Origin of the sequence: Mycobacterium sp., from assembly GCF_002863225.1 — a bacterium.
Taxonomy (GTDB): Bacteria; Actinomycetota; Actinomycetes; order Mycobacteriales; family Mycobacteriaceae; genus Mycobacterium.
Genome location: NZ_PKEK01000041.1, coordinates 57,672 through 115,342 on the forward strand (window position 1 = coordinate 57,672; position 57,671 = coordinate 115,342).

The window sequence follows — 57,671 nt, forward strand, 5'->3', positions numbered from 1 at the left end:
CAGGTCGACGACGACATCGCCAACCGGTTGTGCGCGCAGATCCTGCTACTGGCAGCCGAGGACGCCACCAAAGACATCCACCTCTACATCAACTCACCCGGCGGATCGATCAGCGCCGGCATGGCGATCTACGACACGATGGTGCTGGCGCCCTGCGACATCGCCACCTACGCGATGGGCATGGCCGCCTCGATGGGTGAGTTCCTGTTGGCCGCCGGCACCAAGGGCAAGCGCTACGCCCTGCCGCACGCCCGCATCCTGATGCACCAGCCGCTGGGCGGGGTGACCGGTAGCGCGGCCGACATCGCCATCCAGGCAGAGCAGTTCCACGTCATCAAGAAAGAAATGTTCCGGCTCAACGCCGAATTCACCGGACAGACCATCGAGCGCATCGAGGCCGATTCCGATCGTGACCGGTGGTTCACCGCCCAGGAAGCGCTGGAGTACGGATTCGTCGACCACATCATCACCCGGGCCGAGCACATCACTGGAGAAGCCGAATGAACCCCGAGATCCAGCCGCAGGCGCGTTACATCCTGCCGTCGTTCGTCGAGCATTCCAGCTGGGGTGTCAAAGAGTCGAACCCGTACAACAAGCTGTTCGAGGAGCGCATCATCTTCCTCGGCGTCCAGGTCGACGACGCGTCGGCCAACGACATCATGGCGCAGTTGCTGGTGCTCGAGTCGCTGGATCCCGACCGCGACATCACCATGTACATCAACTCACCCGGCGGCAGCTTCACATCGCTGATGGCCATCTACGACACCATGCAGTACGTCCGCGCCGACATCCAGACGGTGTGCCTGGGCCAGGCCGCCTCGGCGGCTGCGGTGCTGCTGGCCGCCGGCACGCCGGGCAAGCGCATGGCGCTGCCCAACGCCCGGATTCTCATTCACCAGCCGTCGCTGTCCGGTGTGATCCAGGGTCAGTTCTCCGACCTGGAGATCCAGGCCGCCGAGATCGAGCGGATGCGCACGCTGATGGAGACCACGCTGGCGCACCACACCAATAAGGACCCCGGGACCGTCCGCAAGGACACCGACCGCGACAAGATCCTCACCGCGCCGGAGGCCAAGGACTACGGGATCATCGACACCGTCCTGGAGTACCGCAAGCTGTCGGCGTCGACGGCCTAACCGGCTGTCGCGCAGGCGAGTTGGCCGAGCGGCGCAACCGACGGCGATGGCTGTGCCGGGACCGGCCGTGACACCCACGCCGGCACCTAATCGGCCGGGCCCCCTGGTACACGTGCTCTCGGTCCGATAACGTCCGCGACACGGCGGCGCGCCCGCCGAGCGTAGCGGCGCCCCAAGCGTTATGTTCTTGCGCACAACACGAATATCACCGACGCGATTCACCTCTAACGGTCGCATCGCCGTGGAGCAAGCGGGTAGCGTCGGGTGATACACGCGACACAGCACAATCACAACGGTGAACAGGAAGTAGGCCCCTAGCACCATGGCGCGCATCGGAGACGGCGGCGACCTGCTGAAGTGCTCGTTCTGCGGGAAGAGTCAAAAGCAGGTCAAGAAGCTCATCGCAGGGCCTGGCGTTTACATCTGTGACGAGTGCATTGATCTGTGCAACGAGATCATCGAAGAGGAACTGGCCGACGCCGACGACGTAAAGCTCGACGAACTCCCCAAGCCCGCGGAGATCCGCGAGTTCTTGGAGGGTTACGTCATCGGCCAGGACACCGCCAAGCGGACCCTGGCCGTCGCGGTCTACAACCACTACAAGCGGATCCAAGCTGGTGAGAAGGGCCGCGAATCCCGCTCCAGTGAGTCGGTCGAGCTGACCAAGTCCAACATCTTGATGCTCGGACCCACTGGCTGCGGTAAGACCTACCTGGCCCAGACGCTGGCCAAGATGCTCAACGTCCCGTTCGCCATTGCCGACGCCACCGCGCTGACCGAAGCCGGTTACGTCGGTGAGGACGTCGAGAACATCCTGCTCAAGCTGATCCAGGCGGCCGATTACGACGTCAAGCGCGCCGAGACCGGCATCATCTACATCGACGAGGTCGACAAGATCGCCCGCAAGAGCGAGAACCCGTCGATCACCCGCGACGTGTCCGGTGAAGGTGTGCAGCAGGCGCTGCTGAAGATCCTGGAAGGCACCCAGGCGTCGGTGCCACCGCAGGGCGGCCGCAAGCATCCGCATCAGGAGTTCATCCAGATCGACACGACCAACGTGTTGTTCATCGTGGCAGGCGCCTTCGCCGGTCTGGAGAAGATCGTCTCCGACCGCGTCGGAAAGCGCGGCCTGGGCTTCGGCGCCGAAGTGCGCTCCAAGGCGGAGATCGACACCACCGATCACTTCGCCGAGGTCATGCCCGAGGACCTGATCAAATTCGGCCTGATCCCCGAGTTCATCGGACGTCTGCCGGTGGTGGCCTCAGTGACGAACCTGGACATGGAGTCGCTGGTCACGATCCTGTCGGAGCCCAAGAACGCCCTGGTCAAGCAGTACACCCGGCTGTTCGAGATGGACAACGTCGAGCTCGAGTTCCGCCAGGACGCCCTGGAGGCGATCGCCGAGCAGGCGATTCACCGTGGCACCGGTGCCCGTGGGTTGCGCGCGATCATGGAAGAGGTCCTGCTGCCGGTGATGTACGACATCCCCAGCCGCGACGACGTCGCCAAGGTCGTCGTGACCAAGGAGACCGTGCAGGACAACGTGCTGCCGACGATCGTGCCGCGTAAGCCGTCGCGGAACGAGCGTCGCGACAAGAGCGCCTAGTCTCGACCGCTTCCGCTAGACGTTGAGCCTCGATGCCGCTTCCGCGGTATCCGGTCGGATCACCCGCGCGCTCGACCTTTCGAATTTCTTCCTCGCCGACGTGCGCGACGGCCTCGGCCCATACCTGTCGATCTATCTGCTGCTGACCCATCACTGGGATCAGGCCTCGATCGGGTTCGTGATGGGCATCGGCGGCATTGCCGCGATCGCCGCGCAGACGCCCGTCGGCGCGCTCGTCGACCGCAGTACAGCAAAGCGCGCTCTGATCGTGGTCGCCGCGCTGACCGTCACCGCCGCGACGCTGGCGATGCCGCTGCTGCCGCACTTCGGGCCGATCGCGGCCTTGCAGGTGCTGACCGGGATCGCCGGATCGATCTTCGCGCCGGCGCTCGCCGCGATCACGCTGGGCGTGGTCGGTGCGCGACGCTTCTCCCGTCGGATCGGGCGCAACGAGTCGTTCAATCACGCCGGCAACGCGACCGCAGGAGCCATCACCGGAGGATTGGCCTACCGCTTCGGGCCCGAGGTCGTGTTCTGGGTGCTGGCCGCCATGGCCGCCTTGAGCGTGGTCGCGACGCTGCGCATCCCCGAGGACGCGATCGACCATGACCGCGCCCGCGGTATGGACCACGAGGCAGGCGAGACCCAACCGCGGCCGTCCGGGTTCGCTTCGGTGCTTCGCGACCGCCGACTGTTGATCTTCGCAACCGCTATGCTCGCGTTCCATCTCGCCAACGCCGCGATGCTGCCGCTGGTCGGGCAGGTGTTGGCGTTGCAGAACAAAGACGTCGGCACCGCGTTGATGGCGACGTGTGTGGTGGCCGCCCAGATCGTGATGGTGCCGGTGGCCTACCTGGCCGGCGCCAAGGCCGACAGCTGGGGTCGCAAGCCGATCTTCCTGATCGGGTTCGCCTTCCTCACCGCGCGGGGCTTCCTCTTCACGTTGTCCGACAACCCCTACTGGCTGGTCGGCGTCCAGGTTCTCGACGGGGTGGGTGCCGGGATCTTCGGTGCACTGTTCCCACTCGTCGTTCAAGACCTGACGCACGGCAGCGGACGATTCAACCTCAGCCTTGGCGTCCTGACGACCGTCTGGGGCGTAGGCGCGGCCGTCTCGAACATCTTCGCCGGCTGGATCGTGGTGGTCGCGGGCTACAACGCGGCGTTCACGTCCCTGGGAATCGTCGCCGCCGCGGGCCTCGCGCTCTACGCGGCGGCCATGCCTGAAACGGGTCCGAAGGCGCCCGCAGAAGCGGGTTAGCCCAGGCAGACGGCCTCCCCCAAATGGGGGAGGCGGGCCGTGGCAAACGTTACTCGTGCGTAACTTAGGTTCTTAGAGTTGAGTCCCCGCAAAAAGTGACCAACGCCACACTCATTCTCTGTCGCTGTCGATCGCGTGTGTCTGACCTCGCCTTTTGGCGGCGAAGCGGTAGCGTGGCGGTATGGACGAGTGTCCATGAATCCCTAAGAGAAGTGCAATAATCGGTACTGCGAGTGACATAAAAATCGGTCGAGGCTGCACTCGGGCGATGCGCCCCGGTTTCGACAACGTGCCGGGGCGGTGAACAGCTACGGGAGGCTGCGACGTGGGTCCGAACGGAAACGGAGCCGACACTGCGCCCCCGGGGCGGAGAAAGCCAGAGAAACTGGAAAAGATCGTCATCCGTTTCGCCGGTGACTCCGGAGACGGAATGCAGCTGACCGGCGACCGATTCACTTCGGAGGCAGCGCTTTTCGGAAACGACCTGGCCACCCAACCGAGCTATCCAGCCGAGATCCGAGCTCCGCAGGGCACGCTGCCCGGCGTTTCGTCGTTCCAGATCCAAATCGCCGATTACGACATCCTGACCGCGGGCGACCGGCCCGACGTGCTGGTCGCGATGAACCCGGCGGCCCTGAAAGCCAACATCATCGACCTGCCGATCGGCGGCCTGGTGATCGCGAACTCCGACGAGTTCACCAAGCGCAACTTGGCCAAGGTCGGATACGACAGCAATCCGCTGGAAACCGGCGAGCTGTCGGACTACAAGGTCGAAGCCGTCCCGATGACCACGCTGACACTCGGTGCCGTCGAGGCCATCGGTGCCACGAAGAAGGACGGCCAGCGCGCCAAGAACATGTTCGCGCTCGGTCTGCTGTCCTGGATGTACGGCCGCGAACTCGAGGCCAGCGAGCGGTTCATCCGGGAGAAGTTCGGCCGTAAGCCCGACGTCGCCGAGGCCAATGTCCTGGCGCTGAAAGCGGGCTGGAACTACGGCGAGACGACGGAGGCCTTCGCCGTCACCTACGAGGTGGCGCCGGCCAAGCTGCCGCCCGGCGAGTATCGCCAGATCTCGGGCAACACTGCACTGTCTTACGGCATCGTCGCCGCCGGACAGCTGGCCGACATCCAGGTCATGCTGGGCAGCTACCCGATCACGCCGGCGTCGGACATCCTGCACGAGCTGTCCAAGCACAAGAACTTCAATGTCCTGACCTTCCAGGCCGAGGACGAGATCAGCGGCATCTGCGCGGCGTTGGGCGCGTCCTACGGCGGCGCGCTCGGCGTCACCAGTACGTCGGGGCCCGGCCTGTCGCTGAAGTCCGAGGCACTCGGGCTCGCGGTGATGACCGAGCTGCCGCTGATCGTCATCGACGTCCAGCGCGGTGGCCCGTCGACCGGTCTGCCCACCAAGACCGAGCAGGCCGATCTGCTGCAGGCCCTCTACGGCCGCAACGGCGAGTCGCCGGTGGTGGTGCTGGCGCCGCGGTCACCGTCGGACTGCTTCGACGTCGCCTTGGAGGCGGTGCGGATCGCGGTCGGGTATCACACGCCAGTGCTGATCCTGTCCGACGGCGCGATCGCTAACGGCTCCGAGCCGTGGCGCATCCCGAACGTCGAAGAGCTGCAACCCATTCAGCACAAGTTCGCCGACCCCGACGAGCCGTTCATGCCTTACGCGCGTGATCCGGAGACGCTGGCCCGCCTGTTCGCCATCCCGGGCACTCCGGGGCTCGAACACCGGATCGGTGGACTGGAATCCGCGAACGGCACCGGTGCGATCTCCTACGACCCGGCCAACCACGACCTCATGGTTCGGCTGCGGGAGGCCAAGATCGACGGAATCTCGGTTCCCGACCTCGAAGTCGACGACCCGACCGGCGATGCCGAGTTGCTGCTGATCGGGTGGGGCAGTTCCTACGGCCCGATCGGCGAAGCGTGCCGGCGTGCGCGGCGCAACGACGTCAAAGTCGCTCACGCCCACCTGCGTCACCTGCGCCCGTTCCCGGCCAACCTGGGCGAGGTGCTGCGCCGTTACCCACAGGTGGTGTGCCCGGAGATGAACCTGGGTCAGTTGGCGCTGCTGCTGCGCGGAAAGTTCCTGGTCGACGTGCAATCGGTGACGAAGGTGCAAGGCACCGCGTTCCTGGCCGACGAGATCGGGCGCGTCATCCGCGCGGCGGAGAGCGGCACGCTGGCCGAAATCGAGCAGGACAAGACAATGGTCGCGAGATTGGCGGCGGCCACGGTGGGAGCAGGGAGCTAGCTTTATGACTGACCTGATTGGCGCGGACTTGGGCCTCACGGACCTGCTGTCCGGACACGGCCGGGTGCCCACCACCGACCAGCCGCAGAAGGCCAAGGACTTCACCAGTGACCAGGAGGTCCGCTGGTGCCCCGGATGTGGCGACTACGTCATCCTCAACACGATGCGAAACTTCTTGCCCGAGTTGGGATTGCGGCGCGAGAACATCGTCTTCGTCAGCGGTATCGGTTGTTCGAGCAGGTTCCCGTATTACCTGGAGACCTATGGTCTGCATTCGATTCACGGTCGCGCGCCGGCAATCGCGACCGGCCTGGCGCTGTCGCGGGAAGACCTTTCGGTCTGGGTTGTCACCGGCGACGGCGACGCGTTGTCGATCGGTGGTAACCACCTGATCCACGCTCTGCGGCGCAACATCAACCTGACCATTCTGCTGTTCAACAACCGGATCTACGGCCTCACCAAAGGTCAGTACTCGCCGACGTCCGAAGTCGGCAAGGTCACCAAGTCGACGCCAATGGGTTCGCTGGACCAACCGTTCAACCCGGTGTCGCTGGCTCTTGGAGCCGAGGCGAGTTTCGTTGGGCGCGCGCTGGATTCCGATCGCAAAGGACTGTCGGAGGTGCTGCGGGCCGCCGCTCAGCACCGGGGTTCCGCCCTCGTCGAGATCCTGCAGGACTGCCCGATCTTCAACGACGGCTCTTTCGATGCGTTGCGGAAAGAGGGTGCCGAGGAACGGGTCATCAACGTCCACCACGGCGAGCCAATCGTGTTCGGCGCCAACGGTGAATACTGCGTGGTGCGCTCCGGTTACGGGCTCGAGGTGGCCAAAACCGCGGACGTCAGTGTCAGCGAGATCGTGGTGCATGACGCGCACGCCGACGATTCCGCATACGCCTTCGCACTGTCGCGGCTTTCACAGCAGAACCTCGAGCACACGGTGATGGGCATCTTCCGGCAGGTCAACCGACCCACTTACGACGACGCTGCGCGGTCGCAGATCCAGGCTGCTCAGGAGGCGAAGCCGTCCGACCGGGCCGCCCTGCAATCGCTGCTGCACGGTCGTGACACCTGGACTGTGAACTGACATGGCTGCTACGGGCAAGCCGTCCTCGTTGGCCGGCGTGGTGGTCGCCGTGGGTGCATCGCCATGGGAGGGTCGCGCCAAGGCGCTGAAGCAGGTTCGCGACGGACACACCACCACGGTCGAGCGCGTCGTGAGCATCGTGGGGGAGCGCTGCACGCCGGTTCTGGTCGTGAGTTCCCAGGGGCAGGCGCTGCCAGATCTTCCGGCGCAGGTCGTCCGCGACGATCTCCGCGGCCACGGGCAACTCTCCGCAATCGGGCGTGGTCTGCGCGCCGCAGACGAGGCCGGTGCGAAATATGCCTTCTTGTGTTCAGTCGACGCAGAGGTGCTCAGCGCCGAGGTGATCGACTTACTCGCGGCCCGAGCGGTCGCCGTCGGTGCCGACATCGTGTTGCCCTGGAACGGCAGCAACCACTACTTGGCCGCTGTGTACAAGACCGAATTGGCTTCCGTGGTAGAGGATCTCGTCGCCGCCGGCGAGCGGACGATCTCCGCTCTGGTGGCCCGGGTCGACACCCAACGGGTCGTGATCGCCGATTCCGGTTCGCTCGTCGAGGCCTAGTTACCGGCCGATCGTCGGGCCGGTGTGTGAACACTGGCGGACGAAATCTGTTGTCGCACAGCTGATTGGCGCGCGTCCGGCGGTTCGGGGTCCGGCGGTTTTCGGGTAGGCAGGACCTCTCAGCGCGCAACACACGGACGAGGCCGCATCTCGAGGGATAGTCTTTTGCGGCACAGGTCTTTTGGGCGATGCGTGATGAGCCGGTCCAGGGAAGCGGCATCCGATGGCTGAAACAGTCTGCGCTGCAGAAATTTCAGACTGAACGCGGATTCGTTTCCAGTTGCACCTACCGTGCTTCACCGAAATCCATTGCGACGCGCCAAACTAACGTGTGAGCTTGCTAACTCTCCCGGCGAACAATCTCGAGTCGAAAGCCGTCCACACGACCGGCGAACCGGCTGAAAACCGGTGGTGCAGCTCACAAAAACTGTGTGTTTTGACTCACCATCGCCACGCACCGGCGAAGTACTGACGTGGGCGTCGAAGTTACGGGTGACCAGCGGGATCAGTCCGATCAACTGTCGTGACCGCCGCGCGGCAGGACGCGGCCGGCGGCGTGTCTCGAGGTGACGAGTGCCGCGCACTTCTCGTACGGTCCCTCTCGACCTGAAAAGGCGAACAAATAATCGAAACCACGGACCCGCGTGTGAGCGGGGGCTGCGGACGGCGACGACGCCGCCGTGCGGCCGCCGGGCAACTGCCCGGTGTTGGCTGATGCCCCGGCTGTCGTGCCTGATCGAGACGGCGCGATTCGAAGTATCCAAGCTGCCGTAATCCGGCAACAGCCCATATCGCTGGGCTTGCTTCGGCGTGCGCACCCGCGAAAGGAACGATCTTGAAGGACGTCCGCCAGACGCTTCGCAAAGCCGCGCTCACCGCGGTGCTTGCCTCGACCCCGTTGATGTTGACCAACGCGATCGCCGCCGCTGACTTCGAGCGGGTGACCCCGAACGCGCCGTCGGCTCCGGTCGAGCAGGCCGGCTTTGCGCCGGCACCGGCCGCACCTCCCGCCGGCGACGCGCCGGACGCGGCACCAATTGCCGAGATGGCTCCCGCGCCTGCTCCTGAGGCGCCTGCCCCGGCTCCCGAGGCTCCGGCTCCTGCACCAGAAGCGCCTGCCCCGGCTCCTGAAGCTCCGGCTCCTGCTCCTGAGGCTCCCGCCCCGGCCCCTGAGGCTCCTGCGCCCGCTCCTGAAGCGCCGGCTCCCGCTCCTGAGGCTCCCGCGCCTGCACCTGAGGCGCCGGCTCCGGCTCCAGAAGCCGCACCGGACGATGCCCCCGCGCCCAAGCGCGTGTACAGCGTCAACTGGGACGCGATCGCCGCATGCGAGTCCGGCGGCAACTGGTCCATCAGCACCGGCAACGGTTACACCGGTGGCCTGCAGTTCACGTCGAGCACCTGGCACGCCAACGGCGGATCGGGTTCGGCCAACGGAGCCAGCCGGGAGGAGCAGATCCGGGTGGCCGAGAACGTGCTGCACTCGCAGGGCATCGGCGCCTGGCCGGTCTGCGGCCGTCGCGGCTGACAACGAATACCCACTGACGGCGGTGGCCGGGCTCACGCCCGCCACCGCCGTTGGCGTCGTGGCGGCCAGAGGTGTTAACAACGACTCATGACCGCTACGGCATTCGACAACCTCGACGACTATCTGACGCTGCCGCGCGTGTCCGGCCTGGCCCTGTCGGCCGACGGATCGCGGGTGGTGGCCACGGTGTCCGCGCTCAGCGACAAGCGCAACGAGTACGTCAGCGCAATTTGGGAGCTTGATCCGGCCGGTGTCCGCCCCGCGAAACAACTGACCCGCAGCCCCAACGGAGAGTCGGCGCCGACTTTTGCTGCCGACAACGACCTGCTGTTCCTCTCGTCGCGCCCGACCGCAGACTCCACCGACGACAAGCCTCCCGCCTCCCTGTGGCGGCTGCCGGCGGGCGGCGGCGAGGCGGTCGAGGTCTGCCATACGCCGGGCGGTATCACCGCGGTGCATGCTGCCCGCGGCGCCGACACGACGGTCATCGGGACCGCATTGCTGCCGGCGGCCCGAGACGTCGACGACGACAAGCGCCTTCGCGAGTTGCGTAAAGACGCCGCTGTCACGGCGGTCCTGCACACCGGTTATCCAGTTCGGTTCTGGAACAAGGACATTGGCCCGGATGAGCTCCATCTGCTGGACGCCAGCGGAAAGCGCGACCTGACGCCGAGTCCGGGCACGGCTCTGCTCGAAGCCGGCTTCGACGTCAGTTCCGACGGAAGTTTTCTGGTCACGACGTGGCGGGTGCGTGGCCCCGGCCCGGCCCAGCGTTCGGTGCTCGTGCGCATCGAGCTGGCATCAGGCGAAAGCCGGGTGATTGCCGACGATCCGGATGCCAGTTTCGAGCAACCGGTGATCTCGCCGGACGGATCGGCGGTCGCCTTCACCCGTGACACCATCTCGACCCCGTTACAAGCGCCACGAATGACGTTGCAGCACTTGCGTTTCGGCGAAGCACGGCAACCGATTGCCGAGGAGTGGGACCGCCGGCCCAGTTCGCTGACCTGGTCCGACGACGGCACCGCACTGATCGTCACCGCCGATCAGAACGGACGCGCGCCGGTGTTCGCCGTCGACGTGGCGACCTCGACGGTCACCCAACTCACCGACGACGACTTCGGCTACGTCAACGTTGTCGCTGCGCCCGGCGGTGTGCTGTATGCGTTGCGCAGTTCGTATGCGGCACCGCCACATCCGGTGCGCATCGATCCCGGCGGTGCTGTGGTTCCGCTCCCGTGCGTCGAGTTGCCAACGCTTCCAGGCGCATTGACAGAAGTGGCGACGACGACTGCCGACGGGACAACGGTCCGGTCCTGGCTGGTGTTGCCGGACAGCGAGGCGCCGGCCCCGTTGCTGCTGTGGGTCCACGGCGGCCCCTTGGGCAGCTGGAACAGCTGGACATGGCGCTGGAATCCGTGGCTGATGGCGGCGCGCGGGTATGGGGTGCTGCTGCCGGATCCGGCGCTGTCGACCGGTTACGGCCAGGACTTCATCCAGCGCGGCTGGGGCGCCTGGGGCGGGCCTCCGTTCGACGATTTGATGGCCGCCACCGACGCGGCGCTGGAGCACCCGCGTATCGACGCGACCCGGACCGCGGCGATGGGCGGGTCATTCGGCGGATACATGGCCAACTGGATCGCAGGCCACACCAACCGCTTCGCCGCGATCGTCACACACGCCAGCTTGTGGGCACTCGACCAGTTCGGGCCGACCACCGACACGGCCTATTACTGGCGACGCGAGATGACGCCGGAGATGACCGCCGCGAACTCGCCGCACCACTTCGTCGGCAACATCAGCACTCCGATGCTGGTGATCCACGGCGACAAGGACTATCGCGTTCCGATCGGTGAGGGTTTGCGGCTGTGGTACGAGCTGCTGGCGAACTCGGCGCTGCCAGCCGGCGACGACGGCAGCAGTCCGCACCGGTTCCTGTATTTCCCCACCGAGGACCACTGGGTCCTTGCGCCGCAACACACCAAGGTCTGGTATCAAACGGTGTTCGCCTTCCTGGCCGAGCACGTGCTCGGGGAGAGCGCTGACTGGCCCGAGGCGCTCGGAGTACCGTCGCGCCAGTGAGTTCAACACGGGAATACGACATCGTCTTGTACGGGGCGACCGGCTTCGTGGGCAAGCTGACGGCCCAATATCTGGCCCGGGTCGGCGGAAGCGCGCGGATCGCGCTGGCCGGACGGTCGGCCGACCGGCTCATGGCGATCCGGGACACGCTAGGGGAGTCGGCCCAGTCCTGGCAGCTCCTGACCGCGGATGCGTCCAAGCCTGCGACCCTGGATGAGATGGCCGCCCAGACGCAGGTCGTGGTCACCACGGTCGGGCCCTACAGCAAGTACGGTCTTCCGGTTGTCGCAGCCTGCGCCGCGGCGGGCACCGATTACGCGGACCTGACCGGCGAGCCGCCGTTCATCCGCGAGAGCATCGACCTGTACCACAAGCAGGCCCAGGACACCGGTGCCCGCATCGTCCACGCCTGCGGATTCGATTCCATCCCTTCGGATCTCACCGTCTACGCGCTGTATCGGCGAGCCATCGAAGACGGTGCGGGTGAACTCGTCAAGACCGATTTCGTGGTCCGTTCGATGGCGGGTGGAATTTCCGGCGGGACTGTCGCCTCCGGATTGGAAGTGATGGACACCATCTCCCGGGATCCGGATGCACGTCGCCAATTCGCCGATCCCTACACGCTGAGCCCGGACCGCGCCGCAGAACCCGAACTCGGTCCGCAACCCGACCTGCCGCGGCGCCGTGGTCGCCAGATCGCCCCGGAGCTGACCGGATTGTGGACCGCGGGATTCATGATGGCGGGCCCCAATACGCGAATCGTCCGGCGCAGCAACGCCTTACAAGACTGGGCTTACGGCCGGCGGTTCCAGTACGCCGAGCATCTGAGCGTCGGGTCCTCGGTGGCGGCGCCGGTCGTCGCAGCAGCCGTCAGCGGGATCGGTAACGCGGTGACGGCACTGGGCAGCCGGTATTTCCGCTACCTGCCCCGCACGCTGGTCGACCGGGCGATGCCCAAACCCGGCACCGGGCCCAGCGAAGCCGTCCGCGAGCGGGGCCACTACAAGGTCGAGACGTACACCAAGACCACGTCCGGCGCCCGGTACGTGGCCACCATGGCCCAAAGCGGCGACCCGGGTTACAAGGCGACCGCGGTGTTGCTCGGCGAGAGCGGGCTGGCACTGGCGCTGGATCGGGAAGCCCTGTCTGACCTACGTGGCGTGTTGACGCCCGCGGCGGCAATGGGTGACGCGTTACTGGGACGATTCCCGGACGCCGAGGTGGCCCTCGAGACCGCCCGGCTGATGCACCGCTGAGCTACGGATCAGCTCTGGAAAGAACCCCTGTCGGACAAGATCAGCTGGACTAGTGTCGAAAAGAATCGCACCATCCCAGCGACGTTAGGTGGACGGGTCCATGGCTGGCCTAGAAGATCTGCTGTCTCAGATTCCCACGAGTGACATCGCCCGCAAGCTCGGTGCCGACGAAGGCGAAGTCAACAAGGCGGTGCAACTGCTGGTGCCTGTGCTCGTCGGCGGGCTGCAAGAGAATGCGCAGCACCCCGAGCACGCCAGCAGCATCGAGTCAGCGGCCGACAATCACGCGGCCAGCGGATTGCTCGACGGGGGCGTGAGCCTCGATCACGTCAACGACGCCGACGGCTCGCAGGCCATCGCAAAGATCTTCGGCGGCAACGACGCCGGGCAGGTCGCCAGCGCACTGGCCGGCGGTGGCGGTGGCAACAGCGACCTGCTCAAGCAGTTGCTGCCGATCCTGGCGCCGATCGTGCTCGCCTACATCGGCAAGCAACTCGGCCAGAAGACCGAACCGGCCAAACCGGAGGCATCCTCCGGCGGAGCGCTCAACGACGTGCTGGGCAGCATCCTCGGCGGGATGGCCGGTGGCAACAAGTCGTTGGGCACCGTGCTGGGCGATGCGCTGGGCGCCAAGGCGGGCGACATCCTCGGCGGGTTGTTCGGCAACAAGAAGTAGGCCTCACATTTTGGACCTCCCGTGACGGGCGGTGTTCGTCGCATGCGTCAGGGCTTTCTAGACTTGACGCGTGACCACAAGCCCAGAACGCACCGCTGACTCGCGGGCAGTAGACCTGCCCAAGGCGTGGGATCCGGGCGCGGTAGAGAGCGCGATCTATCAGCGCTGGCTGGATGCCGGCTATTTCACCGCGGATCCGGCGAGTGGCAAGCCGGCGTACTCGATCCTGCTGCCGCCGCCCAACGTCAACGGCACGCTGCACATGGGCCATGCGCTCGACCACACTTTGATGGACGCCCTGACCCGCCGCAAGCGCATGCAGGGCTACGAGGTGTTGTGGCAACCCGGCATGGACCACGCCGGAATCGCGGTCCAGATCGCCGTCGAAAAGCAACTCGCGCTCGAAGGCAAGAGCAAAGAAGATCTCGGCCGGGAGCTGTTCGTCGACAAGGTCTGGGACTGGAAGCGTGAGACCGGCGGAAACATCGGCTGGCAGATGCGTGCACTCGGCGACGGGGTCGACTGGGCACGGGACCGTTTCACCATGGACGACGGGCTCTCGCGCGCAGTCCGGACCATCTTCAAGCAGCTGTACGACGCCGGCCTGATCTACCAGGCCGAACGACTGGTCAACTGGTCGCCGGTGCTGGAGACGGCGATCTCCGACATCGAGGTCACCTACGAAGACGTCGAGGGCGAGCTGGTGTCGTTCCGGTACGGCTCGATGAACGACGACGAGCCGCACATCGTCGTCGCCACGACCCGGCTCGAGACCATGCTGGGGGACACCGCGATCGCTGTGCACCCCGACGACGACCGCTACCGCCACCTGGTCGGCCAGACCCTGCCGCATCCGTTCGTCGAACGTGGCATCGTGATTGTCGCCGACAGCCATGTCGACCCCGAATTCGGCACGGGCGCAGTCAAAGTGACCCCGGCCCACGACCCCAACGACTTCGAGATCGGGATGCGGCACCAGCTGCCGATGCCCACGATGCTGGACACCAAGGGCCGCATCGCCGACACCGGAACGAAGTTCGACGGGCAGGACCGGTTCGAGGCGCGGGTGACGATCCGCGAGGAGCTGGCCGCGCAGGGGCGCATCGTCGCCGAGAAGCGGCCGTACCTGCACAGCGTCGGGCATTCCGAGCGCAGCGGTGAGCCGATCGAGCCGCGACTGTCGCTGCAGTGGTGGGTCAAGGTCGAATCCCTGGCCAAGGCCGCCGGGGATGCCGTCCGCAACGGCGACACCGTGATTCACCCCAAATCCCTCGAGCCGCGCTGGTTCGCCTGGGTCGACGACATGCGCGACTGGTGTATCTCGCGGCAGCTGTGGTGGGGCCACCGCATCCCGATCTGGCACGGACCCGACGGGCAGAAAGTCTGTGTCGGCCCGGACGAGACTCCGCCCGATGGCTGGGAGCAGGACCCCGACGTGCTCGACACCTGGTTCTCGTCGGGGCTGTGGCCGTTCTCCACACTGGGCTGGCCGGACCGCACACCCGAGATCGAGAAGTTCTATCCGACAACCGTTCTGGTCACCGGTTACGACATCATCTTCTTCTGGGTGGCCCGGATGATGATGTTCGGCACCTTCGTCGGCGGTGACGACGTGATCACGCTGGACGGCGCCCGGGGCCAGCAGGTGCCGTTCCAGAATGTCTTTCTGCACGGCCTGATTCGCGACGAGTTCGGCCGCAAGATGAGCAAGTCCAAGGGCAACGGGATCGATCCGCTGGAATGGGTCGAGTCGTTCGGAGCCGACGCGCTGCGCTTCACCCTCGCCCGCGGCGCCAGCCCCGGCGGCGACCTGTCCATCGGCGAGGACGCCGCGCGCGCGTCGCGCAACTTCGCCACCAAGCTGTTCAACGCCACCCGCTTCGCGATGATGAACGGCGCAGCGCTCGCACCGCTGCCGGCACTCGACGAACTCACCGATGCCGACCGCTGGATTCTGGGCCGGCTGGAAGAGGTTCGCGCCGAAGTAGATTCGGCGTTCGACAGCTACGAGTTCAGCCGAGCCTGCGAGTCGCTGTACCACTTCGCCTGGGACGAGTTCTGCGACTGGTACCTGGAGTTGGCCAAGGTGCAGCTGTCGAACCCCGCTGACCCCCTGGCCGCGTCCACCACCGCGGTGCTCGCCGCGGTGCTCGACGCACTGCTCAAGCTGCTGCACCCGGTCATCCCGTTCGTCACCGAGACGCTGTGGAAGAACCTGACCGGCGGCGAGTCCGTCGTGGTCGCAGAATGGCCGCAGACCTCCGGTATTGCGCTGGAAAGCACTGCGGCGCAACGAATCGCCGACATGCAGAAGCTGGTCACCGAGATTCGGAGATTCCGCAGCGACCAGGGACTGGCCGACCGGCAGCGGGTTCCGGCCCGACTGTCCGGCGTCGACACCGCGGATCTGAGCACGCAGATCAGCGCCGTGACATCGCTGGCCTGGCTGACCGAACCCCCGTCCGACTTCACCCCGTCGGCCTCGTTGGAAGTCGGCCTCAAAGGCGGCATCGTGGTCGTCGAGCTGGACACCTCGGGCACCATCGACGTGGTTGCCGAACGTCGGCGTCTGGAGAAGGACCTGGCCGCCGCGGAGAAGGAATTGGCCTCCACCACAGCGAAATTGGGCAACGCGGATTTCATGGCGAAGGCACCCGAGGCGGTTGTCGAGAAACAGCGTGAGCGGCAGCGGTTGGCGCGCGAGGAAGCTGAGCGGATCACCGCCAGGTTGGCCGGGCTCAAGTGACCCTGGAGCCGGAGTCCGACGACTACGACTACGACCACGACCATGTCCACCCCGTCGAGGCCGTTCCGACCCCGGATGAAATCGCGGCTCTGCTGCAGGTCGAGCACCTGCTCGACCAACGCTGGCCGGAGACGAAGATCGAGCCCAGCCTGGACCGCATCTCGGCGCTGATGGACCTACTGGGTTCCCCGCAACGCAGCTACCCGTCGATCCACATCGCCGGCACCAACGGCAAGACCTCGGTGGCGCGGATGGTGGACGCCCTGCTGACCGCGCTTCAGCGCCGAACCGGCCGCACCACCAGTCCGCATCTCCAGTCGGCGGTCGAGCGCATCGCGATCGACGGAAAGCCGATCAGCCCAGCAACTTACGTCGACACCTACACCGAACTCGAACCGTTCGTGCAGATGATCGACCAGCAGTCTCAGGCCGCGGGCGGTCCGGCGATGAGCAAGTTCGAGGTGCTCACCGCGATGGCGTACGCGGCTTTTGCCGACGCTCCGATCGACGTCGGTGTCATCGAGGTCGGCCTGGGCGGACGTTGGGACGCCACCAACGTGATCGACGCGCCGGTCGCGGTGATCACCCCGATCAGCGTCGACCACGTCGAATTTCTCGGCGACGACATCGCAGGCATCGCGGCCGAGAAAGCCGGCATCATCCACCGGGCCGAAGACGGCGCACCGGACACCGTGGCGGTCATCGGCCGTCAGGTGCCGGCAGCCATGGAGGTGGTGCTCGCGCAGACGGTGCGTGCGGATGCCGCTGTCGCACGTGAGGATTCGGAGTTTGCAGTGCTGAATCGCCAGGTGGCGATCGGTGGACAGCTGCTGGAGTTGCAGGGTCTCGGCGGGGTGTACTCCGAGGTATTTCTCCCGCTGCACGGCGAACACCAGGCACACAATGCGGCGCTCGCCCTGGCCGCCGTCGAGGCGTTCTTCGGCGCCGGCCCACATCGCCAGCTCGACATCGACGCGGTGCGGGCCGGGTTCGCCGCCGCGGTCAGTCCCGGCCGACTCGAGCGGATGCGCAGCGCGCCTACGGTATTCGTCGACGCTGCGCACAACCCGGCGGGTGCGGCGGCACTGGCCCAGACGCTGGCCGAGGAATTCGACTTCCGGTTCCTGGTCGGCGTGCTCAGCGTGATGCAGGAGAAGGACGTCGGCGGCATCCTTGGCGCACTCGAGCCGGTGTTCGATCAGATCGTGGTGACGCACAACGGATCACCGCGAGCCTTGGACGTCGAGACGCTGGCGCTGACCGCGCAGCAGTATTTCGGGCCCGACCGGGTGCTCACCGCCGAGAACCTGCGCGACGCGATCGACACCGCCACCGCGTTGGTCGACGAAGCCGACGCCGAAGACGAGTCGTTATCGGGCACCGGCATCGTGATCACCGGCTCGGTGGTCACCGCGGGCGCGGCGCGCACGTTGTTCGGTCGTGATCCGGCGTGACCACACCTGACCGGCCCGGCCCGCCGCCGGAGACGCCAAAACCCGATCCGTGGAAGAGCTTTCGCGGTGTCACGGCTGGCACGCTGATCCTCGAGGTGATCGTGGTGCTGCTCGCGCTGCCGGTGGTCGGGGCGGTCGGCGGCGGACTGCACGCCGGCGCGTTGACGTATCTGCTCGGTCTGACCGCGATCCTCATCGTCCTGTCGGGGCTGCAGGGCCGTACCTGGGCGATCTGGGCGGACCTCGCCGTGCAGGTGATCCCGATCGCCGGCTTCCTGGTTTATCCGGGTATCGGCGTGATCGGGCTGATCTTCGCCGCGGTCTGGGCACTGATCGTTTACGTCCGATCAGAAGTGCTGCGACGCGAGCGACTCGGTCTGCTTCCCGGCCAGGACGGACCGCCCGACTGATCCAGTACGCTGTCCGCCGTGACGAGCGCTGAGCAGACTCTGTTGTTGATCAAGCCCGATGGCGTCGAGCGTCGCCTGGTGGGTGAAATCCTTGGTCGCGTCGAGCGCAAGGGTCTGACCATCGCGGCCCTGGAGTTGCGGACCGTCAGCGAAGAGCTGGCCAAGAACCATTACGCCGAGCACGACGGCAAGCCGTTCTTCGGCTCGCTGGTCGAGTTCATCACGTCGTCGCCGCTGGTAGCGGCCATCGTCGAGGGCCCGCGAGCGATCGCTGCCATCCGGCAGCTGGCCGGCGGCACCGACCCGGTGGAAAAGGCGCTGCCCGGCACCATCCGTGGCGATTTCGGGTTGGAAACGCAGTTCAACCTGGTGCACGGCTCCGATTCACCGGAGTCCGCGGAGCGCGAAATCGCGCTCTGGTTCTCCCACGTTTGATAACGGGTCGGCGCACTTGGTCCGGCCCGGCACATCGGTATGGGATACTGAGTGGCGGGTGAACGTCGCCGGGCCGGCATAGGAACGTCGACAGACTCCCGGATGAAGACTTTGACAAGCGCGACCACCGCGACCCGCGGCGCGGCTGTCCAGCCATCATTCAGACCGGCACCGAGTGTGTTCGACCCGAACTGCTCGGGGCAAGACCATCACAAGCCCGGGAGGAAGTGACCCGGGTACATAGCGAAGCCCTCGCGTGGCCGCGTCGTTTGACGCGCCCGGGGGCTTGAGGAGAATTCGTGACAAACGGTGGCCCATTCTCAGAAGTCCCAGAAGAGTCGTCGCAGCCTGAAGACCTGCCAGAACGGTTGAGGGTGCATTCCCTGGCGCGAGCGCTGGGAACCACCAGCCGGCAGGTGCTCGATGCGCTGATCGAGCTCGACGGGCGGGTTCGCAGCGCGCACTCGACCGTCGAACGCGTCGACGCCGTCCGCGTGCGCGACCTGCTGGCCAACGCCCCGGCGACCGTCGCCAGCGCCCCCGCGACCGTCGCCGCGCCGATCGCGACGGACGCCTCCGGCGCTAACGGCGAGGCGGGAGAGCCCGAGTCGCGGCTGATGCTGGAGACCGCGCCCGCCGAGCGTCCGGAATACATGCCGCTGTTCGTGGCGCCCCAGCCGGTCGAGCGGGTGGAGACGCCCAAAAAAGCCGACGACTCCGCCGAGGCAGAGGCCGAACCCGACGACGACGACGATGATGACGACGACCTCGACGGTGACGGCGACGGCGACGACGACCAGGCTGACCGCCCGGCCAACCGCCGGCGTCGCCGCGGACGCCGTGGCCGTGGCCGCGGTCGCGGCGAGCAGAACGGCGCCGAGAACGGCGAAGGCGGCAAATCGGACCCGTCGGCTGACTCCGGCGACGATTCGGACGACGACTCCGATGAGGAGTCCGACGATTCCGATTCCGGAGACGACGACAACGGCTCCGGCGACGGAGCCACCAAGCGCCGTCGGCGCCGGCGCCGGCGCAAGTCCGGCTCTGGCGACGACTCCGACGAGAGCGCGTCCCCTGACGATCCGCCCAACACCGTCGTGCACGAGCGGGCGCCCCGGGCCAAGAACAAATCCGACTCCGGCAGCAACGAGATCCAGGGCATCGACGGCTCGACCCGGCTCGAAGCCAAACGGCAGCGCCGCCGCGACGGCCGCGACGCCGGACGCCGCCGCCCGCCGGTCCTGACCGAGGCCGAATTCCTGGCCCGCCGTGAAGCGGTCGACCGGGTCATGGTGGTCCGCGACAAGGACCGCACCGAACCGCCGCACCCCGGCAGCCGCTACACCCAGATCGCGGTGCTCGAAGACGGCATTGTCGTCGAACACTTCGTCACCAGCGCGGCCTCCGCGTCGCTGGTGGGCAACATCTACCTGGGCATCGTGCAGAACGTGCTGCCGTCGATGGAGGCGGCATTCGTCGACATCGGCCGCGGCCGCAACGGCGTGCTCTACGCCGGTGAGGTGAACTGGGAGGCCGCCGGCCTCGGCGGGTCCAACCGCAAGATCGAGCAGGCGCTCAAGCCTGGCGACTACGTCGTCGTCCAGGTCAGCAAGGATCCGGTCGGTCACAAGGGTGCCCGACTCACCACCCAGGTTTCACTGGCCGGCCGCTATCTGGTCTACGTGCCGGGTGCCTCCTCGACCGGCATCAGCCGCAAACTGCCCGACACCGAACGCCAGCGGCTCAAAGAGATCCTGCGCGAGGTCGTCCCGTCCGACGCCGGCGTGATCATCCGGACCGCGTCCGAGGGCGTCAAAGAGGAAGACATCCGCTCCGACGTCAACCGTCTGCAGGAGCGGTGGACCGAGATCGCCGAGCGTGCGCAGCAGACCAAGGAGAAGGCCGCCGGTGCCGCCGTCGCGCTCTACGAGGAGCCCGACGTCCTGGTCAAGGTCATCCGCGACCTGTTCAACGAAGACTTCGGCAAGCTCGTCGTCTCCGGCGACGACGCCTGGGTGACGATCAACGACTATGTGAATTCGGTTGCGCCCGAGCTTGTTTCAAAGCTGGAGAAGTACGAGTCGGCCGCGCAGGACGGTCCCGACGTGTTCGCGGTGCACCGCATCGACGAGCAGCTGGCCAAGGCGATGGACCGCAAGGTCTGGCTGCCCTCCGGTGGCACGTTGGTGATCGACCGGACCGAGGCGATGACGATCGTCGACGTCAACACCGGGAAGTTCACCGGCTCGGGCGGCAACCTCGAACAGACCGTCACCAAGAACAACCTCGAGGCCGCCGAAGAGACCGTGCGCCAGCTACGGCTGCGCGACATCGGCGGCATCATCGTCATCGACTTCATCGACATGGTCCTCGAGTCCAACCGGGACCTGGTGTTGCGGCGGCTGACCGAGGCGCTGGCCCGCGACCGGACCCGCCACCAGGTGTCCGAAGTGACCTCGCTGGGGTTGGTGCAGTTGACCCGTAAGAAGCTGGGGACCGGGCTGATCGAAGCCTTCTCCACGACGTGTCCGCACTGCAGCGGTCGCGGTATCACGCTGCACTCCGATCCGGTCGACTCGATCGCGGCGACCAGCCGCAAGACGGAGTCGGGTGGTGGTCGGCGCGGCCGACGCGGCAAGAAGGGCAAGAGCGAAGAGCCGCCGGTTGCCACCGTGCCGGTTCATGCGCCCGGTGAGCATCCGATGTTCAAGGCCATGGCCGCCGCAAACGGCGGACACGACGAGGACGACGAGTCCACGCCTGGGGACGACACCGAGATTCTGGCCGACGACCAGGGCCTCGCCGACGCCGAAACCGGTGAACAGCTGCACAAGCAGGTTGCGAAGGAGACGGCCGAAGAAGACCTCGACGACGACGACTTCGACGACGACTCGGATGACGACTCGGATGACGACGAAGACTCCGATGACGACGACGACACCGAGCAGGTCGATCTCGACGACGATGACGACCTCGATGAGGACGACGACCTCGACGACGAGGACGATGACGACGAGGACGACGACGACGAGGACGACGACGAGGACGACGACGACGAGGGGCACCAGGTCGCCGCGGTGACAGCGGGCCGACCTCGACGCCGCGCCGCGGCCCGCCCGGCCGGTCCGCCCGCCCACTGACGGACTGATCGGCCGGTTTGACCCTGTAGCCGCTGGTCACGTACCCTAGACCAGTTGTCGCCAGGCCCGCTGGCCTGCCAGGTGGGACAAGTAGCTGGCCGACACCCCCCGACAAGCCCGCGCACGCTTCACTCGCGCGCGCGAGACCAGCACGAAGAAGAGGTAGACGTAACCATGGCGACCTACGCAATCGTCAAGACCGGCGGTAAGCAGTACAAAGTTGCCGTCGGTGACGTCGTCAAGGTCGAGAAGCTCGACACCGAGCCCGGCGCCAGCGTGTCGCTGCCGGTGGCCCTGGTGGTCGACGGCGCCACCGTCACCTCTGAAGCGTCCGCGCTGGCCAAGGTTGCCGTCACCGGTGAGGTGCTCGAGCACACCAAGGGCCCCAAGATCCGCATCCACAAGTTCAAGAACAAGACCGGCTACCACAAGCGTCAGGGCCACCGTCAGCAGCTGACGGTCCTGAAGGTCACCGGAATCAAGTAGGAGGCGACAGACATGGCACACAAGAAGGGCGCTTCCAGCTCACGCAACGGGCGCGACTCGAACTCGCAGCGACTGGGCGTGAAGCGATTCGGCGGCCAGGTCGTCAAGGCCGGCGAGATCATCGTCCGCCAGCGCGGCACCCACTTCCACCCCGGCGTCAACGTCGGCCGCGGTGGCGACGACACCCTGTTCGCCAAGGCTGCCGGCGCTGTCGAGTTCGGCGTCAAGCGCGGCCGCAAGACGGTCAACATCGTCTTGGCCTCGCAACCGGAGTAGGTCTCTCTCGCGAGTGTGAAACCACTGCGAGATTGAGGCCGTTCCCTCGCAGCAGTCTCCACACTCGGCGATTGAAAGGACTCTCCGATGGCCCCTCGGTTTGTCGACCGCGTCGTCATCCACGCCCGCGCCGGCTCCGGTGGCAACGGGTGCGCATCGGTCCACCGCGAGAAATTCAAGCCCCTCGGCGGGCCCGACGGCGGCAACGGTGGCCGTGGTGGCAGCATCGTGCTGGTCGTCGACCCGCAGGTGCACACCTTGCTCGACTTCCACTTCCACCCGCACGTCGTGGCCGCATCCGGCAAGCAGGGGATGGGCGGCAACCGCTCCGGTGCTGCGGCTCCCGACCTCGAAATCAAGGTTCCCGACGGCACCGTCGTAGTCGACGAGGACGGCCGCATGCTGGCCGACCTGGTCGGCGTCGGCACTCGCTTCGAAGCGGCCGCCGGCGGTCGCGGTGGACTGGGCAACGCGGCGCTGGCGTCGCGGGCCCGCAAGGCTCCCGGATTCGCGCTGCTGGGCGAGAAGGGCGAGGAGCGGGACTTCACCCTCGAGCTCAAAACCGTCGCCGACGTCGGCCTGGTCGGGTTCCCGTCGGCGGGTAAGTCCTCTCTGGTGTCGACGATCTCGGCGGCCAAGCCCAAGATCGCCGACTACCCGTTCACCACGCTGGCGCCCAATCTCGGTGTGGTCTCGGCGGGGGAGCGCACGTTCACCGTCGCAGACGTGCCGGGCCTGATCCCGGGCGCCTCGCAGGGCCGCGGCCTCGGTCTGGACTTCCTGCGCCACATCGAGCGCTGCGCTGTGTTGGTGCACGTCGTGGATTGCGCGACTCTCGAACCCGGCCGCGACCCGATCTCCGACATCGACGCGCTGGAAGCCGAGCTGGCCGCCTACACGCCTACCCTGCAAGGGGATTCGACATTGGGCGACCTGATCGAGCGCCCACGAGCGGTGGTGCTCAACAAGATCGACGTTCCCGAGGCCCGCGAGATGGCCGAGTTCGTCCGCGACGAGATCGCCGAGCGTGGCTGGCCGGTGTTCACCGTGTCTACGGTGGCTCGAGAAGGGCTGCAGCCGTTGATCTTCGGGCTTGCTGACATGGTCACCGCCTATCAGGCCGCCCTGCCGGAGGTGGTACCGCGACGTCCGGTGATTCGTCCGGTGCCGGTCGACGAGTCCGGTTTCACGGTGGAATCCGACGGCCAGGGTGGATTCGTGGTCCGCGGCCGGCGGCCCGAACGCTGGATCTCGCAGACCAGCTTCGACAACGACGAGGCGGTCGGCTATCTCGGCGACCGGCTGGCCCGCCTGGGTGTCGAAGACGAGCTGATGAAACTGGGCGCCCGCCCCGGTTGCGCAGTCACCATCGGCGACGTCACCTTCGACTGGGAGCCGCTGACACCAGCCGGCGTCGACACTCTCATGACTCGACGCGGCACCGATACGCGTCTGGATCCGAACGATCGGATCGGCGCCGACGAGCGCAAGGCGGCACGCAAGCAGCGTCGTGAAAGCGGACCGAGTGAATAGTCCTGCGCGCGAGGCAGTTCGGACCGCGCGCAGCGTCGTCGTCAAGGTCGGCACCACCGCACTGACCACCCCGACCGGCATGTTCGACGCGAGCCGGCTGGCCGGGCTGGCCGATGCCATCGAAGCGCGGATGAAATCCGGTTCCGACGTCGTGATCGTGTCGTCGGGTGCGATCGCCGCGGGCATCGAACCGCTCGGGCTGAACAAGCGGCCCACCGACCTGGCCACCAAACAAGCCGCGGCCAGCGTCGGTCAGGTTGCCCTGGTCAACGCCTGGAGCACCGCGTTCGCCCGCTACCAGCGCAGCGTCGGCCAGGTGCTGCTGACCGCGCATGACGTCTCGATGCGGGTGCAGCACAACAACGCTCAGCGCACCCTCGACCGGCTGCGCGCGCTGCACGCGGTGGCAATCGTCAACGAGAACGACACGGTGGCCACCAACGAAATCCGGTTCGGCGACAACGACCGCCTTTCGGCTCTGGTGGCGCATCTGGTCGGCGCCGACGCACTGGTCCTGCTCAGCGACATCGACGGACTCTACGATTCCGACCCGCGTAAGTCCGACGAAAGTCGCTTCATCGCAGAGGTTTCCGGGCCGGACGATTTGGCCGGCGTGATTGCCGGGCAAGGCAGCCACCTGGGCACCGGCGGCATGGCATCCAAGCTTTCGTCGGCGTTGCTGGCCGCCGACGCCGGCGTTCCGGTGCTGTTGGCGGCCGCCGCCAACGCCGAGGCCGCCCTGGCGGACGCCTCGGTGGGCACCGTGTTCGCGCCGCGGCCCAGCCGGATGTCGGCGCGCCGGTTCTGGGTGCGCTACGCCGCGGAGTCCGCCGGCGCGCTGGCCCTGGACCAGGGCGCGGTGAATGCCGTTCTGGGTCAACGTCGCTCGCTGTTGGCCGCAGGTATCACTGCGCTGGACGGGCGTTTCCACGGCGGCGACGTCGTCGATCTGAACGGCCCGGACAAGGAGCTGGTGGCCCGCGGGGTAGTCGCTTACGATGCCGCCGAACTGGCCACCATGATCGGCCGGTCGACGTCCGAGCTTCCCGCCGAGCTACGTAGGCCCGCGGTGCACGCCGACGACCTCGTGGCCGTCTAGCCCCTAACTATTGGCACGAGATACAGTGCCCCCCAAGCTATCTCGGTCAGCGTCGCGGTCAGCTCGACGTCGTACTCCGGCGGTCTGCCGGGCAGATTCTGCTGACATGCTCGCTCGACCATCCAGCTGAGTGCGCTGGCCGTCGTCGCCGCGGGTAGCTCGCGGCGGATCGAGCCGTCGGCCTGGCCGTCCTCGATCACCTGTGTCAGCCGCTTCGAGATTCCGTCGAGCAGTTCGCGGTAGGTTGCCGCCACCTGCGGGTCGTAGCCCGCCATCTCGTTGAGTGCGACCAACACCGGCTGGTGTCGGCGGTAGCCGGCGACGATGCCGGCCATCGCGGCGCGGACATCGCCGGGATCGTGTCGCCAAGCCACGCCCCACCACAGTTCGGCGCTGTCGGAGAGGTCCCCGAACACCTGGCCGGCCAGCCGTCGCAGCAGGTCGCCCTTGTCCTCGAAATAAATGTAGAAGTTGGCCCGCGACATCCCCGCCTCGGTGGAGAGCCGGTCGACGCTGAGTTCGGTGAAGCTGGCGCCGTCGCGCATCAGTCGCTCGGTGGCGTCGAGCAGCCGGCGTTCGATCTGCTCGCGCCGCTCCTGCCGCTTGGCCTGCGGCTTGCGGGTTACTGACGGCATGGGCGACAGTATGACACCTTGACTAGACACTCTGTCTAGTTCTAGGGTCGTCGGTGTTCCGGAACTGTGACCGGTGTCATATCCGATGGAGGATCCGCTTATGACAGCGACGGCTGCCACCCCTCGCCCCTACGACCCCATCGACCTCTCCTCCCGCGCCTTCTGGTCGACCAGCGCGCAGGAGCGCGAGCAGGTGTTCGCGGAGCTGCGCGCCGACCGGCCGGTCAGCTGGCACCCGCCGGTCGAGGACGCGATACTGCCCGACCCCGACGATCCCGGGTACTGGGCTGTCACCCGCCGCGATGACATCGTGGCGATCAGCCGCGACAACGAGTCGTTCCTTTCGGGTAAAAGGGCGTCATGTTCGAAAACGTCCCCGAGGAGCTGCTCGAGGCGTCGCAGTCGTTCCTGGCGATGGATCCGCCCCGGCACACCTTCCTGCGCAAGCTCGTCAGCGCCGCGTTCACCCCACGGCAGGTCAGACGAATCGAGGACTCGATCCAGGCGAACGCCAAGACCATCGTCGAGGAGCTCAAAGACGCGGGCACCGGGGTCGATTTCGTCGAGCGCTGCGCCAAGGAGTTGCCGATCCGCACGCTCTCGGACATGGTCGGGATCCCCGAAGCCGAGCGGCAGAAGGTAGCGCACGCCGCCGACGCGATGGTCTCGTGGGCCGACCCGATCTATCTCAACGGCCGCCCGCCGTTGGAGGTGTTGTTCGAGGCACAGATGTACATCCATCAGGTGGCTTTCGGTCTGGCCGCCGAGCGCCGCGAAAATCCCGGTGACGACCTGCTCAGCGCCTTGGTCAACGCCGAGGTAGACGGCGATCGGCTGGCCGATGCCGATATCGCCGCCTTCTTCGTGTTGCTCGCGGTGGCCGGCAACGACACCACCCGCCAGACCACCAGCCATGCGTTGCGAGCCCTGACCGACTACCCCGACCAGCGGGCTTGGTTGTTGGAGGACTTCGACGACCGGATCGGCGGAGCCGTCGAGGAGTTCATCCGCTGGGCGACGCCGGTGATGACGTTCCGCCGCACGGCCGCAGAGGATGTGGAGATCGGCGGTCAGAGTGTGCGCGCCGGCGAGAAGGTGGTGATGTTCTATTCGTCGGGCAACTTCGACACCGACGTGTTCACCCATCCCGAGCGCCTCGACCTGAGTCGCAGCCCCAACCCGCATGTCGGTTTCGGTGGCGGCGGCGTGCACTTCTGCCTTGGCGCGAACCTGGCCAGGGCGCAGCTGCGGGCCATCTTCGGCGAGCTGCTGCACCAGCTGCCGGACATTCAGGCCGGAGACCCGGCATACCTGGCCGGCAACTTCATCCACGGCATCCGCAGCATGCCCTGCACGTTCTAGTCGACGGCCGCGGGGGCCAGCTCCTCGGTGAGCAGGGTCAGTAACTCTGAGCAGCCGCCCTCGACCTTGACGGTGGCCAGGTCGTCGCCGCGGGTCGGCCCGCGATTGATGATCGCGACCGGCATGCCGAGGGCCGCTGCGTGCCGTACGAAGCGGTAACCGGAGAACACCGTCAGTGACGAACCGGCCACCAGGAGCGCATCGGCATCCTCGACCATCGAAAATGCCTGCTGGACAATGTCTTTGGGCACGCTCTCGCCGAAGTACACGATGTTGGGCTTGAGCATGCCGCCGCAGGCTGGGCAGTCGACATAGCGGAACGATGCGGTGTCGTCGACGACGGCGTCTGCGTCGGGCGCGACAGCCAGGCCGCCGATCGCTTCGACGCGTTCGGTGAATCCGGGGTTCAGCGCATCCAGTTCTTGGCCCAGCGCCGCGCGGCTCATGGTGTGGCCACAGCTCAGGCAGACCACCTGCGCGTAAGTGCCATGCAGGTTGATCACGTGTGCGCTGCCGGCCTTGGTGTGCAGCAGGTCGACGTTCTGCGTGATCAAGCCGCTGACGACGCCGAGGTGCTCGAGCGCGGCCAAGGCCCGGTGACCGGCGTTGGGCCGGGTGTCGTCCATGTGCCGCCACCCGACGTGATTGCGGGCCCAGTACCGCTGGCGGAACACCGGGTCCGACGTGAACTGCCGGATCGTCATCGGGTTGCTCGGCGGTGAATCGGGGCCGCGGTAGTCGGGAATGCCGGAGTCGGTCGACATGCCCGCGCCGGTCAGCACCGCAACGCGGCGACCGGTGAGGGCAGCAACCAATTCGGGAGCTTCCGCATGCACTGCCGTCACCTCATCGAGGGTACGGATTCATCCAGGCGATCCGCTGTCGTCGCAGGCCGGCGCCCATAGCAGCGGCGACGCGACGGCGATTTCGTCACGGCGTGCGAATCACGGTGAGCCAAAGCGTTTACATGTATTCGATATGTGGAAGCTAGTTGGCCCATTCTGAAGGCTACTGTGAAAACTGTGGCGTTTGCCGGCTGCCCTGGTAGCCGGAAGGGGTTGGCGATCCGGTCAGTGGGGCTTTGCTCACGCTGCGGCGCATCGCGGGGAATGCGCTGATCGCATGGACCACTACCAGCGGTTGCCCGGTAGTCCTCCGAGCCCGGTGCGGTACCCCGGCTACGCCCCCGTGAGCTACATCCGGCTGCGTGGCAGCGGACCTTCCGTGGCTGTGGCCGAGAGAAAGGGGTAACGCAAATGCTCGACTTCGGAGCATTACCGCCCGAGGTGAATTCGGGCCGGCTGTACGCGGGTCCGGGCTCCGGCCCGATCATGGCGGCCTCATCCGCCTGGCAGGCTGTTGCAAGCCAATTAGACGGTGTCGCACAGGGTTACGGGGCCGTTGTGTCGGGTCTGCTGGGTGAGGCGTGGGCCGGCGGCGCCTCGGCTGCCATGGCGGCAGCAGCCACACCCTACGTCGAATGGATCGCGGCCGCGGCGGCACAGGCTGAGGAGACGGCCATGCAAGCGCGAGCGGCCGCGGCGGCCTACGAATCCGCCTTCGCCGCGACGGTGCCGCCGGCCCTGGTGGCCGCCAATCGCGCGCACTACACGGCCCTGGTGATGGCGAACATCTTCGGGCAGTACACGGCGCAAATTGCCGCTGACGAAGCCGCTTACGCGGAGATGTGGGCGCAGGATGCTCAGGCGATGTACGCCTATGCCGGATCGTCTTCGGCGGCAACCTCGTTGACGCCGTTCACCCGCCCTCCCGAAACGACAACGGCGACTGGGCAATCGGCGCAGAGCGCGGCCGTCGCCCAAGCTGCCGGGAATTCCGGTGCGACGCAAGCCCAGTCGAGCTTGTCCCGGCTGATGGCCGCCGTGCCGCAGCAGCTGCAGAACTTCGCGGCCGCCGCACCGGCAGCCGCACCGGCCGATCCGCTCGCCGATCCGGTGCTGACCGCGTTCAGTAACTTCAACACCCTGTCGGGTCCGACGAACCTCACTGCTGCACTGAGTCGTACGGCGACCAGTGCCGGCAGCTTCTTCACCGCGCTCTACCGGACCGGAATCCAGGCCGAGGACCTGCCCAAGATCGCCGAGGAGGGTGCGGGTGCGGCCGGTGCGGCGAACGCTGCCAGAGCCGGAGCGCAGGGATTGGGAGCCGCCGAGCAATCCGTGCTCGCGAGTGTCGGACAGGCGGAACCCATTGGGGGCCTTTCGGTCCCGCAGACATGGGCCTCGGCAACCCCGATCGCCAGTGCTGTCGAGACTCCGCAGTGGCTGTCGGAGGCGGATCTCGGAGCGGTCCCGGCGTCCTCGGAGATGGCCGGTGCGCCGGGTGCGGCGCCGATGTTGGGGATGGCCCAGCAGCCGGGCATGTGGTCGCGTCCGACCGTGAGCAACATCCTGCGGGTGCCGACGGGTCGCTTCAAGATGCCGCGTCCGTTCCAGGGTGGTTAGCCGAAACCGGTTGTGTTGCAGCGTTAGCGAATTCGCAGAGGGGATGTGATGTTTGATTTCGGGGTGCTGCCGCCCGAGATCAATTCGGCCAGGATGTACACCGGCCCGGGCTCGGGCCCGATGATGGCTGCGGCGGCGGCCTGGGACGCGCTGACCGCGCAACTGGAAACGTTCGCCGCCCGCTACTCCGCCATGGTGTCGGAGTTGCATGGGCAGAGCTGGTCCGGCGCATCCTCGGCGGCCATGGTGGCGGCTGCTGCGCCCTACGTGGCCTGGGTGAGCGCCACCGCTGCACAGGCCGGGCAGTCCGCGAGTCAGGCCCGCGCCGCCGCCGCCGGCTACGAGGCGGCGTTTTCGGCGACCGTCCCGCCGTTCGTCGTCGCGGCCAATCGCGCCCAACTGATGCTGCTGGTGGCGACCAATTTCTTCGGGCAGAACACGCCGGCCATCGCCGCCAACGAGATCGCCTACGCCGAGATGTGGGCACAGGACGCGGCGGCGATGTACACCTACGCCGCCACCGCGTCGTCGGCGACCGCACTGTCGCCCTTCGAGCAGCCACCGCAGACCACGAATCCGGCCGGATCGGCAGCACAGGCCGCGGTGACCTCGGATGCGGTGGGATCGGCGGCCGGGCAATCCGCGACCGAATTCGCCCAGTTGTTGGCGGCGGTCCCGCAGCAGTTGCAGGGCCTGGCCTCGGCCGGAGCGGGCAACGCCGTGGCGGCCGACGCCACCAGCTCGCCGATCATTGCCGCGTTCGAGACCTTCAACATCCTCACCGGGCCGCTGGTTCCGGCCTACCAAATACCGTTTGCAACGTTCCAAGCCGGACTTTTCGTCACTCAGCTGACCGAGAGCAAAGTCGAAAGCCAGCTGCTGCCCGCATTGGCGGCACCTCTGGACGGCGCCGCGGCGCAGGCTGCGCTGGAGTCGGGCCAGGTGCAGCCCGTGCTGGCCGGTGCGGGTCGCGCGGTCTCGGTGGGCGGCTTGTCCACTCCGCCGAATTGGACGCTGGCCTCGCAGAACAGCGCCGCGGTCGAGCCGGTGGAGGCGGCCGAGCCAGCTGTCCGGGTGTTGCCGCCGTGGGCGCAGGAGCCGGCGTCGGCGGGTCACACCGGTGTGCCGGCGATGGCCCCGTTGAACAACGCCGGTGCACGGCGCGGCGACAACACGGTGTTCCGGATGAGGGATCGCCGCTACCGGATGCCGCGTCCCGCTCCCGGCGGCTGACCGGGGTTCCGCTACCGAATATTCGACGGTGCGGCGACAATAGATTTGTCATGGACTTCTACAACGTCTACAGCCAGGGGTACGCCCGGGTCGCCGCGTGTACTCATCACGCCGCGATCGGAGATCCCGCGGCCAACGCCGACTCGGTGCTGCGGCTGGCCCGGCAATGCCATGACGACGGTGTGGCCCTGGCGGTGTTCCCGGAGCTGACGCTGTCCGGTTATTCCATCGAAGACATCCTGCTGCAGGATGTCTTGCTGGATTCCGTGGAGGAAGCGCTGCTCGAGGTCGTCGCCGCCTCGCGCGGGCTGCTGCTGGTGCTGGTGGTCGGCGCGCCGCTCCGGCACCGGCACCGCATCTACAACACCGCCGTGGTGATCCACCGCGGTGCCGTGTTGGGTGTGGTCCCCAAGTCGTATCTGCCGACCTACCGCGAGTTCTACGAGCGCCGTCAGATCGCGCCGGGCGACGACGAGCGCGGGACCATCCGGGTCGCCGGGACGCGGGCCCCGTTCGGCCCGGACCTGCTCTTCGAGGCAACTGATCTGCCCGGCTTCGTCCTGCACGTCGAAATCTGCGAGGACATGTTCGTCCCCATCCCGCCCAGCGCCGAAGCGGCGCTGGCGGGGGCCACGGTGCTGGCCAACCTGTCCGGCAGCCCGATCACGATCGGTCGCGCCGACGATCGGTCGCTGCTGGCACGTTCGGCGTCGCAGCGGTGTCTGGCCGCCTACGTGTATGCGGCTGCGGGAGAAGGTGAATCGACTACCGACCTGGCGTGGGACGGCCAGACCATGATCTGGGAGAACGGTGCGTTGCTGGCCGAGTCGGAGCGCTTTCCCAAGGGAGAGCGGCGCAGCATCGCCGATGTCGATCTCGAGTTGCTGCGCGCCGAGCGGTTGCGGATGGGCACCTTCGACGACAACCGGCGCCACCACCGCGGCTCGGCAGAAGCTTTCCGGCGGATCGACTTTCGGCTCGGCCCGCCGGCCGGTGACATCGGGCTCCGCCGCCACGTCGAGCGTTTCCCGTTCGTGCCCGCCGACGTCAACCGGTTGCAGCAGGACTGTTACGAGGCGTACAGCATCCAGGTGTCCGGGCTCGAGCAGCGGTTGCGGGCCTTGAACTTCCCCAAGGTCGTCATCGGCGTCTCCGGGGGCCTCGACTCGACCCACGCACTGATCGTCGCCGCGCGCGCGATGGATCGGGAGGACCGGCCGCGCAGCGACATTCTGGCGTTCACCCTGCCGGGCTTCGCCACCGGTGAGCGCACCAAACGCAACGCGATCGAGTTGTGCCGCGCGCTGGGGGTCACCTTCGCCGAAATCGACATCACCGAGACCGCGGCGCTGATGCTCAAGGAAATGGACCACCCCTTCTCGCGCGGCGAGAAGGTCTACGACGTCACCTTCGAGAACGTCCAAGCCGGGTTGCGCACCGATTATCTGTTCCGGCTGGCCAATCAGCACGGCGGCATCGTGCTGGGCACCGGCGACCTGTCCGAGCTCGGCTTGGGCTGGTCGACGTACGGTGTGGGCGATCAGATGTCGCATTACAACGTCAACGGCGGTGTGCCAAAGACGCTGATCCAGCACCTGATTCGCTGGGTGAACCTGTCGGGGCAGTTCCCGCCGGATGTGACCGCGGTGCTGCAGTCGGTGCTCGACACCGAGATCACTCCAGAACTCGTGCCCGCCGGTGAAGACGAGGAACTGCAGAGTAGCGAAGCCAAAGTCGGACCGTATGCGCTGCAAGACTTCTCGCTGTATCAGGTACTGCGCTACGGTTTCCGGCCGGCGAAGATCGCGTTCCTGGCCTGGCACGCCTGGAGTGATTCAGATAGTGGCAACTGGCCCCCGGGGTTCCCGGAGAACAAGCGTCCGTCGTACCCGCTCAAAGAGATTCGGCACTGGCTGCAGGTCTTCGTGCAGCGGTTCTACTCGTTCAGCCAGTTCAAGCGGTCCGCTCTACCCAACGGGCCCAAGGTTTCCCAGGGCGGGGCACTGTCGCCGCGCGGCGACTGGCGCGCTCCGTCCGACATGTCGGCTCGTGCCTGGCTCGACGCGATCGAACGCGACGTTCCCGAGGACTGAGGCGGCCGCCGGCTACCAGTTGGTCAGCATGACGTGGTTGATGACCAGAGCGCCGACGATGTTCGCGGCCAGCCACCATCGCTGAGATGCGCGCGGCAGCAACGCCGGAGTCGCGGTCAGCCACACCATGAACGGTAACCAGATCCGCTCGGTCTCGGCTTTGCTCAGCATGCTGAGGTCGGCGCTGAGTATCGCGGTGATGGCCGCCAGCGCCAACAGGTGCAAGCCGGACCGCCGGCGGATCGCGGCGATGCCGAAGACCCTGCCCACACCGGCGACGCTGCCCAAACCGATGGCGCACGCGACCGAGGCGAGGTTGGCCCAACCCCAGTACTGGAACGGCCTGATCTTCGCTATCCCCTGCCAATAGCGTTGCTGCACAAGGTTGTAGCCATCGAACCAGCAAAAGCCCGCTGCGGTGAACGCGGCTACCACCACCAATGCCGCTCCGATGGCGATCGCCGCCGTCGTCACCGCGGACCTACGGTCGCGCACAGCGAACAGCACGGCCAGTGCCAGCAGGCCGGTCAACACCAGCCCGTAGTTCAAGTAGACCGCCCAGCCCAGCAGCAGCCCCGCCCCGAGCGCCGCGGCAACAGGCCGGCGCACGGTTCGACTGGCCGCCAACGCAAGCAGCGCGATGCCCCAGGCCGCGACGCCGGCGAAGTACCCGTCGGCGGACACGGCAATCCAGATCGCGGTCGGCGCGACCGCCACGAACGGCGCGGCCATCCGCGCGAGCGACTCGTCGGACACAGCGCGAACAGCGACGATCACCGCCGTCGCCGCACTCGACCCCACCAGCAGGCAGAGCGCTCCCGCCCACGCGCCACCGCCCAACCCGAGTCGATCGAGCCACACGAAGGTCAGCAACGCACCGGGCGGGTGGCCCGACACATGGGTGATCCAGGAGTCCGGCTGGTAGTCCAGAATGCGACTCGAAAAGGTCCGCAGCATCGACGGGATGTCGGTGACCGTCGGCACCTGCCGCAGGTACTCGTGGCGCGCGGCCAGTCGTCCCGCAAACCCGAGCTGCCATCCGTCGACCATGGCCAGCGCAAACGCCCAGGCGCACGATGTCAGCCAGGTGACGAGTGTGAGTGTGCGCCAAGACAATCGCTGAGCCAGGCTGGGGCCCCAGCGCACAGCCGCAAGGCCGAGCCCGATCGCCGGAACGGTGCCCCAGCCGACGTGCAGGCGCCACCAGCCGAACAGCGGGGCGACGTCGGCCAAGTCGTGGATGGTCTTCGGCGAGCTGTGGATCAGCGGGGTCACGATGCCCAGGTGCAGGTGCGGAACCGTGAATGCCGCCGCTACCAGGACGACTGCCAGCGACATCGCCAAGACGTCGCGGCGTGCGAGTTTCACTTCCACTCCGTCATGTTCTCCCACCACCGTCGGTCACCGGATCTGACCCGCCCGCTACAGCGGCGGCGTGCTCGTCCCGGTATCCGTCCGGCGGCGGCCCGCCAACCCGAGTCGGGCGGCGTACGCGAGCGCGCTCGTGCCGAACAGTGCGGCGACCAACAGCAACCAGCGGCCGAGAAACGGTTGCTGATCCTGGCCGGTGGCTGCGACGTAGCTGGACTGCCCCTGCTCGATGATGCCGGGAAAGAACAGCAGCAATGACAACCCGGTCGCCAGCGCGGGTACGCGCACATAGTTGAGCGGTGACACCGCCGCCCTGTGCTCAGTGCGCGCGGGCCGGAACTTGCGGATGGCCGCAAGCGCACCGACTACCGAGCGGTCCGCCAACGCGTACAGCGGAAACAGGATCAGGTCGTGCGCGACGATGGCGCCGAGAAACCACACACCAATCGACTGCCACCACACCTTGTGGTTCCACAAGGCATGCGGACCAAGCTTTGTGATGACATATCCGGCGAGAGCCCAGGCCGCGATGGTGCCGAGCAGATGCAGCGGATCGTTGCCGTAGAATCCGGTGAATTTTGCTGTCAGCCAGCGCATTTCAGGCACGCTCGAATTCGATGAGCCGCACCCACTTGGTGTTGTGGACGCCCGGCAGCGCGGGCACGATGATGCGTGCGGGATAACCGTGATCCATGGACAGGTCCGCGCCGTTGACGCGGAGGGCGAGTAGTGCGTCGGCGTTGCCGACTTGGCCGGCCGTCAAGACGGCGCGGTTGAATCCGCCGCGGCGCTCCACGGAGCGAACGGACGCGCGGGCGTCGGTCAGTCCCGCCAAGGCGGCCAGATCGCGCAGCCGTACCCCGCTCCACGTCTGCGTGGTCGACCACCCCTCCACGCAGGCGATGGGCAGGTCGACGGTGTGCTGCGGCATGCCCAGCAGAGCGGCCCGGTCGAGCAGCCGGCTCCCGGCCGGGCCGCGCAGTTCCAGTCGCCAGTTGGCGCCCACATCGGCGGGGCTGATCGCGGCGGCCAGCGCGGTCCGGTTGACTTCGAAATCGTTACGGCCCGAACCCCGAACACGACCTCGCGGAAGCAGCAGCGCGGCGCGGCGCGTGACGCCGCCGATGGTCTGCCCGGCGGTCAGCAAGGCCACGAAGACCGCGCCACCCCCGACGAGCGCCAGCGCGCCGCGACGGCTGACGGTCGGCGGCGCAGGATCAGCGGCGACCAACCCGTCGACATCCGGGGGCTCCGGGCGGGTGTCGGCGCGTGCGGTGCGCAATACCGTCCGAAACGACATCGAACGTAGCGCGGCGACCATTTTCGGGATCTTGATCGCGACGTGAATCACGAAGCCCGCGAAGAAGATCCAGGCTCCGAAATAGTGCGCGGTGTAGAAGCTGAAGCCGAAGATGTAGTCGTACTGGATGTTGAGCACGCCGGTGGCGAGTTCGAAGACGATGCCGCCGACCAGCATCAGCAACGAAAGCCGTTCCACCAACTGTGCGATCGACCGCAATGGCGGCCACGCGAACAGCCGGGGCATCACCGACCAGAGCTTGGCCAGCACCACGGGAATGATGATCAGACCCAGCCCGACGTGCACACCCTGGGTCAACCGATAGAGCCACGACGGCCGGCTCGGCCAATCGAAGGTCGGCAGCTTGAGCCATCCGACATCGCGGGGGATGGCCTGGCCGAATTGCGGGCCGTAGGCGATGTACGACAACAGCCCGGTCAGCCCGACGATGGGCAGGGCGATCAGCAGCACCGAACCGAACACCGAGGTCAGCCATGGTCCCCGGAGCGGACTACGCCATCGCTGCAGCATCCGGGCCCCGGGTGGACGGCTAATGGTTCGCGCCGCGGCGAGTCGTCAAGGTCAGCACCGCGATCATCCGGTCGTGGATGGTGCTGACCTGGGTGACGCAGAAACCCGCGGCCCGCGCGATGTCGCCGAGCTCGACCGCTCCGACACGGGACCACGGAAACCATTGACCCAGATAGTCATCGGTTTCCCACCGGAGCCATTCGTAACAGGATTCGGATGTGGGGGAATCGATCTCGACGATGACGGTGCCGCCGTCGGCAAGCAGCCGCGCGGTCCTGCGCAGCGTATGGACCGGATTGCCCCCGATGCCGATGTTGCCGTCGGTGAGTAGCACCTGCGCCCAACACCCCTCGGCGGGCAGCGGTCCGAAGACGTCGCGGTGAATCGCGGTGCCACCCCGTTGCCGGGTCATCTGCACGGCGGTCGCCGAACTGTCGACGCCCAGCGCGGGGAGGCCGCGCTCCTGCAGCCAGGCGGTGAATCGCCCGGGCCCGCAGCCCATGTCCAGAGTCGGGCGCGACGAGCATTGCTGCAACACGTGCTCGTCGGCCAGCCGGTCGTCGGGGGTAGCGGTCAGTCCGCCCATCCAACGCGACATCGGTAGCTCGCGACGATGCCCAAGATGGTTACGTGACCAGCAGGAACTGCCCGACGCGGCCGATTGGTAGATCACATCGGCCGACCACACCGACGCGGCCACGGCTTCAGTTGTCATCGCGGCCCGCGAATCTTGACAACATCCATCTCCCGTTCGCCGATTTGTGCACAGTGCTTTTAATGCGATTCGACACCGACGGATCGAAGGATTGCCGGAGCCAGGATTTCGAAACCTCCACGAAACGCGCGGTAGCCCGTCCACGGTCGCTCCGCTGCGAGTCTCGCCGGAAGCGCATCGCAGCGCGTCCCGGCCCAGCTCGGGCTGGCTGCACAGCCCGCTGAGCTGTAGGATCCGCCGCTTCCCGTGGTCGAGGTCGGGCACAGTGGAGTGATGAGCTCACGGCCGGCGTCGATCTGTCTGCTGACGATCGGCCTGCTGGCCGCCGGGTGTGGCGCCGGGCCGCCGACGCCGGTTGTCTCGCCCGCGCGTACGCCGCCGGCCGAACCCGCGACCGCCGGCCCCGCGACGGTGCCCCCGCTCGGCAGGGTGGTGCCGGTCGGCGACGCACCCGAGGGTGTCGTCGTCGGGACGTCCGGGATCGCAGCGGTGGCCGTGCGCAATCCGGACGGAGTCGCGTTAGTCGACGCCGTCACCGGGGCCGTCCGCGAGACCATCCGGACGGTGGGGGCGGCGCGGCATCTGAGCCTGGGCGGACCGGACGGGCCGGTGCTGGTGCCGTTGGAGAGCTCCAACACGCTGACCGCGATGAGCCTTGCGGACGGCCGGGTGACATTCACCGTGGCCAACGTCGGGCGGCAACCACACGATGCGGCGCAGACGGCCGACGGCACGATCGTGGTCACCAACGAGCACGGCGGCGGGGTGGTGTTCGTGCGCGACGGCGCGGTGCGGGGTTCACTGCCCGCCGGTCCAGTTCAACCCGGTGGCATCGCGGCGGTCGGAGACCGGGCGGCGGTAGCCGACGTGCAGGGCAACGGGGTGTGGGTTTACGACGGGTCGACGCGTCGATTGCTGACCCACGGCCCGGTCGGGGTGAAGCTGACGCACGCGGCCGCGGTCGGAGAGGAGATGGCGGCCTTCGCCGACACCGACGGCGGCGCCGTCGTCATCGAGCGCGTCGGCCCGCAGCTCAGCCGTATCGCGACGGTCGACGCTCCGGGCAAGCCGTACGGGCTCGCCTACGACGCCGTGCGACGTCGTCTGTACGTCACGCTGACGGCATCGAACAGGCTGCGGGTGGTCGATCTCTCCGATCCGGCCACCCCGCGGATACTCACCGATGTGCCGACGATCCGACAGCCCAATTCGGTGGCCGTCGACCCGCGTCGAGGCGCGGTGCTGGTGACGGGCAGTGCCCCCGGCGGCGACAGCGGGCTGCAGATCATCGGCCCCGAACTGCTGCCGACACGTTGACCGAGCGACCCGGCTACGGTCGGCAGCAGCGAAAGGATGCGGATCTGCAGTGAGAATTCTGTTGACGGGGGCCGCCGGTTTCATCGGTTCGAGGGTGGACAAGGCGCTGCGCGATGCCGGGCACGACGTTGTCGGTGTCGACCTGCTGTTGCCCGCCGCGCACGCTCCCGGCGCGCGCCTACCCGCCGGCTGCCACCACGTCGACGTCCGGGACGGATCCGCGCTGGCGCCGCTGCTCTCCGGTGTCGACCTGGTCTGCCACCAGGCCGCAATGGTCGGGGCCGGGGTGAACGCCGCGGACGCTCCCGCCTACGGCGGTCACAACGACTTGGCCACCACGGTGCTGCTGGCCGAGATGTTCGCCGCCGGAGTCCGACGTCTGGTGCTGGCCTCGTCGATGGTGGTCTACGGGCAGGGCGGCTACGCCTGTCCCGACCATGGTCCGGTCGACCCGCAACCGCGGCGGCGCGCCGACCTCGACGCCGGGGTGTTCGAGCATCGCTGTCCGGTCGGCGGTGAAGAACTGCACTGGCGGCTGGTCGACGAGGACGCTCCGCTGCGACCGCGCAGCCTTTACGCGGCGAGTAAGACCGCCCAGGAGCACTATGCGCTGGCCTGGTCGGAGTCGACGGGCGGTTCGGTTGTGGCGCTGCGCTACCACAACGTCTATGGCCCGGGGATGCCGCGCGACACGCCCTACTCGGGGGTCGCGGCGATCTTCCGTTCGTCACTCGAAAAGGGGGATTCACCAAAGGTATTCGAGGACGGCGGACAGATGCGTGACTTCGTGCACGTTGACGACGTCGCCGCCGCGAACGTCGCTGCCACAGCCGACCGGGAGGGCTTCACCGCGGTCAACGTCTGTTCCGGCCAACCGATCTCGATCCGGGAGGTTGCGGCCGCGCTGTGCGACGCCCGCGACACTGCGCTGTCCCCGGAGGTCACCGGCCAGTACCGCCACGGTGATGTGCGCCATATCGTCGCCGACCCGGCCCGCGCCGCGGAGGTGCTGAATTTTCGTGCCGCGATCGATCCGCGCGACGGTCTGCGCCACTTCGCGTTCGCGCCGCTACGGTAACGGTATTCGCTGATGCCAGAACATCTTCCGGACTCCGCCGACCGGGTCACCGTGGTGCTTCCGTGTCTCAACGAAGAGGAGTCGCTGGCTGCGGTACTCGCGGCCGTACCGGCCGGTTACCGGACCCTGGTGGTCGACAACAACAGCACCGATGACACCGCCGGGGTGGCCGGACGGCACGGCGCCACGGTGGTGTTCGAACCTCAAGCGGGCTACGGCGCCGCGGTGCATGCCGGGGTGGTCGCGGCAACCACCCCGATCGTCGCGGTCATCGATGCCGACGGGTCGATGGATCCCGCGGACCTTCCCCGGCTGGTAGCCGCGGTCGAGAGCGGCGCCGACCTGGCGACCGGGCGGCGCCGCGCGGTGCCCGGTCTGCACTGGCCGTTCGTCGCCCGGTTGGGCACGGTGGTGATGAGCTGGCGACTGCGAACCCGGCACGGATTGCCGGTGCACGACATCGCGCCGATGCGGGTCGCACGGCGGGAGGACCTGCTGAATCTCGGTGTGCTCGACCGCCGCTCGGGCTATCCGCTGGAATTGTTGGTTCGCGCCGCCGCGGCCGGATGGCGGGTTGCCGAATTCGACGTCAGTTACGGCCCACGCACGGGCGGAAAGTCGAAAGTCAGCGGATCGTTGCGGGGCAGCATCACGGCGATCTTCGACTTCTGGAAGGTGATTTCGTGAGCACACTTCCGGTGACCTTGCTGATCGTGGCCAAGGCGCCCGAGCCGGGCAAAGCCAAGACCCGGTTGGCCGCAACCGTCGGCGATCAGGTCGCCGCCGACATCGCCGCTGCGGCACTGCTCGACACCCTGGACGCGGCGGCGGCCGCGCCGGTGGCCGCGCGGGTGGTCGCGCTCACCGGTGACTTGGACGCCGCGTCCTGCAGCACCGAGATCCGCAGGCGGCTGGAGTCTTTCACCGTGGTCGGGCAGCGTGGTGACGATTTCGCCGACCGGCTGGCCAACGCGCACGCCGACGCGGGTGACGCGGGCGGAGGTCGTCCCGTGTTGCAGATCGGGATGGACACTCCGCAGGTGAGCGCCGAGCTGCTGACCGACTGTGCGGAGCGCCTGTTGCAGGTGCCGGCCGTGCTGGGTCCGGCGCGCGACGGCGGTTGGTGGATCCTGGGATTGGACGCGCCGACGGCGGCCGAACACCTCCGTGGCGTTCCGATGTCGCAACCGGACACCGGAGACCTCACAGCGAAAGCTCTGCGCGACAAGGGTATCGAAGTTGCCACCGTAGCGACGCTGGCCGACGTGGACGTCGTCGACGACGTCGCCGCGGTGCGCGATGCCTGCGATCACGCCAGCCGCTTCGCGCGGGTCACCCGCGCCGCTGGACTCTAGACCGTCATCAGCCCGGCGCCGTCGCCTTGTCGATCGCGTCGGCATCCGGCGCGCAGTCACCGGCGCCGGCTACCAGCGTCGCGAGCGCCCCGGCCGCGCAGGCCCGGCGCAGAGCGCGGCCCGGTCCGGCGGCCCAAGTGGCTGCCAGCACACCGGCGAACACGTCGCCCGCGCCGGCGGTGTCGATCGCATCCACCGCGGGCGCAGCCACCTCGAACTCCACGCCGTCGCCGGTGTAAGCGGCGCCGCGCGCACCCAGCGTGGTCACGCGTTGCGGTACCGGCCAATTCCACTGCGCGGCTTCGGTTTCGTTGACCACCAGAACATCGACCAGCTCGGCCAGCTGCGCCAACTCGGCGTCGTCGCCACCCGGCGGTGACGCGTTGAGAATGACCGTGACACCGGCCGACCGCGCGGCCCGGGCGGCCGCCGCCGCAGTCGCGACTGGAATCTCCAACTGCAGCAACAACACATCGACGTCGGCGACGATGTCACCCAGCGCCGCCGCGTCCAGTGCCAGCCGGCCGTTGGCCTCCGGGGCGACGATGATCAGGTTCTCGCCGCTGGATTCGACGACGACGACAGCGTTTCCGCTGCGCCCGGCGACGGTGATCAGGGCGTCGGTGCCGACGCCGTTCTCCTCGAGGTGGTCGCGCAACTGTCCGGCCGCCGTGTCGTCTCCGACGGCGCCGACGAATTGCACGTCCGCCCCTGCGCGTGCCGCGGCCACCGCCTGATTGGCGCCTTTGCCACCGGGCGCCGAGCGCATCGACATCGCCAGTGCCGTCTCGCCCGGGCGGGGCAGCGTTTCGACCTCGAACCCGAGGTCCATGTTCACGCTGCCCACCACACACACCCGCGTCATGTCGCCGACGCTAGGTAGAACCGTTCGGATATACAAACGTCGTGTTGATAACGGTTTTCGGCAAATCCGTTTTCGCCCTTGCGGAGGCGATATCCTGCTGCGTGATCTGGGCTTGTCGGCCCGGCTGCGAAAGGATGCCGATTGACGCCGCGAGGCTCAGCCGAACCGGCACCGCACGATGAAACGGTGCCGGCGAAATCTGGCTGGCGCCGTCGTCGGCGGCGGCCGGCCGGACTGAGCATCCAGTCGAAAATCATGGTGATGCTGCTGGTTTCCAGCCTGGCGTCGCTGGCGGTGATCGGCGTGGTCGAATACGTGTCCGGCCGCAACACCCTGATGCCCGTCGCCGCCGAGCGCATGACGCAGTTGCGCGAAGCCCAGAAACGGGCCATAGAAATGTTGTTCGCCGATTTGACCAATTCGCTGGCGATCTACAGTCGCGGGTACACGGCAGACGAAGCGGTGCAGGCATTTACCGCGGGATTCGACCAATTGGCCGACGCACCAGGCGATCCCGGCCAGCAGCAGGCACTGGAGAGTTATTACCTGGACACGTTGATCGAGCCGATCCAGAAAGCCACCGGCGTCAGACTGGACCTGCCCGCAGTGCTGCCGACCGGCAACGCGCAGAGATATCTTCAAGCGCACTACACGATCCGGGCGTCAGAGAAGTCGCCGGCACCCGAAGACGCCGGTGACGGCAGCGCATGGTCGGCGGCGAATGCGCGCTTCAACGGCTACTTTCGCGAAATCGCCACCCGATTCGAATACCGCGACGCCATGCTGCTCGACACTCGCGGCAACGTGGTCTACAACGTCAACAAGGGTCCTGCGCTCGGCTCCAACATCCTCACCGGCCCGTATCGCTCGTCGAATCTGCGCGGCGCCTACGAAAAGGCGATGGCCGCCGACTCGGTCGACTTCGTGTGGATCACCGACTTCCAGACATTCCAGGCCGCCGCAGGGATGCCGATTGCCTGGCTGGTATCGCCAATCGGAGTGGCAGGCAAGACCGACGGCGTCATGGCGCTCCCGCTGCCGATCTCGAAAGTCAACCGGATCATGACCGCCGATCAGCACTGGAAAGCTGCGGGCATGGGTGCCACGGCGGAGACGTTCCTGGCCGGACCGGATGGGCTGATGCGGTCTGACTCACGGCTGTTCCTCGAGGATCCCCAGCGGTATCAACGCGACGCCGTCGCAGCGGGCACCCCGCCCGAGGTCGTCGCCAAGGCGATCCGCTGGCACGGCACGACTTTGGTGCAACCGGTCGAAACCCCGGCTTTCCGGGCGGCTCAAAAAGGTCGGTCCGGAACAGTCACAGATACCGGCTATCTGGGCGAGCGCGAGTTGGCGGCCTATGCGCCGGTGACTATTCCGAACTCCGATCTGCGCTGGTCGATTCTGGCGACCCGGGACAGCGAAGAGGCCAACGCGCGGGTAGTGGCCTTCACCCGCACGCTGGTGGTCACGGCGGCGGCAATGGTCGTTGTGCTGTGTGTACTCGCGATGCTGATCGCCCAGCGATTCGTCCGTCCGCTGCGCAGGCTGCAGGCCGGCGCCGAGGAGATCAGCGCCGGAAACTACGACGTCGCCATCCCGGTGACATCGCGTGACGAAATCGGCGATCTCACCAAGGCTTTCAACGAGATGAGCCGGAATCTCGAGATCAAAGAAGGTTTGCTCGCCGAACAGCGCGCGGAGAACGATCGGCTGTTGCTGTCGTTGATGCCTGAAACCGTAGTTCAGCGTTACCGTGACGGCGAGCAGACCATCGCTCAAGAGCATCAGGACGTGACGGTCATCTTCGCCGACATCATCGGGCTCGACGAGAATGTCGATGACCTGTCGGGTGAAGAATTGGTCGGCATCGTCGACGAGCTGGTCCGCGAACTCGATTCCGCAGCCGAAACCCTGGGCGTCGAACCGATTCGCACAGTGCACAACGGTTATCTCGCCAGCTGCGGCCTGAACGTTCCACGACTGGACAGTGTGCCGCGCACGATCGACTTCGCCGTCGAAATGCAGCGCATCATCGAGCGCTTCAACAGCGGCAGGGGATACCACCTCAGCCTGCGGGTGGGCATCAACACCGGCAATGTGATCAGCGGATTGGTCGGCAGATCCAGCGTCATCTACGACATGTGGGGTGCTGCTGTGAACTTGGCACACCAGTTGCGCAGCGGGGCCACGGAACCGGGGATATTCGTCACCGCGGACGTCTATGACGTGATGCGTGATCTCCGGCAGTTCACCGCCGCCGGGACCGTTACCGTCGGAGGTTCCGAGCAGCAGATCTGGCGATTGGCGGACCGAAAGTGACCGTCCCCGACCCCTTCTGGTTGTACTGGGCCATCGGACTGGCCGTCGGGTTGCCGCTGCTGCTGGTGAGTCTCACCGAATGGCAACACTTCCTGTCGCGCCGGGCCAGCCCGTTGGCCAGGCCGGTCTATCTGCTGCGCAGTTACCTGGTGCCGCTGGCGGCATTGCTGCTGCTATTGGTCAAGGTGGCCGGCATACCTGCCGACATCGACTCGGTACGTGTGCTGGCAACGGTATTCGGGTTCGTGGTGCTGCTTCTGCTTCTCTCAGGCCTCAACGCGACGGTGTTCGACGGGGCGCCGGAGGGCTCTTGGCGTCAACGGGTTCCGACGATATTCCGGGACGTCACAAGGTTTTTACTGATCGCCGTCGGCCTGGCGCTGATTTTCTCCTACGTCTGGGGAGTGCGCGTCGGTGGCTTGTTCACCGCGTTGGGCGTGACGTCCGTGGTCATCGGCTTGATGCTGCAGAACTCCGTCGGTCAGATCGTGTCCGGGTTGTTCATGTTGTTCGAGCAGCCATTCCGAATCGGGGACTGGCTCGACACTCCCGCCGCGCGCGGCCGCATCGTGGAAGCGAACTGGCGCGCGGTACACATTCAGACCGGCCACGGTTTACAGATCACGCCGAACTCGGTGCTGGCCGCGACGTCGTTCACCAACCTCAGCCGTCCGCCGGGGGCGCACAAGTTGTCGATCAGCACGATGTTTTCCGTCGATGACCCGCCCGACCGCGTACGCCTCCTCCTGATTCGGGTAGCTCAGGCATTGCCGCAGCGGAGGGCCGATGTGGCGCCGACATCCTCGGCAACTGGCTCCGGCGCGTACGAGGTGAGCATCGCCTTGAAGTCTCCGGCCGACGACGGCGTCGCCAAAGCGACCTTCCTGCGCTGGATTTGGTACGCGGCCCGGCGTGAGGGCCTGCATCTCGACGGCGCCACCGACGACTACTCCACGGCGGCGAGGGTGCAGTCGGCGATGCGGGACGTGGTGGCACCCGCCCTGCGGCTCAGCCTCGCCGACCAGCAGCTGCTGATCCCGCACGCGAAGTTGATTCGGTATGGCACCGACGAGATCGTGCAATACGCCGGTGAAGTGCCCACCGCCATGACGTTCGTCATCAAGGGCAGCATTAGGCGCACCTCGGCGGGTGACGACGGTTCGGTGACGCCGCTGAGCCTGCTGGAAGAGGGTTCTTTCCTCGGGTTGAGCACGCTGACCCGGCAGCCGAGTCTCTCCGGTGCCTACGCGCTGGAGGAAGTGACGGCACTCGAGATCGACCGGGAGTACATCGAGGATCTCGTGATGCGGGCACCGCTGCTGCTACAGGAATTGGGCAGGATCATCGAGGACCGCCGCAAAGAAACATCGTCGATCGGGGTCGTCTCACCCCGGCGTTAGTTGCCCGCTACCCTGGATCGATGAGTGTGCACACCTTGTCGGCGAGCGATGTGCGCAGGCAGGTGCACGACGCGGCGCGACGGGCCCGGGTGGCCGCTCGGATACTGGCCTCGTTGCCGACCGTAGCCAAGGATCAGGCGCTGGCTGTCGCCGCCGACGCGTTGGTGGCCAACACCGACCGCATCCTGGCGGCCAACGCCGAGGATCTGCGCTCGGCCCGTGCCGCTGACACGCCGACCGCGATGATCGACCGGCTCGCCCTGGACCCCAAGCGCGTCGAGGGCATTGCGGCTGGCCTGCGCCAGGTCGCCGGCCTGCCGGACCCGGTCGGCGAGGTGCTGCGCGGCTACACGCTGCCCAACGGGCTGGCTTTGCGCCAGCAGCGCGTCCCGCTCGGTGTCGTCGGCATCGTCTACGAGGGCCGGCCCAACGTCACCGTCGACGCGTTCGGCCTGACGCTGAAGTCCGGCAACGCGGCGCTGCTGCGCGGCAGCGCCTCCGCGGTGCGTTCCAACGAGGCGCTGGTCGCGGTGTTGCGCGACGCCCTGCACGGCGAGGACCTGCCGGTCGACGCCGTACAACTGCTGCCGTCCGCCGACCGGTCTTCGGTGACACACCTGATCCAAGCCCGGGGACTGGTCGACGTGGTGATTCCCCGCGGAGGAGCCGGCCTGATCGACGCGGTCGTCCGCGACTCGCAGGTGCCGACCATCGAAACCGGCGTCGGCAACTGCCATGTCTACGTGCATGACGCCACCGATCTCGACATGGCCGAGCGAATCCTGTTGAACTCCAAGACCCGTCGCCCAAGTGTGTGCAATGCCGCCGAGACGTTGCTGGTCGACCGGGCGATCGCCGACCAGGCGATGCCGCGACTGATCGGCGCGCTGCAGGACGCCGGTGTGACCGTCCACCTGGATCCCGATGACGACCACCTGCGCCGCGAATACCTGGAGATGGAGATCGCCGTCGCGGTCGTCGACGGGGTCGACGCGGCCATCACGCACATCAACGAATACGGCACCGGGCACACCGAGGCCATCGTGACGTCGAATATGGCTGCGGCGCAACGGTTCACCGAAGGCGTCGACGCAGCTGCGGTGATGGTCAACGCCTCGACCAGTTTCACCGACGGAGAGCAGTTCGGGTTCGGCGCCGAGATCGGCATCTCGACTCAGAAGCTGCATGCCCGCGGCCCGATGGGCCTTGCCGAACTGACCTCGACCAAGTGGATCGGCTGGGGAGACGGCCAGACCCGCCAGGTCTGACATAGCTGAGGAGAAAGACCACGTGAGTGTGCCCGCGCGGCCCGCGCCGCTGTTCGCCGACATCGACGACGTCGGCCGGCGTCTTGCCGAAACCGGTTACCTACCCGACACCGCCACTGCGACAGCGGTATTCCTGGCAGACCGGCTCGGCAAGCCGCTGCTGGTCGAAGGCCCGGCCGGAGTCGGTAAGACCGAACTCGCCCGCGCTGTCGCTCAGGCCACCGGTTCCGGTCTGGTGCGCCTACAGTGCTACGAAGGTGTCGACGAGGCGCGCGCGCTCTACGAGTGGAACCACGCCAAGCAGATCCTGCGTATCCAATCCGGTTCCAACGACTGGGATCAGACCAAGACCGACGTCTTCACCGAGGAGTTCCTGCTGTCGCGGCCGCTGCTGACGGCGATCCGGCAGACCGAGCCCACCGTGCTGCTGATCGACGAAACCGACAAGGCGGACATCGAAATCGAAGGCCTGCTGCTCGAGGTGTTGTCCGATTTCGCGGTCACCGTCCCGGAGTTGGGCACCATCACCGCCGAGCGGCGGCCGTTCACGGTGCTGACCTCCAACGCCACCCGTGAGCTGTCGGAGGCGCTCAAGCGCCGCTGCCTGTTCTTGCACATCGACTTTCCCAGCCCCGAGCTGGAACGTCGAATCCTGTTGTCCCGCGTGCCCGAACTGCCGGCCCACATCGCCGAAGAACTGGTCCGCATCATCGGGGTGCTGCGCGGCATGCAACTCAAGAAGCTGCCGTCGGTGGCCGAGACCATCGACTGGGGACGCACCGTGCTGGCGCTGGGCCTCGACACCATCGACGACGCGACCATCGCGGCCACGATGGGCGTCGTGCTCAAACATCAGTCCGACCAGACCCGCGCCACCTCCGAGCTCCGGCTGAACTGAGGCACGCTGATGGCCGTCCGCCGCGTTCGCCCCAGCCAGCCATTGGCCCCGCATGGCATACCGGGCCATCTGGTCGGTTTCGTCGAAGCGCTTCGTGGACAAGGCATTTCGGTCGGCCCGTCGGAAACCGTGGATGCCGGGCGGGTGATGGGGGTCCTCGGTCTCGGTGACCGCGAGATCCTGCGCGAGGGTCTGGCGTGCGCGGTGTTGCGACGGCCCGAGCATCGGGAGACCTACGACGCGATGTTCGACCTGTGGTGGCCGGCCGCACTCGGCACCCGGGCGGCGGTCAGCGAAGAAGACGCCATCGATCCCGAAGTGCAGTTGCCGCCCGACGATGTCGAGGCAATGCGGCAAATGTTGCTCGACCTGCTGACCGACAACCCCGATCTCGCCGACATGGACGATCGGCTGGTCGCGATGATCGCCCAGATCGTGGACGCCTACGGCAAATACAACTCCAGTCGCGGGCCGTCGTACTCGTCGTATCAGGCCCTCAAGTCGATGGCGCTCGACGAGCTGGAGGGCAAGCTGCTGGCCGGGTTGCTGGCGCCGTACGGCGACGAGCCCACCCCGACCCAGGAACAGATCGCCAAAGCGCTTGCCGCACAGCGAATCACCCAGCTGCGAAAGATGGTGGACGCCGAGACCAAAAGGCGCACCGCCGAGCAGCTCGGACGTGACCACGTCCAGATGTACGGGATCCCACAACTATCCGAGAACGTCGAGTTCCTGCGCGCGTCCGGAGACCAGCTGCGGTCCATGCGGCGCGTCGTGCAGCCGTTGGCCCGCACGTTGGCCACCCGGCTGGCCGCGCGCCGGCGCCGTGCCCGCGCGGGTGCGATCGATCTGCGCAAGACGCTGCGCAAATCCATGTCCACCGGGGGCGTGCCGATCGACCTGGTGCTGCGCAAGCCGCGTCCGGCCCGCCCTGAATTGGTGGTGTTGTGCGACGTGTCGGGCTCGGTCGCCGGATTCAGCCACTTCACCCTGCTGCTGGTACATGCGCTGCGCCAGCAGTTCTCGCGGGTGCGGGTTTTCGCATTCATCGACACGACCGACGAGGTCACCCACATGTTCGGACCCGATGCCGACCTGGCGGTCGCGATCCAGCGGATCACCCGCGAAGCGGGCGTCTACACCCGCGACGGCCACAGCGACTACGGCAACGCCTTCGTCTCGTTCATCCAGGGTCACCCGAACGTACTGTCGCCACGCAGCTCGCTGCTGGTGCTGGGCGATGGCCGGACCAACTACCGCGACCCGGCCACCGACGTGCTGTCGCACATGGTGACTGCCAGCCGGCACGCGCACTGGCTCAATCCGGAGCCCAAGCACCTGTGGGGCAGCGGCGACTCGGCGGTGCCGCGCTACCAGGACGTGATCACCATGCACGAATGCCGCTCGGCCAAGCAGCTCGCCTCGGTGATCGACCAGCTGCTGCCGGTCTGAGTCAACCGACGCCACTCCTGCTCGGCTCACACAAACATCCTCAGTTGCACAGGCCGGACTCAGGTTAGTATCAGCCTGTCCTCAGCAGGCAGGCCTACCGAACCGAGGTCCTTCAATGGCGAATCGTCTCTTTGTCCTGGCGCCGGTCGCCGCCGCGGCCGCCATGGCGGTGGCGGCCTCAGCGACCGCATACGCCGACGACGGCTCGCTGGTGGACAGCACCCACGCGATTTTCATGGGCGGCACCGCCCAGCCGACGCCGTCGACGGCTTACGTCGAAGCCGCCGATTCGCTGTACCTGAAACCGCTGGGGTTCGCCGACGAACTGACGTCGATCTGCAACATGGTGGGCAACCTGCCGTGCGACGGTTCGCTGCAGGTGCTGACGACTCCGGAGGTGTTCGAGTTCGGTCCCAGCAGCCTGCAGGGCGAGACAAATCTCGTCTACGCGGTCGAAGCCGAGTACAAAGCCGGAGACTTCAGCGCCGACAACCCCTTGACGGTCTTCGCCTACTCTCAGAGCGCCATCCTGTCGTCGGCAGCCGAACAGCGGCTCTTCGACGACGGCATCCCGAAAGACGCCCTGCACTTCGTCTTCATCGGCGACCCGAGCAGCGAGAGCGGCATCGCCACCAACATCTACGCCGACACGGTGCAGCTGTTCGGTGGCGGCACCACCGGCACCACCATCGCCAACGACATCTTCAACGGCATCAACGAAGCCCAGTTCGCCCCGGGGGGTGTGCTGGCCGGCGTGACCCCGAACGACCTATACCCGACCACGATCTACAACATCGACTACGACGGAGTCTCGGACTGGCAGGAGGACTACGACATCGGGCTCAACGCACCAGGTGGCAGCCCGCTGCTGGGCTTCGCGAACGGCCTGTTCCACTTCTTCACCACCCACGTCGAGTACCTGGGCCTGACGCCGGACCAGATCGCGACCGGGGTCGCCACGACCGATGGCTTGACCACGACGATCAACATTCCGGACTTGTCGGACACAGGCACGATGATCAACGACTTCACCGCCCTGGTCGACGCCTTCGGGCACGGGCTCGCCGACAGCGGCTCGCTGTTGGCGCTGGCAAACACCGTCATCGACCTGTTCGACCCCAACTACTTCTGACTCGAGTGCCGGTTCAGCCCGTCGGCCCCACGAGTCCTGGGCCGGGCGACAGACGTTGTGCCCGCCTCATAGCGACAATCCGGAGCGTCACGGAATTTGTCGCTCAAAGGTGGGCAACTCGGACACCGGTGAGCCGGGGTGCGGATGTGACTGATGTGAGCTCGGCCCGCTCTACCAGGCTCAAGTAAGCTGGCAAACCGTGCAAAAGCGGCGGCTGGGAGTCATGGGTGGAACGTTCGATCCCATCCACAACGGGCACCTGGTCGCGGCCAGCGAGGTTGCCGACCGGTTTCATCTCGACGAGGTGGTGTTCGTCCCCACCGGCCAGCCCTGGCTGAAAGGCCGCGAGGTCAGCGCGGGTGAAGACCGCTACCTGATGACCGTGGTCGCCACCGCTGCCAACCCGCGTTTCTCGGTCAGCCGCGTCGACATCGACCGCGGCGGGCCCACCTACACCAAAGACACCTTGCGCGATCTGCAGTCGCTCAATCCCGACTCCGACCTCTACTTCATCACCGGGGCCGACGCGCTGGCCTCCATCCTGTCCTGGCAGGACCTCGACGAATTGTTCGCCGCTGCACGATTCGTCGGCGTCAGCCGGCCCGGCTATGAACTGGGCAGTGAGCATCTCGCCGGCGTCCTCGACGGTCTGCCCGAGGATGCGCTGTCGTTGGTCGAAATCCCGGCGCTGGCAATCTCTTCCACCGACTGCCGACTGCGCTCCGCCGAAGGCCGCCCGCTCTGGTACCTGATGCCCGACGGGGTGGTGCAGTACATCTCCAAACGCGACCTGTACCGCAAACCGGGGGAGCAGACGTGACCGCCGCACCTGAGGCGATCGACATGGCGACCGTCGCCGCCCGCGCGGCGGCGTCGAAGCTCGCCGACGACGTCGTCGTGATCGACGTCTCCGACCAACTGGTGATCACCGACTGCTTCGTGATCGCCTCGGCGTCCAACGAGCGACAGGTCAATGCCATCGTCGACGAGGTCGAGGACAAGATGCGCGAAGCGGGACACAAGCCCGCCCGCCGGGAAGGCACCCGCGAGGGACGCTGGACGCTGCTGGATTACGTCGACATCGTGGTGCACATCCAGCACCAGGACGAACGCGACTTCTATGCCCTCGACCGGTTGTGGCGTGACTGTCCCATCGTCGCGATGGATTTGTCGTGACGATCCGACGGCTGCTGATGCTGAGGCACGGCCAGACCGAGTTCAATTTCGGCAGCCGAATGCAGGGCCAGCTGGACACCGACCTGACAGACCTGGGCCGTGCCCAGGCGGTTGCCGCGGCCGAAGCGCTGGCCAAGCACCAGCCGCTGCTCATCGTGTCCTCCGACCTGCGCCGGGCCTACGAGACCGCGGTCGCGCTGCAGCAGCGAACCGGTCTGCACGTTCGGGCCGACGACCGGTTACGCGAGACCCATCTCGGCGACTGGCAGGGTTTGACGCACACCGAGATCGACGAAAAAGCTCCCGGCACCCGGCTGGCTTGGCGCGACGACGCGTCCTGGGCACCGCACGGCGGCGAGAACCGGGTCGACGTGGCCGCCCGCAGCGTGCCGCTGGTCGCCGAACTGGTCGCCGGCGAACCGGAGTGGGGCGCCGTCGAGGAACCGGTACGGCCGGTGGTGCTTGTCGCCCACGGTGGCCTGATCGCCGCGTTGACCGCCGCCCTGCTGCGGCTGCCGGTCGGTAACTGGCCGGTGCTCGGTGGCATGGGCAACGCCAGCTGGACGCAACTGTCCGGGCACAGCTCGGACGGCAGCGTCGATTTCGACGACATCCGCTGGCGACTCGACGTGTGGAACGCCTCGGCCGAGGTTGCCGGCGATGTCCTCTGAGGCGCGGCCGACCCTGCTGGTCTTCGCCGACTCACTGGCCTACTACGGGCCCACCGGCGGGCTTCCGTCAGACGATCCGCGGATCTGGCCCAATATCGTTGCCACGCAACTCGGTTGGGACCTCGAATTGATCGGCCGCATCGGGTGGACGTGCCGCGACGTCTGGTGGGCGGCCACCCAGGACCCGCGGGCCTGGGCCGCGCTGCCCCGGGCGGGGGCGGTGATCTTCGCGACGAGCGGGATGGATTCGCTGCCGTCACCGCTGCCCACCGCGCTGCGTGAGCTGATCCGCTATGTGCGCCCGCCATGGTTGCGTCGCTGGGTGCGCGACGGCTACGGGTGGGTGCAGCCGCGGTTCTCCCCGCTGGCCCGGGCCGCGTTGCCGCCACACCTCTCCGCCGAATACCTCGAAGAGACCCGGGGCGCAATCGATTTCAACCGTCCCGGGATCCCGATGGTGGCGTCATTGCCGTCCGTGCACATCGCCGACGCATACGGCAGGGCCCATCACGGCCGCGACGGTACCGTCGCGGCGATCACCCGGTGGGCCGATGAGCATGACGTGGCGTTGGTCGATTTGAAGGCGGGTGTCGCCGACGAGGTGTTGAACGGTCGTGGCAACCCCGACGGCATTCACTGGAATTTCGAAGCACACCGGGCCGTCGCGGAGCTGATGCTGAAGGCACTGGCCGAAGTGGGCGTCCGATGCCCGTCGTCGTAGTCACCGATTCCTCGGCACGCCTTCCCGCGGAATGGCGCCGGCAGTGGGGGATTCGCGAGGTTCCGCTGCACATCCTGCTCGACGACAACGACCTACGCGACGGCGTCGACGACATTCCGGACAACATCCACGACTACGGTCAGGCCACCACCGCGGCCGCGACCCCGGCCGAATTGGGCGAGGTGTACCGGCAGGCGCTGGCCGACAGCGACGGCGCCGGCGTCCTGGCGGTCCACCTCTCGACGGCGCTGTCGGGAACCCTGACCGCCGCCGAGTCCACCGCCACCGAAATCGGTTCGGGTATCCGGGTTCTCGACTCGAAATTCACCGGGATGAACACCGGCTTCATCGCCGTGTCCGCTGCGCGGGCCGCCGCGGCGGGCGCCGATCTAGAGGGCGTCGCGGCAGCAGCTGCCGCCGCGATCGACCGCAACCACGGGTTCATCGTCGTGCACCAACTGGACAACCTGCGCCGCAGCGGCCGGATCGGCGGTGCCGGCGCGTGGCTGGGCACCAAGCTCTCCTTGAAGCCACTGCTGCGCATCGACGACGGAAAACTCGTTCTGGCGCAACGGGTTCGGACGGCCACGAAGGCGGTCGCGGCGATGATCGACCGAGTCGTCGATACCGTGGGTGAGCGGCGTGCCTCGATCGCGGTGCATCACGTCGCCAACCCCGACGGCGCCCAAGACCTGGTCGCTGCGCTCGCCGAACGGTTGCCCGATTGCGAGCCGGCGCTGGTCACCGGTCTGGGTCCGGTGCTCGCCCTACACGTCGGCGCCGGCGCGCTCGGGGTCTGCGTACAGCTCGAAGACTAGGACTTCTGCACGGCCAGCGGCGCGGTGTTGGCTTCGCCGGTGACGACGGGTGGCTTCGGCTTGCCGTAGTCGCCGCGCGGATGGACCACCAGCGGCCACCAGAACCAGCGGCCCAGCAGGGTCGCCAACGACGGCATGAAAAGTGTTCGCACGACCAATGTGTCGAGTAGCAGACCGATGCAGACCGTCGACCCGAACTGGCCGAGCACGGTCAACTCGCTACCCAGCATGGCCGCCATCGTGAAGGCGAACACCAGACCCGCCGACGTCACCACCGCGCCGGTGCCGGCCATCGACCGGATATATCCGGTCTTGAGCCCGGCATGTATCTCTTCTTTGAATCTCGACACCAGCAGCAAGTTGTAGTCGGAGCCGACGGCCAACAAGATGATGACCGACAGCGCCATCACGATCCAGTGAATGTGGATGCCCAACAGGTCCTGCCAGATCAACACCGACAGGCCGAACGACGCGGCGATCGAACTGCTGGCCGTTCCCACGATCACCAACGCCGCCACCACACTTCGGGTGAGCAGCAGCATGATCATGAAGATCAGCGTCAGGGCCGACACGACGGCGATCATCAGGTCGTACTTCTCACCGTCGGCCATGTCCCGGAATGTCGCGGCGGTGCCGCCGAGATACACCTTGGCGTCCGACAGCGAGGACTGCTTGAGCCCCTCCTGGGCAGCGGTGCGCTCCGCGCCGACCCGGTCGATGCCTTCCGGTGTCATCGGGTCGCTCTGGTGAGTGATGAAGAACCGCACCGACTTTCCGTCGGGGGAGAAGAACATCTTCACCCCTCGGATGAACTCCGGGTTGGAGAACGCCTCGGGCGGCAGGTAGAAGAAGTCGTCGTTCTGCGACTTGTCGAAGCTCTGGCCCATCACGATCGAGGTGTTGCTCATCGCCTCCATCTGGTCGATCATCGCCTTGAACGTCTGATACATCGTCAGCGTCAGCCCATGCGTCGTCTTCAACGTGTTGAGCATGATCGGGATCAGCTGCTCCAACTCGTGCGACGCCGTTGCGGTGCGCCCGATGTCGCCGGAAAGCTCGTGGAACTTCTCGGCCAGCTGGTCGAAGCCGTCGATCGAGTCGAACAACGACCGGAACGAGATGCAGACCGGAATGTCGTAGCAGTGCTTCTCCCAATAGAAGTAGCTACGGATCGGCCGGTAGAAGTCTTCGAAGTCGGCGATGTGATCCCGCAGGGTGTCGGTGATCTCGGAGGTCTCCTGCGTGGTCTTCGCGCTGTCGAGGGCCGCGGTCGCCAGATCGTGGGTGACTTTCGCCTGCCGCGTGGTCACGTCGATCATGATCTGCATCTGGTCGGCCATCTTCAGAATGTCGGCCATTCTGTCCTTGAGGAACTTCATGTTCTGCATGGTCGTCTGGCTCTGGATGCTGTTCTGGAACGGAATCGAACTGTGCTGGATGGGAATTCCCAGCGGCCGGGTGATGTCCTGGATCATGGCGATCCCGACGGTACGAATCTCGTTCTTGGCGACCTTGTCCAACACCAGCATGTCCGCGGTGTTGCGCATGTCGTGGTCGGACTCGATCATCAGCAGGTCCGGGTTCATCCGGGCTTCGGAGAAGTGTCGGTCGGCCGCGGCGTAGCCGACGTTGGACGGCGCGGTCTCCGGCAGATAGTGGCGGTCGTTGTAGCTCGTCTTGAAGCCGGGCAGCGCGACCATTCCGACCAGAACCACCGCGGTGCTGACAGCGAAAATCGGTGCGGGCCAACGCACGACGGCGGTTCCGACCCGCCGCCACAGCTTGCCGCGAGCTTGACTCTTCTTCTCGAAGAGGCCGAACTTGCTGCCCAGGAACACAATCGCCGGACCCAGCGTCAGGCCGGCCAACACCACGACGAGCATGCCGATGGCCACCGGGGCGCCCATGGTGGAAAACCAAGGCAGACGGCAGAAGCTCAGGCAATAGGTCGCACCCGCGATGGTGAGTCCGGAACCCAACACGACCGGCGCGACACCTTTGAATGTGGTGTAGTACGCGGTTTCTCGATCTTCGCCCTCGCGGCGGGCTTCCTGATATCGGCCGACGAGGAAGATTCCGTAATCCGTGCCGGCGGCGATCGCCAGCATCGTCAGGATGTTCGCGGCGAAGGTGGTGAGCCCAAAGGCGTTGTTGTAGCCCAGAACCGCGACGATGCCGCGGGCGCAGGCCAGCGCGACGAACGTCATGAACAGCTGGATCAACGTGGTCACGATCGAGCGGTAGACCAGCAACAGCATGATCGCGATCGCGCCGAGGGTGAACAGCGTGATCTTGGCCAGGCTGTCGTTGCCGATGACATGCATGTCGTCGGAGAGCGCCGCGGGCCCGGTGACGTAGGCCTTGACCCCGGGCGGCGCTTTTTCTTCGTCGACGACCTTGCGGACGGCGTCGACAGAATCGTTGGCCTGCGTGGTGCCCTGGTTACCGGCGATGTTCGCCTGAACGTAGGCGCCCTTGGCGTCGGAGCTCTGCGCGCCGGCCGCGGTGAACCGGTCACCCCAGAAGTCCTGGAGGTGCTGAACGTGCGCGGTGTCCTTGCGCAGCTTGCGCACGATGTCGTCGTAGTAGCGGTGCGCGGCATCGTCGAGTGGTTTCTGGCTCTCCACCACGATCATCACCGTGCTGTTGGAGTCGAACTCCTGAAAGTTGTGGCCCATCCGCATCATCGCCGTCATCGACGGCGCGTCCAGTGGGGCCATCGGGGCGGAGTGCGCCTCACCGACGACTTCCAGCGTCGGGACCGCGACGTTGACGATGACAGTCAGGACGACCCAGCCGATGATGATCGGGATCGCGAATAGGCGGATGACGTGCGGGATGAACGGGTGGTGCGTCCTGGCCTCGGTGGTTGTCGCGACCTCGCCATTCGTGTTGGTCATGCGGACTTCACCAGGCAGAAAGTCTGAGCATTGTGCCCGTCGGAACTCTGGTGTTCGCGCAACTCACCGTCCACGGTGATCCGGCAGCCGATGTAGCCACCGTCGGTCTGGGCCATGATGTTGGCGCTCACCGTGGGCAGCGTCGTCGAGACCGTGAATGTCCACGGCAGCGTTGCGTCGTTGATCTGGTGGGTGTTGGCGTCGGCGTCCCAATAGTTGATGTTGGCGGTGCTCCCCGGATTGCCGAAGATCTCGTACTTCACGACTTTCGGGTTGAACTGCACGATCTTGATCCCGGCTCCTGAATTCGCGTTGAGGTCCTGCGAGGCGAACACCTTGTGCAGCCGCGTCACCGCGAGCCCGGCGATCGACAGGACGACGATGAGCAACAGCGGGATCCAAGCCCGCTTGAGTACGCCGCCGACAGACATTGCCTTCACTCGATGTCCTCCCGCCCCGTTCGCAACGTCGTTCACGAACGCGCCAAGCTGCGTGTGCATCCAGCGGTCCGCCAGGACGCGTTCGGGCAGCTCTACCGACAAGAGCCGGCCTCAGCCGGGTGTCAACGCCGACTCCCGCGAGAACCTTTGCTCGGCTAACGATGCTAGACGATAGGGCACGCCTGCGTTCTGTTTGGGGTCCCACGGCGCCCGGGTCGGCCACGACGACGGGGATCGTCACCGGAGTAGCAAACCTTTTCGCGGCGCGCGCGGCGGCTGGGTCGAATGGATCTGCACGGCTGCAGCAAAGCCAAGCTGCCCCCTAGGCGCGCGGCGAAAGTATAGGGAAATCCCTAATTCCTTCGGCTCTGTTCGCCGTCTTATGCTCCGCTCAGCTTGAGGGATGTGCTTCGCGAATACGTCCGGCTTGCGCTATGTGCCATTCACAACTTTGGAGGACAAGTCATGACGAAACGCGTTGCGCGATGTTTCATATTTTTGGGCTCGGTGGCCTGCCTGTTGGGCATTGTCATCGCGACGCCCGTGACGGCACCGATCGCTCGTGCCGACAATCTGCCGAACGGCTACGTCGTCACCTGCGCGGCCAACGGTAACGACGTGATCTGCAACATCTCCGGATGCCCGCGGGTCAAAGGAGAGTACGCAGGTGACGTCATCCACACCATGGTCAACGGTGGCGGGCAGTCGGAAATCAAGAAGAGCTGCGGCAATACCGCGACCGACACCCGCCGCAACGTCGCTACCCAGTCGTTCAATTACGGGGTTCAAGGCTGCCGTAAGAGCACATTGGGTTCGGACGACTGCGGTGCGTGGTCGGATTTCAAGTACAGCCCGCCGGCGCCGGTGCAGGTGAAGTGTCCCGCGGGATCGCCCGTAGCGTCCGTTCCGCAGGGGCAGCAGTGCCCGGCGGCGGCGCAGGTGGACTGCCCGAAGGGTTCGCCGACGCCGAAGGCGGCCAGCCTCGACAAATGTGCGGCGGCTAAACCGAAGAGTTGCCCGCAGGGCTCTGCGAGCGCCACCGTTCCGGCCGATCAGCAATGTGTGCCACCGGCAAATGCGGTCTCGATGAACATCACCCGAAATAACTTCAACGCCAGGG

Annotated in this window: 48 protein-coding genes and 1 pseudogene (2 of these 49 cut by a window edge); 40 read left to right on the plus strand and 9 right to left on the minus strand. The window is 66.7% G+C overall.

All coding sequences use genetic code 11. The annotated features are described in order from the left end of the window. From CYU59_RS12725 to proB, 20 genes are all read left to right on the plus strand, one after another. Nucleotides 1-504, plus strand: partial view of an ATP-dependent Clp protease proteolytic subunit gene (locus CYU59_RS12725; RefSeq protein WP_292989900.1) — the 3' portion only. It extends 102 nt beyond the left edge of the window; the window shows 504 of its 606 coding nt (coding positions 103-606); the start codon falls outside the window, past its left edge; it ends in the stop codon at nucleotides 502-504. Further along, nucleotides 501-1,136 carry an ATP-dependent Clp protease proteolytic subunit gene (locus tag CYU59_RS12730; RefSeq protein ID WP_292989902.1) on the plus strand — a complete coding sequence of 212 codons (636 nt, stop codon included), beginning with the start codon at nucleotides 501-503 and terminating at the stop codon, nucleotides 1,134-1,136. The genes CYU59_RS12725 and CYU59_RS12730 overlap by 4 nt, the downstream gene beginning before the upstream one ends. Before the next feature lie 322 nt (nucleotides 1,137-1,458). Then, nucleotides 1,459-2,742: an ATP-dependent Clp protease ATP-binding subunit ClpX gene (gene clpX, locus CYU59_RS12735; protein ID WP_292989904.1), complete on the plus strand. Its 1,284-nt coding sequence runs from the start codon at nucleotides 1,459-1,461 to the stop codon at nucleotides 2,740-2,742. 22 nt (nucleotides 2,743-2,764) lie between these two features. Then, nucleotides 2,765-4,003 (plus strand): MFS transporter, encoded by a 1,239-nt coding sequence (locus tag CYU59_RS12740; RefSeq protein WP_292989906.1) that lies wholly within the window; start codon nucleotides 2,765-2,767, stop codon nucleotides 4,001-4,003. A 325-nt stretch (nucleotides 4,004-4,328) separates the two neighbouring features. Then, nucleotides 4,329-6,269 carry a 2-oxoacid:acceptor oxidoreductase subunit alpha gene (locus CYU59_RS12745; protein ID WP_292989908.1) on the plus strand — a complete coding sequence of 647 codons (1,941 nt, stop codon included), beginning with the start codon at nucleotides 4,329-4,331 and terminating at the stop codon, nucleotides 6,267-6,269. Between the two features lie 4 nt (nucleotides 6,270-6,273). Next, nucleotides 6,274-7,353 (plus strand): 2-oxoacid:ferredoxin oxidoreductase subunit beta, encoded by a 1,080-nt coding sequence (locus tag CYU59_RS12750; protein ID WP_292989909.1) that lies wholly within the window; start codon nucleotides 6,274-6,276, stop codon nucleotides 7,351-7,353. Nucleotide 7,354: 1 nt separating this feature from the next. Then, nucleotides 7,355-7,915 (plus strand): molybdenum cofactor guanylyltransferase, encoded by a 561-nt coding sequence (mobA, locus tag CYU59_RS12755; protein ID WP_292989911.1) that lies wholly within the window; start codon nucleotides 7,355-7,357, stop codon nucleotides 7,913-7,915. Nucleotides 7,916-8,750: 835 nt separating this feature from the next. Then, nucleotides 8,751-9,440, plus strand: a complete 690-nt coding sequence (locus CYU59_RS12760) for a transglycosylase family protein (protein ID WP_292989913.1) — start codon at nucleotides 8,751-8,753, stop codon at nucleotides 9,438-9,440. An 87-nt stretch (nucleotides 9,441-9,527) separates the two neighbouring features. Then, entirely contained in the window at nucleotides 9,528-11,522 is a 1,995-nt protein-coding gene (locus CYU59_RS12765) for a S9 family peptidase (RefSeq protein ID WP_292989915.1), read from the plus strand. Further along, nucleotides 11,519-12,778: a trans-acting enoyl reductase family protein gene (locus CYU59_RS12770; RefSeq protein ID WP_292989917.1), complete on the plus strand. Its 1,260-nt coding sequence runs from the start codon at nucleotides 11,519-11,521 to the stop codon at nucleotides 12,776-12,778. Before CYU59_RS12765 ends, CYU59_RS12770 begins: the two co-directional genes overlap by 4 nt. Nucleotides 12,779-12,878: 100 nt before the next feature. Continuing rightward, the gene (locus CYU59_RS12775; protein ID WP_292989919.1) at nucleotides 12,879-13,454 is read left to right on the plus strand and encodes a DUF937 domain-containing protein; all 576 of its coding nucleotides are present in this window, start codon (nucleotides 12,879-12,881) and stop codon (nucleotides 13,452-13,454) included. Between the two features lie 70 nt (nucleotides 13,455-13,524). Further along, nucleotides 13,525-16,200 carry a valine--tRNA ligase gene (locus CYU59_RS12780; protein WP_292989921.1) on the plus strand — a complete coding sequence of 892 codons (2,676 nt, stop codon included), beginning with the start codon at nucleotides 13,525-13,527 and terminating at the stop codon, nucleotides 16,198-16,200. Nucleotides 16,201-16,202: 2 nt separating this feature from the next. Further along, a complete protein-coding gene (locus tag CYU59_RS12785; protein WP_292990288.1) occupies nucleotides 16,203-17,654 on the plus strand; it encodes a folylpolyglutamate synthase/dihydrofolate synthase family protein in 1,452 nt (483 codons plus the stop codon). Then, nucleotides 17,651-18,064 carry a DUF4233 domain-containing protein gene (locus tag CYU59_RS12790; RefSeq protein ID WP_292989923.1) on the plus strand — a complete coding sequence of 138 codons (414 nt, stop codon included), beginning with the start codon at nucleotides 17,651-17,653 and terminating at the stop codon, nucleotides 18,062-18,064. Before CYU59_RS12785 ends, CYU59_RS12790 begins: the two co-directional genes overlap by 4 nt. A gap of 18 nt (nucleotides 18,065-18,082) precedes the next feature. Beyond that, nucleotides 18,083-18,499 (plus strand): nucleoside-diphosphate kinase, encoded by a 417-nt coding sequence (gene ndk, locus CYU59_RS12795; RefSeq protein WP_292989925.1) that lies wholly within the window; start codon nucleotides 18,083-18,085, stop codon nucleotides 18,497-18,499. Between the two features lie 299 nt (nucleotides 18,500-18,798). Continuing rightward, a complete protein-coding gene (locus tag CYU59_RS12800; RefSeq protein ID WP_292989927.1) occupies nucleotides 18,799-21,639 on the plus strand; it encodes an Rne/Rng family ribonuclease in 2,841 nt (946 codons plus the stop codon). Between the two features lie 174 nt (nucleotides 21,640-21,813). After that, nucleotides 21,814-22,125, plus strand: coding sequence for a 50S ribosomal protein L21 (gene rplU, locus CYU59_RS12805; protein ID WP_292989929.1), 312 nt, complete (start codon nucleotides 21,814-21,816; stop codon nucleotides 22,123-22,125). Nucleotides 22,126-22,137: 12 nt separating this feature from the next. Continuing rightward, a complete protein-coding gene (gene rpmA, locus CYU59_RS12810; RefSeq protein ID WP_292989931.1) occupies nucleotides 22,138-22,401 on the plus strand; it encodes a 50S ribosomal protein L27 in 264 nt (87 codons plus the stop codon). Nucleotides 22,402-22,488: 87 nt separating this feature from the next. Next, nucleotides 22,489-23,934, plus strand: a complete 1,446-nt coding sequence (gene obgE, locus CYU59_RS12815; protein ID WP_292989933.1) for a GTPase ObgE — start codon at nucleotides 22,489-22,491, stop codon at nucleotides 23,932-23,934. Next, nucleotides 23,927-25,033: a glutamate 5-kinase gene (proB, locus tag CYU59_RS12820; protein ID WP_292989935.1), complete on the plus strand. Its 1,107-nt coding sequence runs from the start codon at nucleotides 23,927-23,929 to the stop codon at nucleotides 25,031-25,033. The genes obgE and proB overlap by 8 nt, the downstream gene beginning before the upstream one ends. Here proB and CYU59_RS12825 read toward each other — a convergent pair. Beyond that, entirely contained in the window at nucleotides 25,030-25,668 is a 639-nt protein-coding gene (locus CYU59_RS12825) for a TetR/AcrR family transcriptional regulator (protein WP_292989937.1), read from the minus strand. The two genes, proB and CYU59_RS12825, sit on opposite strands and share 4 nt — an antisense overlap. 100 nt (nucleotides 25,669-25,768) lie before the next feature. Between CYU59_RS12825 and CYU59_RS12830 the strand changes: the two are divergent. After that, nucleotides 25,769-27,030, plus strand: a pseudogene (locus CYU59_RS12830) (cytochrome P450). Here CYU59_RS12830 and CYU59_RS12835 read toward each other — a convergent pair. After that, on the minus strand, nucleotides 27,027-27,875 hold the full coding sequence (locus CYU59_RS12835) for an NAD-dependent protein deacetylase (RefSeq protein WP_292989939.1): 849 nt from the start codon (nucleotides 27,873-27,875) through the stop codon (nucleotides 27,027-27,029). The pseudogene CYU59_RS12830 and the gene CYU59_RS12835 overlap by 4 nt on opposite strands. 411 nt (nucleotides 27,876-28,286) lie before the next feature. Between CYU59_RS12835 and CYU59_RS12840 the strand changes: the two genes are divergently transcribed. Genes CYU59_RS12840 through CYU59_RS12850 form a run of 3 tightly spaced genes read left to right on the plus strand, consistent with a single transcriptional unit; the run spans nucleotide 28,287 to nucleotide 32,821 of the window. Beyond that, a complete protein-coding gene (locus tag CYU59_RS12840; RefSeq protein ID WP_292989941.1) occupies nucleotides 28,287-29,495 on the plus strand; it encodes a PPE family protein in 1,209 nt (402 codons plus the stop codon). 48 nt (nucleotides 29,496-29,543) lie between these two features. Continuing rightward, nucleotides 29,544-30,728, plus strand: coding sequence for a PPE family protein (locus tag CYU59_RS12845; RefSeq protein WP_292989943.1), 1,185 nt, complete (start codon nucleotides 29,544-29,546; stop codon nucleotides 30,726-30,728). 50 nt (nucleotides 30,729-30,778) lie between these two features. Next, nucleotides 30,779-32,821 (plus strand): NAD(+) synthase, encoded by a 2,043-nt coding sequence (locus CYU59_RS12850; protein WP_292989945.1) that lies wholly within the window; start codon nucleotides 30,779-30,781, stop codon nucleotides 32,819-32,821. A 12-nt stretch (nucleotides 32,822-32,833) separates the two neighbouring features. On the opposite strand, the gene CYU59_RS12855 is transcribed toward CYU59_RS12850, so the two are convergent. The 4 genes from CYU59_RS12855 to CYU59_RS12870 are packed head-to-tail and all read right to left on the minus strand — an operon-like array spanning nucleotide 32,834 to nucleotide 36,738. Beyond that, nucleotides 32,834-34,189 (minus strand): hypothetical protein, encoded by a 1,356-nt coding sequence (locus CYU59_RS12855; RefSeq protein WP_292989947.1) that lies wholly within the window; start codon nucleotides 34,187-34,189, stop codon nucleotides 32,834-32,836. A 54-nt stretch (nucleotides 34,190-34,243) separates the two neighbouring features. Continuing rightward, nucleotides 34,244-34,789, minus strand: a complete 546-nt coding sequence (locus CYU59_RS12860) for a hypothetical protein (protein ID WP_292990290.1) — start codon at nucleotides 34,787-34,789, stop codon at nucleotides 34,244-34,246. A 1-nt stretch (nucleotide 34,790) separates the two neighbouring features. After that, nucleotides 34,791-36,023, minus strand: coding sequence for a molybdopterin-dependent oxidoreductase (locus tag CYU59_RS12865; protein ID WP_292989949.1), 1,233 nt, complete (start codon nucleotides 36,021-36,023; stop codon nucleotides 34,791-34,793). Between the two features lie 19 nt (nucleotides 36,024-36,042). Then, a complete protein-coding gene (locus tag CYU59_RS12870; protein WP_292989951.1) occupies nucleotides 36,043-36,738 on the minus strand; it encodes a methyltransferase domain-containing protein in 696 nt (231 codons plus the stop codon). A gap of 273 nt (nucleotides 36,739-37,011) precedes the next feature. On the opposite strand from CYU59_RS12870, the gene CYU59_RS12875 reads away from it, so the two are divergent. Genes CYU59_RS12875 through CYU59_RS12890 form a run of 4 tightly spaced genes read left to right on the plus strand, consistent with a single transcriptional unit; the run spans nucleotide 37,012 to nucleotide 40,488 of the window. Next, nucleotides 37,012-38,055, plus strand: a complete 1,044-nt coding sequence (locus CYU59_RS12875) for a hypothetical protein (protein WP_292989953.1) — start codon at nucleotides 37,012-37,014, stop codon at nucleotides 38,053-38,055. A gap of 49 nt (nucleotides 38,056-38,104) precedes the next feature. After that, a complete protein-coding gene (locus CYU59_RS12880; protein ID WP_292989955.1) occupies nucleotides 38,105-39,133 on the plus strand; it encodes an NAD-dependent epimerase/dehydratase family protein in 1,029 nt (342 codons plus the stop codon). 12 nt (nucleotides 39,134-39,145) lie between these two features. Then, complete coding sequence (locus tag CYU59_RS12885) at nucleotides 39,146-39,820, plus strand: glycosyltransferase family 2 protein (RefSeq protein WP_292989957.1); 675 nt, start codon at nucleotides 39,146-39,148, stop codon at nucleotides 39,818-39,820. Further along, entirely contained in the window at nucleotides 39,817-40,488 is a 672-nt protein-coding gene (locus tag CYU59_RS12890; protein WP_292989959.1) for a DUF2064 domain-containing protein, read from the plus strand. Before CYU59_RS12885 ends, CYU59_RS12890 begins: the two co-directional genes overlap by 4 nt. A gap of 7 nt (nucleotides 40,489-40,495) precedes the next feature. Here CYU59_RS12890 and CYU59_RS12895 read toward each other — a convergent pair whose 3' ends face one another. Continuing rightward, nucleotides 40,496-41,353, minus strand: coding sequence for a ribokinase (locus CYU59_RS12895; protein ID WP_292989961.1), 858 nt, complete (start codon nucleotides 41,351-41,353; stop codon nucleotides 40,496-40,498). A gap of 255 nt (nucleotides 41,354-41,608) precedes the next feature. Here CYU59_RS12895 and CYU59_RS12900 point away from each other — a divergent pair, with 255 nt between their 5' ends. The 11 genes from CYU59_RS12900 to CYU59_RS12950 all read left to right on the plus strand — a co-directional run bounded on the left by CYU59_RS12900 (nucleotide 41,609) and on the right by CYU59_RS12950 (nucleotide 53,211). Continuing rightward, nucleotides 41,609-43,675 (plus strand): adenylate/guanylate cyclase domain-containing protein, encoded by a 2,067-nt coding sequence (locus CYU59_RS12900; protein WP_292990293.1) that lies wholly within the window; start codon nucleotides 41,609-41,611, stop codon nucleotides 43,673-43,675. Continuing rightward, nucleotides 43,672-45,075 carry a mechanosensitive ion channel domain-containing protein gene (locus CYU59_RS12905; RefSeq protein ID WP_292989963.1) on the plus strand — a complete coding sequence of 468 codons (1,404 nt, stop codon included), beginning with the start codon at nucleotides 43,672-43,674 and terminating at the stop codon, nucleotides 45,073-45,075. The genes CYU59_RS12900 and CYU59_RS12905 overlap by 4 nt, the downstream gene beginning before the upstream one ends. Before the next feature lie 20 nt (nucleotides 45,076-45,095). Further along, nucleotides 45,096-46,343 carry a glutamate-5-semialdehyde dehydrogenase gene (locus tag CYU59_RS12910; protein ID WP_292989965.1) on the plus strand — a complete coding sequence of 416 codons (1,248 nt, stop codon included), beginning with the start codon at nucleotides 45,096-45,098 and terminating at the stop codon, nucleotides 46,341-46,343. Between the two features lie 22 nt (nucleotides 46,344-46,365). Beyond that, a complete protein-coding gene (locus CYU59_RS12915; RefSeq protein WP_292989967.1) occupies nucleotides 46,366-47,241 on the plus strand; it encodes a MoxR family ATPase in 876 nt (291 codons plus the stop codon). Between the two features lie 9 nt (nucleotides 47,242-47,250). Continuing rightward, nucleotides 47,251-48,693 (plus strand): VWA domain-containing protein, encoded by a 1,443-nt coding sequence (locus CYU59_RS12920; RefSeq protein WP_292989969.1) that lies wholly within the window; start codon nucleotides 47,251-47,253, stop codon nucleotides 48,691-48,693. 115 nt (nucleotides 48,694-48,808) lie between these two features. Continuing rightward, nucleotides 48,809-49,825 (plus strand): PE-PPE domain-containing protein, encoded by a 1,017-nt coding sequence (locus CYU59_RS12925; RefSeq protein ID WP_292989971.1) that lies wholly within the window; start codon nucleotides 48,809-48,811, stop codon nucleotides 49,823-49,825. 199 nt (nucleotides 49,826-50,024) lie between these two features. Beyond that, nucleotides 50,025-50,645 (plus strand): nicotinate-nucleotide adenylyltransferase, encoded by a 621-nt coding sequence (nadD, locus tag CYU59_RS12930; protein WP_292989973.1) that lies wholly within the window; start codon nucleotides 50,025-50,027, stop codon nucleotides 50,643-50,645. After that, a complete protein-coding gene (gene rsfS, locus CYU59_RS12935) occupies nucleotides 50,642-51,001 on the plus strand; it encodes a ribosome silencing factor (RefSeq protein WP_292989974.1) in 360 nt (119 codons plus the stop codon). The genes nadD and rsfS overlap by 4 nt, the downstream gene beginning before the upstream one ends. Next, complete coding sequence (gene gpgP / locus CYU59_RS12940) at nucleotides 50,998-51,672, plus strand: glucosyl-3-phosphoglycerate phosphatase (RefSeq protein WP_292989976.1); 675 nt, start codon at nucleotides 50,998-51,000, stop codon at nucleotides 51,670-51,672. The genes rsfS and gpgP overlap by 4 nt, the downstream gene beginning before the upstream one ends. Beyond that, nucleotides 51,662-52,393 (plus strand): diglucosylglycerate octanoyltransferase, encoded by a 732-nt coding sequence (octT, locus tag CYU59_RS12945; RefSeq protein WP_292989978.1) that lies wholly within the window; start codon nucleotides 51,662-51,664, stop codon nucleotides 52,391-52,393. The genes gpgP and octT overlap by 11 nt, the downstream gene beginning before the upstream one ends. Next, a complete protein-coding gene (locus CYU59_RS12950; protein ID WP_292989980.1) occupies nucleotides 52,378-53,211 on the plus strand; it encodes a DegV family protein in 834 nt (277 codons plus the stop codon). The genes octT and CYU59_RS12950 overlap by 16 nt, the downstream gene beginning before the upstream one ends. On the opposite strand, the gene CYU59_RS12955 is transcribed toward CYU59_RS12950, so the two are convergent. Both CYU59_RS12955 and CYU59_RS12960 read right to left on the minus strand, forming a co-directional pair. Next, nucleotides 53,208-56,111: an MMPL family transporter gene (locus tag CYU59_RS12955; protein WP_292989982.1), complete on the minus strand. Its 2,904-nt coding sequence runs from the start codon at nucleotides 56,109-56,111 to the stop codon at nucleotides 53,208-53,210. The genes CYU59_RS12950 and CYU59_RS12955 overlap by 4 nt on opposite strands. Further along, on the minus strand, nucleotides 56,108-56,542 hold the full coding sequence (locus CYU59_RS12960; protein WP_292990296.1) for an MmpS family transport accessory protein: 435 nt from the start codon (nucleotides 56,540-56,542) through the stop codon (nucleotides 56,108-56,110). Before CYU59_RS12960 ends, CYU59_RS12955 begins: the two co-directional genes overlap by 4 nt. Before the next feature lie 474 nt (nucleotides 56,543-57,016). On the opposite strand from CYU59_RS12960, the gene CYU59_RS12965 reads away from it, so the two are divergent. After that, on the plus strand, nucleotides 57,017-57,671 hold the 5' portion of the coding sequence (locus CYU59_RS12965; RefSeq protein ID WP_292989984.1) for a hypothetical protein. 242 nt of this gene lie beyond the right edge of the window; only the first 655 of its 897 coding nucleotides appear in the window; its start codon is at nucleotides 57,017-57,019; the stop codon falls past the right edge of the window.

What these genes read in the sequence shown, in the direction of transcription:
- CYU59_RS12730 (WP_292989902.1), top strand. Translation starts at nt 501, where the DNA reads ATGAACCCCGAGATCCAGCCGCAGGCGCGTTACATCCTGCCGTCGTTC.
- clpX (WP_292989904.1), top strand. Translation starts at nt 1,459, where the DNA reads ATGGCGCGCATCGGAGACGGCGGCGACCTGCTGAAGTGCTCGTTCTGC.
- CYU59_RS12750 (WP_292989909.1), top strand. Translation starts at nt 6,274, where the DNA reads ATGACTGACCTGATTGGCGCGGACTTGGGCCTCACGGACCTGCTGTCC.
- mobA (WP_292989911.1), top strand. Translation starts at nt 7,355, where the DNA reads ATGGCTGCTACGGGCAAGCCGTCCTCGTTGGCCGGCGTGGTGGTCGCC.
- CYU59_RS12765 (WP_292989915.1), top strand. Translation starts at nt 9,528, where the DNA reads ATGACCGCTACGGCATTCGACAACCTCGACGACTATCTGACGCTGCCG.
- CYU59_RS12775 (WP_292989919.1), top strand. Translation starts at nt 12,879, where the DNA reads ATGGCTGGCCTAGAAGATCTGCTGTCTCAGATTCCCACGAGTGACATC.
- rplU (WP_292989929.1), top strand. Translation starts at nt 21,814, where the DNA reads ATGGCGACCTACGCAATCGTCAAGACCGGCGGTAAGCAGTACAAAGTT.
- rpmA (WP_292989931.1), top strand. Translation starts at nt 22,138, where the DNA reads ATGGCACACAAGAAGGGCGCTTCCAGCTCACGCAACGGGCGCGACTCG.
- obgE (WP_292989933.1), top strand. Translation starts at nt 22,489, where the DNA reads ATGGCCCCTCGGTTTGTCGACCGCGTCGTCATCCACGCCCGCGCCGGC.
- CYU59_RS12825 (WP_292989937.1), bottom strand. Translation starts at nt 25,668, where the DNA reads ATGCCGTCAGTAACCCGCAAGCCGCAGGCCAAGCGGCAGGAGCGGCGC.
- CYU59_RS12840 (WP_292989941.1), top strand. Translation starts at nt 28,287, where the DNA reads ATGCTCGACTTCGGAGCATTACCGCCCGAGGTGAATTCGGGCCGGCTG.
- CYU59_RS12845 (WP_292989943.1), top strand. Translation starts at nt 29,544, where the DNA reads ATGTTTGATTTCGGGGTGCTGCCGCCCGAGATCAATTCGGCCAGGATG.
- CYU59_RS12850 (WP_292989945.1), top strand. Translation starts at nt 30,779, where the DNA reads ATGGACTTCTACAACGTCTACAGCCAGGGGTACGCCCGGGTCGCCGCG.
- CYU59_RS12860 (WP_292990290.1), bottom strand. Translation starts at nt 34,789, where the DNA reads ATGCGCTGGCTGACAGCAAAATTCACCGGATTCTACGGCAACGATCCG.
- CYU59_RS12865 (WP_292989949.1), bottom strand. Translation starts at nt 36,023, where the DNA reads ATGCTGCAGCGATGGCGTAGTCCGCTCCGGGGACCATGGCTGACCTCG.
- CYU59_RS12870 (WP_292989951.1), bottom strand. Translation starts at nt 36,738, where the DNA reads ATGACAACTGAAGCCGTGGCCGCGTCGGTGTGGTCGGCCGATGTGATC.
- CYU59_RS12875 (WP_292989953.1), top strand. Translation starts at nt 37,012, where the DNA reads ATGAGCTCACGGCCGGCGTCGATCTGTCTGCTGACGATCGGCCTGCTG.
- CYU59_RS12885 (WP_292989957.1), top strand. Translation starts at nt 39,146, where the DNA reads ATGCCAGAACATCTTCCGGACTCCGCCGACCGGGTCACCGTGGTGCTT.
- CYU59_RS12895 (WP_292989961.1), bottom strand. Translation starts at nt 41,353, where the DNA reads ATGACGCGGGTGTGTGTGGTGGGCAGCGTGAACATGGACCTCGGGTTC.
- CYU59_RS12900 (WP_292990293.1), top strand. Translation starts at nt 41,609, where the DNA reads ATGGTGATGCTGCTGGTTTCCAGCCTGGCGTCGCTGGCGGTGATCGGC.
- CYU59_RS12910 (WP_292989965.1), top strand. Translation starts at nt 45,096, where the DNA reads ATGAGTGTGCACACCTTGTCGGCGAGCGATGTGCGCAGGCAGGTGCAC.
- CYU59_RS12920 (WP_292989969.1), top strand. Translation starts at nt 47,251, where the DNA reads ATGGCCGTCCGCCGCGTTCGCCCCAGCCAGCCATTGGCCCCGCATGGC.
- CYU59_RS12925 (WP_292989971.1), top strand. Translation starts at nt 48,809, where the DNA reads ATGGCGAATCGTCTCTTTGTCCTGGCGCCGGTCGCCGCCGCGGCCGCC.
- octT (WP_292989978.1), top strand. Translation starts at nt 51,662, where the DNA reads ATGTCCTCTGAGGCGCGGCCGACCCTGCTGGTCTTCGCCGACTCACTG.
- CYU59_RS12950 (WP_292989980.1), top strand. Translation starts at nt 52,378, where the DNA reads ATGCCCGTCGTCGTAGTCACCGATTCCTCGGCACGCCTTCCCGCGGAA.
- CYU59_RS12955 (WP_292989982.1), bottom strand. Translation starts at nt 56,111, where the DNA reads ATGACCAACACGAATGGCGAGGTCGCGACAACCACCGAGGCCAGGACG.
- CYU59_RS12960 (WP_292990296.1), bottom strand. Translation starts at nt 56,542, where the DNA reads ATGTCTGTCGGCGGCGTACTCAAGCGGGCTTGGATCCCGCTGTTGCTC.